Source organism: Amycolatopsis sp. NPDC051371 (genome assembly GCF_040682155.1).
In the GTDB taxonomy this organism is placed as follows: domain Bacteria; phylum Actinomycetota; class Actinomycetes; order Mycobacteriales; family Pseudonocardiaceae; genus Amycolatopsis.
The window spans coordinates 54,987-110,488 of sequence record NZ_JBFBAG010000034.1 but is presented as its reverse complement, the minus strand read 5'-3'; the positions used below and the strand labels follow the sequence as shown (position 1 = coordinate 110,488).

Below are 55,502 nucleotides of genomic sequence, written 5' to 3'. Positions count from 1 at the left end.
CTCGCCGAGCCGCCGGACCTGGACGTGTCGGTGACCCGGCGAATGGGTCTGTACGTGGTCTCGCGGCTGGCCAAGCGCCACGGCATCGAGGTCCGGCTGCGCGAGAACGAGGACATCGAGGGTGGCGTCATCGCCCGCGTCGTCGTCCCGGCGGAGCTGCTCACCCACCTCCGCCCGGGCATGGCGCGGCAGACCCCGCTGCCGGCGAACCGGTCCGAGACGTCGATGTCGATGCCGAGCATCCCGATCCCGGCCGCGCGGTCGGACTTCGACCAGACGCAGGCGCACACGCCGATCCCGCCGTCGGCACCGCCGCCTCCGCCTCCACCGGTGCACGAGCCGGTGGCGAACCAGGGCGGGCTGGTCCCGCTCGACCAGCCGATCAGCCTGGACGACCTGGTCAGCGGCGGCCGCGCGGCGGGCCCGTTCCTGTCGCCCGAGCTGCCGAAGCCCGAGACGCCGGCCTGGCCGACCGCCGAGGACCTGGCCCCGCTGACGCCGTCGCAGAACGGCGAAGGCGCCAGCTCGCGGGCGGGCGACACGCAGTTCGCGCCGCTGGTCCTGCCGAAGCGCGAGCCGAAGTTCGTCCCGCCGGAAGAGCCGCCACCGCCCCCGTCGCGCGCGGAGGAGGTCGGTCCGTCGGCCCTCGAGGACGATGTACCCACCCGGCGGCTGCCCATCTACCAGTCGGTGCTGTCACGCTGGTTCAGTGAAGGCGACGAATCGGCAGCCGACCCGGTGCCGACGCAGAGCGAGGGTGAAGACCCGAACCTGCCGCCGCTCACCGGCTCCGACGAGCCGGTGGCGGAGCGGACCGTCGTCGCCGAGCCGGTCACCAGGCGTCAGGAGCGCGAGCCGGTCAGCCGGCACCAGGAGCGCGAGCCGGTCACCCGGCACCAAGAGCGCGAGCAGGTGGACGAGCTGCAGCCGACCGCGGCGACCCGGCACCCGCTCCTCCCGCCCGACGACGGCTGGCACAGCGCCTCCGACGACGGCTGGCAGAAGGCGCAGTCGCTGCTGGAGTCCAAGAACGAGGAGATCACCACGGCCGGGCTGCCGAAACGCGTCCCGAACGCCTACCTGGTGCCGGGGTCGATCAACAGTCCTTCGGCCGACGCGCCGGCGCAGAACAACTTCGCGGACAACACCGCGGGCATGCCCGGAACGGGTGCGATCACCCGCTCGGCGTCCGCGGCGCGGAGCCGGATGGCAAGCTTCCAGCGGGGCTACACCTCGGGACGGCATGCGTTGAAGGAGCTCCCGGCCGAAGAACAGCTGGAAAGCAGCAGGGTTCCGGGGCGTGGCAACACCACAGACAGCAGTGAGGAGTGAAAGTGACACGGGCGGGTGCAATGCAGCCGGGTGGCTCCGCGCAGCCGAACGGCCAGGCGCATGCCAAGGCGAGCAATGCCGGCAGCTTCGCATGGCTGATCACGGATTTCGTGCACCGGGTGCCCGGCGCGGCCCACGCGGTCGTGGTGTCGGCCGACGGCCTGCTCCTCGCGGCCTCGCGTGGCTTGCCGAAGGACCGGGCGGACCAGCTGGCGGCGGTGGCGTCGGGGCTCACGAGCCTCGCACGCGGCGCGGCCAAGGTGTTCGAAGGCGGGACGGTCGCGCAGACCGTCGTGGAGATGGCCAACGGCTTCCTCTTCCTCATGTCGGTTTCCGACGGTTCCTGTCTGGCGGTGCTCGGTTCGCCGGAGAGCGACATCGGCTTGGTCGTCTACGAGATGACTCTGCTGGTGGAGCGGGTCGGTCAGCAGCTGACACCGGAGATGCGGGCCCAGCTGCAGGGCTCGGCAATCCGCCGCTGAGGATCCGGGAACCGAGGAGAGAGCCGTGGACGACGGGCGCTTGAGGGGCGATGGCCGGCTCGGTGACGACTTCTCCGGCGGGTGGTCCGAGCAACCGGACGACGGCCGGGAGGACTGGCAGTCGTTCCGGGAACGGGTCGATCGCGAATGGCGGTCACGCCGGGTACAGGCGTCCGACAACGACCCTGTGCGAGAACCACCGAACTGGCTGACCGACAGCAATGCCGGTCAGGAACCGATCCGGCCGATCCAGCCCGGCAGCGGCGAATACCGCGACCGGCTGCTGGGCGGCCCGGGAGCGGAGCTGTTCGGCGGGTCGAGCGGGCCGCTGTACGACGCGCACGACTTCGCCGCGTACAGCAACGATCGCGACTACTCGTCGGGACCGGACTCCGGTGAGCTGGCCGCGGCGCTGCCGCGGCAGGCCCACCAGGAGTACGTCGACGAGCCGGCGCCGACCGAGATGGAGACGTCGGGCCTGGTCCGGCCGTACTTCCGGACCCGGGGCCGGACGAAGGCGACCCTCGACCTGGCGATCGAGGCGCTGATCTCGACGAGTGATCAGGGCCGGATGCTCGACCGGGTCCGGGTGCCCGAGCACCGGTCGATCTGCGACCTGTGCCTCGACACCCGGTCGGTGGCCGAGGTGGCGGCCTTGTTGCGGCTGCCGCTGGGCGTGGTGCGGGTGTTGATTGGTGACGTGGCGGGTCTCGGGCTCGTGCTGGTGCACTCCAGCAACCAGACCGTGGGCGACCGCCCGAGTATCGAGTTCATGGAAAGGGTGCTCAGTGGGCTTCGGAGAATTTGACTCCGACGCGAACGCGCCGCAGGTGACGGGTCCGACCTCGTCGGCCAAGATCGTGGTCGCCGGCGGGTTCGGTTCGGGGAAGACAACGATGGTCGGGGCGATCTCGGAGATCGACCCGCTGACCACCGAGGCCATGATGACCGAGGCCAGCGTCGGACACGACGACACCTCGGCGACGCCGAACAAGACCACCACGACCGTGGCGATGGACTTCGGGCGCATCTCGCTGGACTCGGACCTGGTGCTGTACGTGTTCGGCACCCCTGGTCAGCACCGGTTCTGGTTCATGTGGGACGACCTCGCGGTCGGTGCCATCGGGGCGGTCGTGCTGGTGGACACGCGGCGGCTCGCCGACGCGTTCCCCTCGATCGACTTCTTCGAGAACCGGAAGCTGCCCTACGTCGTGGCCATCAACTGCTTCGACCGGCTTCTGCACCACCAGATCGAGGACGTGCGGCACGCGCTCACCATCGCGCCGTCCGTCCCGATCATGGCGTGCGACGCGCGTGAGCGCGACTCCGCCAAGCAGGTGCTGATCTCCGTCGTCCAGCACGCGATCGCGCACGATTCGGCGCTGCGCGCGGGCTGAGGGTATGACGCCCCGAACCGGATGCGGCCGTTGGAGTGAACTCCACGGGCTTCACCCACTTCGGGGAGCACTGCCGCCGTCCGGAGGACGGAACGGTCGCCGCGGTTCGGTAACGTCGAGGACGGCGTCGCCGGCCCGGTCCGCCGTCCACCGGGCTGACCTGCGCGGACACCCCGTCACGGCGGGCCGCGGCGTGAGCTTCGCCCGCACGGCCCGGACCGGGCCGGTGCGGAGCGCGGTCGCGCGCACACGTAGGGTGCGCAGCGGCCGGCCGGTGGTCGACTCGACACCACCGGCGGGGCGAATACGCTTGAGCGTGGGCCGTGCCGGCCACTCCGGGGTGCGGCGTGCGGCGCCGCAGGAGCAAGGAGGGGCAGTAGTGACGGCATCCGGCCAGGGTTCGTTCGGCTGGCTCATCACGGACTTCGTGCGCCGGGTACCCGGCGCCGCGCACGCCGTTCTGGTGTCCGCCGACGGGCTGCTGCTGGCGCCGTCGGAAGGGCTGCCCCAGGAGCGCGCCGAGCAGCTGTCCGCGGTCGCGTCCGGGCTGATCAGCCTGACGTTCGGGGCCGCACGCTGCTTCGAAGCGGGCGGTGTCAACCAGACCGTGGTGGAGATGGAGCGCGGCTACTTGTTCCTCATGTCCGTTTCGGACGGTTCGTCGCTGGCGGTGCTGGCCGCGCCGACGTGTGACATCGGCACGGTCGCGTACGAGATGACGCTGCTCGTCGAGCGGGTCGGTCAGCAGATCACCCCCGAGCTGCGCGCCCAGCTCCAGGGCGGCGTGCGTGGTTAGTGATCCGGCCGAAAGCAGGCCGGCCCCCAAGCGGAACGCACTCGTCGCTGCGAAGTCTTCCGGCCGTGACTGTGGCCGGATCAGTAACGACCGGCACAGTAGGACACGATGAGGATTTCGGGATTCGACGATCCGGACTCCAGCGGCTGGGACGCACTGCACCGCGGTACCGATCGCGAGGGCTTCGACTCGCCCAGCAAGTTCGACATGTCGACGCTGTCGATGATCATGCCCAAGCGCAAGCCGGCGCGCCCCCAGCCGGACCCGCAGGGCTACACCGACGAGGACACCCGCGAGTGGGGTTCGCCGTCCGATTCGGCGAACTTCGACGAGGACTACGACGAGGGGTACGACCCCGCCGAGCCGGAGTGGCAGGACGGGGAGTCGTACGAGCCGGAGCCCCCGCCGCTCGAGCCGGCGTGGACGCCCCCTCGCGGCGCTCACCCGCCTCGCCCGCCGGCACCGCTTCGTCCGCCGCCCCCGCCCCGGCCCCCGGCACCACTGGCACCCCGGCCCCCGGCGCCGAGACCCCCGGTGTCCAGACCGCAGGCGGCGCCCCCGCCTTCGTGGGCTCCGCCGATCGACCCGCGGACCGGCTGGACGCCCCCGCCGGACCCGGAGACCCGCTGGATCCCGCAGCCGGAGCCGTGGGAGGAGCCGGCGCGCGTCCTGAGCCCGTCGCCGGTCGCTTCGGTGGGCTCCCGGGTGCGCCCGTACACGCGGACCGGCGGTCGCACGCGGTCCGACCACAACCTGGCGCTGGAGGCGCTGGTCTCGACGTCCGACGACGGGCGCCGGTACCGCGGCGTCCGGTCGGTCGAGCACCGCCGGATCTGCGACCTGTGCCTGGACACGCGGTCGGTGGCCGAGATCGCCGCCCACCTGCGGCTGCCGCTGGGCGTGGTGAAGGTGCTGGTCGGCGACATGGCCGACATCGGCCTGGTGCTGATCCACCAGACGGAGCTGATCCTCGGGGACCGCTCGTCCCGCGAGTTCATGGAGCGAGTCCTGGCCGGCCTGCGGGCGCTCTAGCGCTACTCCTCCACCAGCGCGGCGGCGAGTCCGAACGTCTTGAATGACTCATTCAGGTCTTCGGAGGTCCTGAATGACTCATTCAAGACCTTTGGTCCGGGCTACCGAGCCTGGCCGGAGCTCGGCGAGCGCCTTGACCCCAGCGGCCGAACGTCAAACGGCTCGCCACGCGCGACACTGGCCGCGCTACTCCTCCACCAGCGCGGCCGAGGTGATCCGGTGCAGCGAATACCGCTCGTTGTTCTCGCCTTCGAGAACCCCGCCGCCGACGCGCACGGGCCGGATCACCCGCTGGCTGGCGGTGCCGCGCGAGTCGACGAACCCGATCCAGACCTCACGGCGTTCGAGCGTCGCCCGCGACAGCAGCTCCAGCGTCGCCGACGTGTCCGCCCCACCGCCGACCGGCGCCCGCACCGCGGACCCCCGGCGCCGAGCGGACGCGGCGTCGCCCGCCCGCAGGTTCGAGACGATCCGGGTCGCCTGGTCGGACGTCAGCACGGCCTGCTCACCCGGGCTGCGCCGGGCGGCCCTGGCTTTCGCCGGCAGCCTTCGCCCGCTCGGCCGGATGTCGACGACCCGGCCGTCCGGGCCCTCCGCCGCCGGCGCGAACCCCGCCGCGCGCAGGCCGGCGAGGACCTCGTGCAGCGGGTCCGGGCTGATCACGACCGTCGGCGCGATCAGCCGCAGGTCGTGCTCCGCCGCGACCGGGTGGGCCAGCACCTCTGCGAGCAACGCCTCGTCGTCGCACCGCAGGAACGACGCCGCGACGCCGCCGCGCAGCCGGCCGTGCCGCCGGGCGACGTCGTCGACCAGGTAGCTCAGCGACTGCGGGACCGGCGTCGCCGACTTCTTCTTGAACAGCGCGTGCAGCTCGTCCGCGGTCCGGCCGGTGTCGAGCGCCCGCCGGACGGACGTCTCGGTGATCCGGTAGACCGTCGCGTGGCCGGCCGACTCGACGTTCGCCACCGCTGCCATCTCCGCCGCCAGCTCCGGTTCCAGGGGACCCGGTGCGACGACCGTCAGGTCGGCCTGCAGCAGCACGTGGTCCACCGGCGCGGGCAGCGCGTCCAGGACCGCCTCGACCGCGCGCGGCCGGTCGTCGGCGAGCAGCGCCCGCGTCGCCGTCGTGAGGCCGCCGAGCCCGACGATCCCCAGCGCCGACGCCTCGGACATCGTCCAGCGGACGGTCTCGTCCCGCAGCCGCCCGCCGCGCCGCGGGGCGCGCCAGGCCAGCACGGCGACGAGCTCGTCGACGCTCTTCACCCCGGCGCCCCGGGGCAGGTCGGCCAGCGCGGCCAGGACCCGCCGCCGCGCGACCGGCGCCAGCGGGCGGCGCAGCTCCTCCGACAGCGGCGCGATCGGCTTGTCCTTGGCGTCGCGGCCGCCGGCCATCCCCGGCAGCCGCGGCAGCTCCAGCCACGCCTGGGCGAGCGTCATCCACCGCTGCGCGGTCGGCGACGCGAGCCACGAATCGGTGAGCGTCGTCGGCACCCACTCGGGCGTGGTCGCCTCACTGTCCGCGACGAGCCCGGCGCCGACGGCGAGCTCGGCCAGCAGGATCGCCTGCGGCTCGTCGATCTCGAGGTCCTTCGCCAGCTTCTTCAGCTCGCGGACGCCGAGGCCGCCCGACTTGAGCACGGGCGGCGGCGCCGCGGACCACGAACGCAACAGGGATTCGGTGTGGCGCAGGAACTCCATCGCCTCGCCGGCCGCGGCTTCGTCCAAAGTGGACGGCTGGTGCGGGTGCAGCGGCAGCTCGGGCTCGGTGAGCGCGCCCGGCGCGAAGACGCCGCCGCGCACCGCGACCCCGAGCTCGCGCGGCAGCTCGACGGTCTGGTCGTCGCGCCGCAGCAGCAGCCCGCGGGCCAGCAGCTTCTGCACCGGTGTCCCGGCCTTCTCGAGCGTCAGGTCGATCCCGGCGTCGCGGGTGCGGCCGATCGGCGGGCCCGCGGCGAGGGCGTTCAGCACGCCACGTTCGTCGTCGGGCAACTCCGCGAGCCGCGCCTCGAGGTCCTCATCGGCAAGCGACGGCGACGATGCGCCCAGCCCCGCCGGGAACGGCCCGAGCGCCTCCCGGATCGCGGGCGGCACGCGCAGCGCGTCGTCCGGGCCCCAGGCGAGTGCTCGTGCGCGCAGCCGGGCCAGCGGCGCGGCGATGTCGGTGCCGACCAGGTCCGTGACCTGGGCCACCGGGACGGGGTCGCGGTCCGCGCCGGCCAGCAGGCACGCTTCGAGCACGGCCAGGGTGACCGTGTCGAGGTCTTCGCAGGCGCGCGCGACCGAGCCCGGCGTGCCGGCGCGGGTGGCCAGCACGGTGCTGTCGGAGGGCGGCGGCGTGGACAGGTCCCGCCGCGTGCGGAGCAGGTCTTCGAGAGCGGCGTCGGACTCCGCTCGCAGCCAGTCCGCCAAGGAGGTCGCGGGCATAGAAGGCCAGGATACCGGGCGGTTGCGACAGGCCGCCCGGGCTCAGGCAGACTGGGGCACGAGAACCGAACGCGGCTGTGGAGGACGTTGTGGCCAAGGGCGAGAAGAAGCACAAGGGAATCGACCCGACCTGGCCGGGCGAGGCCGGTGAGCACCCCGTGACCGAGCTGTCGTCGGACCGCCAGGGTGCGCTGTCGCCGTTCGGCGACCTCACGTTCCCCCTCGACACGGTGCCCTACGTGCACCCGGAGACCGAGATCAACCGCTGACCCTGTTGTTACTGGTCAGTACCGGTATCGGGGCCTCGTGAGGGCGGTCACGGGAGTAGGTTCGCTCCCGTCCCAACCGACCTTTCCCATGCGGGGGTAAGCGCCATGCCGGTTCCCGGTCCCGGATATTCGATCACCGTCCGGGTCGAGGCCCCGGCTTCGTCCACCGCGGCCGGTGACCTCACCACCGCCGTCGGGCGGGTCGGCGGCGTCCTGACCGCGTTCGACGTCGTCGAGTCCCACTCCGACTCGATCGTGGTCGACATCAGCGCCAACGCGCTGTCGGAGAACCACGCGAACGACATCACCCAGACGCTCGACTCGCTGCCCGGCGTCAAGGTCCGCAAGGTCTCCGACCGGACGTTCCTGATCCACCTCGGCGGCAAGATCGAGGTCACCCCCAAGGTCGCGCTCCGCAACCGTGACGACCTCTCCCGCGCCTACACCCCGGGCGTCGCCCGCGTCTGCCAGGCGATCGCCGCGAACCCCGAAGACGCGCGCCGGCTGACCATCAAGCGCAACACCGTCGCCGTCGTCACCGACGGTTCCGCGGTGCTGGGCCTGGGCAACATCGGCCCGGCCGCCGCGCTGCCGGTGATGGAGGGCAAGGCGGCGCTGTTCAAGAAGTTCGCCGACGTCGACGCCTGGCCGGTCTGCCTGGACACCCAGGACACCGAGGACATCATCAAGATCGTCAAGGCGATCGCGCCGGTGTACGCCGGGATCAACCTCGAGGACATCGCCGCGCCGCGCTGCTTCGAGATCGAGAAGCGGCTGCGCGAGCAGCTCGACATCCCGGTGTTCCACGACGACCAGCACGGCACCGCGATCGTCGTCGTCGCCGCGCTGCGCAACGCCCTGCGCGTGGTCAAGAAGAACATCGAAGACTGCAAGATCGTGGTCAGCGGCGTCGGCGCGGCCGGCTCGGCGATCATCCGGCTGCTGCTGCGCAAGAACCCGGGTGACATCGTCGCCGCGGACATCGACGGCATCGTCCACTCCGCGCGCGGCAACCTCGACGACAACCTGGCGTGGATCGCGTCGCACACCAACAAGGACCAGGTCAGCGGCGCCCTGCACGAGGCGCTCGTCGGCGCGGACGTCTTCATCGGTGTCTCCGCGCCCAACCTGTTCGGCGCCGAGCAGGTGGCGACGATGAAGTCCGACGCGGTGGTCTTCGCGCTGGCCAACCCGGACCCGGAGATCGACCCGCTGGAGGCGCAGAAGCACGCCGCCGTCGTGGCGACCGGCCGCAGCGACTTCCCGAACCAGATCAACAACGTGCTGGCGTTCCCGGGCGTGTTCCGCGGCCTGCTCGACGCGCACGCGAACAACATCGACGACAACATGCTGCTCGCGGCGGCCGACGCGATCGCCGACGTCGTCGACAACGGCAAGCTCAACGCGTCGTTCATCGTGCCGAGCGTGTTCGACAGCGCCGTGGCGCCCGCGGTCGCCGATGCGGTGCGGAAGGCCGTGCGCGCGGAGCGCTAGTCGGCGTTCCGCACCCGACCCCGCACCCAATGTGGCCTTGGTTGCGTCAGACGCACCGAAGGCCACATTGGGTGCGTCAGACGCACCGAAGGCCGCCTTGGGTGCGTGCGGAAGTAGCCTCGCCCTGTGAGTGAACTCAGCCACGTCGACGAGACCGGCGCCGCCCGGATGGTCGACGTCTCCGGCAAGACCGCCACCGCGCGCACCGCGCTCGCGGCCGGCACCGTGCGGACCACCGCCGAGGTGCTCCGGCTGCTGGCCACCGACGGCCTCCCCAAGGGCGACGCCCTCGCCACCGCGCGCATCGCCGGGATCATGGGCGCCAAGCGGGTGCCCGAGCTGATCCCGCTGTGCCACCAGATCGCGCTGTCCGGGGTCAAGGTCGAGTTCACCCTCGGCGACGCCGAGGTCGGGATCCGCGCGACCGCGAAGACCACCGACGTCACCGGCGTCGAGATGGAGGCGCTGACGGCGGTCGCCGTGGCCGGGCTCACCCTGCACGACATGATCAAGGCCGTCGACCCGGCGGCGACGCTGGACGACGTCCGCCTGCTCCGCAAGGACGGCGGCAAGACCGGGACCTGGGAGCGGCCGTGAAGCGCACCGCACGCGTGATCGTGGCGTCCAACCGCGCCGCGAAGGGCGTCTACGAGGACAAGACCGGCCCGGTGATCGTCGCCTGGCTGGCCGGGCGCGGGTACGACGTGCCGGCGCCGGTCGTCGTCGAGGACGGCGACCCGGTGGGCGTCGCGCTGCGGGCCGCGCTGGCCGACGGCGTCGCCGTGGTGCTCACCACCGGCGGTACCGGCATCTCGCCGACCGACCGCACCCCGGACGTCACGCGCGCGCTCCTGGACCACGAGCTGCCGGGCGTCGCGGACGCGATCCGCGCCGCCGGGCTGCCGAAGGTCCCGACGGCGGTGCTCTCGCGCGGCCTCGCGGGCGTGGCGGGCCGGACCCTGGTCGTGAACCTCCCGGGCTCCAGTGGCGGCGTGAAGGACGGCCTGGGCGTGCTCGACGGCATCCTGGACCACGCGGTCGACCAGCTGGCCGGCGGCGACCACCCGCGTCCCGCCGCGGCCACGCCTTCGGTGCGCGTCGCGCGGGCCCTGGTGACCGAGGACCTGCTGTCGGTCGAGGAGCACGCCCGCCTGGTCGAGGACGACGCGGCGGGCGCGGTGGTGACGTTCGCCGGGGTGGTCCGCGACCACGACGGCGGCAAGGGCGTGCGCGACCTGACGTACGAGGGTCACCCGAGCGCGAGCCAGGTGATCGCGGACGTGGTCGCGGAGCTGGCGACGCGCTGGGTCGGCGTCCGGGCGGTGGCGGTGAGCCACCGCATCGGTCACCTGACGATCGGCGACGTCGCGCTGGCGTGCGCGGTGGCGGCGGAGCATCGCGGCCAGGCGTTCTCGGCGTGTTCGGACCTGGTGGACGAGGTGAAGGCGCGGCTGCCGGTCTGGAAGCACCAGCACTTCACCGACGGCACGGACGAGTGGGTCAACTCGCCGTAATCCTGAAGACGGCGACGCGCTCGGCGGCCGCGGCGAACTCGTCTCCGCTCCCGCTGCCGACGAGGCCCAGCCGGACGAACATCGGCACCCCGTGCGGAACCTCGCGGGGAAAGGCACGCATGACCTCGGCGCGGACGTCGGGATCGGTGACCTCGTCGAGCGTCACGGCTTGCTTGCGACGTCCGTGGGCGAGCTCGCCCCGGCCGGCGGCCCGGACGTTGCGTGCCCAATCCCCGTCGGGAACGCCGGCGATGACGTAGCGACGGCCGTCGACGGTCAGCGGTGAGACCGGAGTGGGCCGCGGCGCGCCCGACCGGCGGCCGGGGACGGTCAGGACGTGGATAGTGCCGAGGCGCAGCCCCAGCCGCGTCAGCAGGCGGACGAACCGGTTGGCGGGGCGGAGCCAGCGAGGCAGGGCTTGACGGGTCGCCACGGCACAATCCTTTCGACTGTCGAAGTATCTGCCATCACGGTAGACTCTTTCGAGTGTCGAAGCAATCTCTGGTCACGGAGGCGACCCAGGCCGCGGCGGCCTCCGGCGCGGCGAGCGACGTGGTGGACGAAGCCGCGGCGTCGGCGTTCGGGGTGAACCGGACGGACCTGCGGATCATCGGCCTGATCGCGGCCGCGGGAACCCTGACGGCGGGCGGGCTGGCCACGCGGGCGCACCTGAGCCCGGCAGCGACGACAACGGCGATCCAGCGGTTGACGCACGCGGGACACCTGACCCGCCGGACGTCGGCGGACGATCGCCGCCGGGCGGTGGTGGAGCTGACCCCGGAGGCGGCGAGGCTGCTGGAGGAGATCTACGCGCCGATCGAGCACGCGGGCCGGGCGATCCTGGAGGACTACACGGCGGAGCAGCTGGCGCTGGTGGTCGAGGTGCTGCGCCGGGGCGAGCGGATGCAGCTGAGCGAGGCGGAGAGGATCCGCGCGCTCTGAGGAGCGGTGAGGGGCCGGCAAGCAGGCGGCGGGCTGGAGGGGGCTCGCCTGGGCGGCCGCGCCAGCCCAGCTCGCGCCTGGAGGCTCGGGTGGGCGGCTGCGCAGAGCACCGCGCGCTCACCGGAGCCGCGGGCGGCTCGTACCGGCGCCTCGCGGCGCACCCGGCGCGACCTCGGCCGCACGCCGGATGCGCACAAGCCCTCCACCGCCCGGGGGATTGGCGGTGGAGGGCTCGTGCTGTCACGGCTCCAGGCCGGACCTACGCATCACTGCGCGATCGTCACTTGGTGGCGATCTTCTGCCCGACGAGGATCATGTCCGCGTTCGGGATGTACTTCGCGTTCAGGTCCTGCAGCTTCTTGTAGCCGCCATCGACGTTGAACTGCTTGGCGATCTTGGACAGCGTGTCGCCCGCCACGACGGTGTAGTCACCGGCCGGGTTCGAGCTGGACACACCGGTCGCCGCCGGAGCCGCCGCCTGCTTCGGGGCGGTGCTCTTCTTCGGCGTGGTCGACTTCTTGGTGGTGGTGGTCGACTTGTGGGTGCTGGCCTTGGGGGCCGTCGAACCGCCGCCCTTCTTGCCACAAACCGGCCACGCGCCGATGCCCTGGCCCTGCAGGACGCGCTCGGCGACGGCGATCTGCTGCTCGCGCGAAGCGTTCGCCGCGCTGCCAGTGCCGCCGTAGGCCTTCCACGTGCTCTGCGAGAACTGCAGGCCGCCGTAGTAGCCGTTACCGGTGTTGGTGTTCCAGTTGCCGCTGCTCTCACACTGCGCGACGGCGTCCCAGTTGGTCGCCGACGCGGGGGTCGCGGCGATAGCGAGGGGCGCGCCGACCGCAATGCCCGCGATGGCGACGCGAGCGACGGTGCGGGTGGCAGCGGACATCTTGCGGTGCTTGCCTCGGTAAGACATCTGAATATATCTCGCTCCCTGCGCCTACGAGCCTGTGCTGAGGGTCAGGATCGGGGTCCTGGCGCCGACCGTCTCAGGCCGGCAGACGAGTCCGACGCACGGCGCGTCTTCTTCGTCCCCTCGTCCCTGTCCGGAAATGCTTTCGCTCGGGGTATGGGTCCGGGGATCCGTTGGACAGGGCTAGGCGCTACGGATTCCCGGTCGTGCTGGTTGGTCGGGGCCAACCGAAAAGCGACGGTACGTAACGAGAGCCGTGATCGGAAATTATTCGGGGCGTGACCTACGTCACAGTAACAGCACGCAACCCCCGTCGATGCGGATGTTTGCGCAGGTCAGCGGGCCGTTATCTGGCCGTTTCCTAGTCGAGATAAAACACGGATCGTGAGGCTTGCATCACGTGTTTTGCGCAGCGAATGGACCATTCGCGACGTCGTGTCCGCGATTGAAGCGCGCATCTTATGACCAGTCGCGGGAGTGCGCCAGACTTGACAACTGTGCCTCACGTGCCCCTTGAGTCACACTAGTTCCACCTGTTCGTGGGGTTTGAAGTCACACCTGGAGCGGCTCCGGCCAGTGCCGGCGCCGAGGTGGGCCAACGCACCGCGACCGAACAGGCGAAACGTGTCACCGGATGGCGTTGCGGCGGAACGCGATCAGCTTCTCGCGAACACCCGGATTTTGGTGACGCGCCACGCCGGGACCCGGGCAACGGCTTCGCCGAGCGGTCGGCTGCCGTACTCGAACGGTGGCCCGCATATAGAGAGGACGAACTCGCGCGCCCGGCCAGGCGGCTCGCGTACCCAGCGGGTCGGCTCGCGTGATCAGGAGGTCGACACGCGTGTCTGGAGGGTCGACACGAGGAAAGCAGCAGGTCCGTGCCGTGTCGACCTGCAGGTCACGGCGCCGGTGGGGTCAGCCGCCGGCGAAGGGCGGGAGGACGTCCAGCTCCGCGCCGTCCCGCAGCGGGCGGGTGAGGTCCCGCACCGCGATGCCGTCGAGCAGGTAGCCGGCGGCGTCCAGGACCCGCGGCAGGCCGGCGGGGTGGAGTCGGCGCAGCTCGGCCACGGCGTCCGACACGCGAGCGCCGGCGGGCAGCTGCACCTTCTCCTCTTCTTCGCCCGCGGCGGCGCGGGCCGAGGCGAAGTACCGCACCACGATGGTCAAAGTCGACATCTCAGCCGCCGATCGCGCTCATCGGCCGGATCGGTTGCGCGAACCCGGCGTCGTTGATCTCGTGTCCCGCGAGCTTGCCCCACATCGTCGCGCGCCAGGCGTCGGCAATCTCTTCATCGCGCGCGCCCGCGCGCGCGAGAGAGCGCAGATCCGTCTCGTCGTTGCTGAAGAGGCAGGAGCGCACCGCGCCGTCCGCGGTCAGCCGCGTCCGCTCGCACGCCGCGCAGAACGGCCGGGTCACCGACGCGATGACGCCGACGTCGCCGGGCCCGCCGTCGACCAGCCAGCGCTCGGCCGGAGCGCCGCCCCGGGCGACCGGGAACGGCGTCAGCGTGAACTCCGCCCCCAGCATCTCCAGGATCTCGGCCGCGGTGATCATCTCGCCGCGGTTCCAGCCGTGCTGGGCGTCCAGCGGCATCTGCTCGATGAACCGCAGGTGGTAGCCCTCGGCGAGGCAGAACTTCAGCAGTGGCACGGCTTCGGTCTCGTTGAGCCCGCGGATCAGCACGGCGTTGACCTTCACCGGCGTCATCCCGGCGTCCCGCGCGGCCGCGAGGCCCGCGACGACGTGCGACAGCCGGTCGCGACGGGTGATCGTCACGAACGTCTCGGGGTCGACGGTGTCGAGCGAGACGTTGATCCGGTTCAGCCCGGCCGCCGCGAGGCCGGCCGCGCGCTTCGCGAGCCCGATCCCGTTGGTGGTCATGGACAGCCGGGGCCGCGGCGACAGGGCCGTGACCCGCGCGATGATGTCCTCGAGCCCGGGCCGCAGCAGCGGCTCGCCGCCGGTGAGCCGGATGTCGGTGACGCCGAGCTGCTCGACGGCGATCCGCATCAGCCGGACCAGCTCGTCGTCGCTCAGCACCTGCTCGCCCGGCATCCAGTCGAGGCCCTCCGCGGGCATGCAGTAGGTGCAGCGCAGGTTGCACCGATCCGTCAGGGAAACCCGGAGATCGGTGGCCACCCGGCCGAAGGTGTCGATGAGTTGCGGGTTCTCGGGCCTGGGCACGCGAGATGACCCTCGTGTACCGGGGACGCGAGGAAACCCGAGATCCACTGCCGTCATTACGCACAGAGTAGCTCCGGAACGTGCGAACTGACGCGCTCGCTAGGATACTTTGCGGAGTGAGTGGTTCAGTTGCCGAACTAACGAGGGCCCGTGACGGAAAAGACTTACCCGGTCACCGATGAGGAGCTGTTCCGCTTCGCGGAATTGGGCCGCCAGGGCAGCACGTTCACCGTCCTCCGGCACGCCAGGATCGCCGAGCGGATGGGCCTGTCCGGCACCGACCACAAGACGTTCGACCTGGTCATCCGATCGGGCGGACCGTTGACCGCGGGCCGGATCGCCGAGCTGACGGGCCTGTCGACCGGCGCTGTGACCGGCGTCATCGACCGGCTGGAGAAGGTCGGCCTGGTCCGCCGGGTCCGCGATCCCGAGGATCGCCGCAAGGTACTCGTCGAGGTCGTCTCCGGGGCCGAAGAGCGCTTCGCGCCGCTCTTCCAGTCGGCCTTCGACACCCTTCGCGACACGCTGGCGCAGTTCTCCCCGGCCGAGCGAAAAGCCATCGAGCGTTATCAAAATGTCATCCTCGAACAGCTGCGTGCCGAGGTCATGCACAATTCCCGCCCCGCGTAGCTTTTCCTCAACTGCGGAGATAATGTCTCCGGCATGCCGCAATTTCGGTTGTCCGAGGCCGCGCGCCTGCTCGGCGTAAGTGACGACACCGTCCGGAGGTGGGTGCGCGCGGGTCAACTGACCGCGACCGACGACGCCGCCGGGCGCAAGGTCGTCGACGGCGCCCAGCTGGCGGGGTTCGCCCGGGCACAGGCCTCCGGCCCCGAAGACCCCTCCACCGTCGGCCGCTCCGCCCGCAACAGGTTCGTCGGGCTGGTCACCGAGGTCATCGCCGACAAGGTGATGGCCCAGGTGGAACTGCAGTGCGGGGCACACCGGGTGGTGTCCCTGATGAGTACGGAAGCCGTCCGTGAGCTGGGCCTGCGCCCGGGCGTGCTCGCGGTCGCAGTTGTCAAGGCGACCACTGTCGTTGTGGAAACACCGGAAGGAAGTAGATGAAGAAACCCGCTTTTCGGGGGTCCGGGTGGCGAAGCCCCCGGCCCGGGGCGAAGCCCCGCATGTCACAGCTTGCTCTCGCCGTCGCGGCCGTCGCCCTCTTCGCGGGCGCGTGCAGCAGCTCGGACGAGCCCAGCACGCAGTCCGGCGGGTCGTCGTTCACCGCGCCCGCGCCTAAGGGCGGCGACGACGCCGGTGGCGGCACGCTGACCGTGTTCGCCGCCGCGTCCCTCACCGAGTCGTTCACCGCGCTCGGCAAGGCGTTCGAGGCCCAGCACCCCGGCGTCACCGTGAAGTTCAGCTTCGCGGGCTCGTCCGGCCTGGTCCAGCAGTTGACCAACGGCGCGAAGGCCGACGTCTTCGCCTCGGCCGACCAGGCCAACATGGACAAAGCGGTCCAGGGCGGCGTGATCGACGGCCAGCCGGCGGTCTTCGCGACCAACAAGCTCGCCATCGCGGTCGCGCCCGGCAATCCCAAGGGCATCAAGTCCTTCGCGGACCTGAACAAGGCCGGCCTGACCGTGGTCACCTGCGCCCCGCAGGTGCCGTGCGGCTCGGCGACCAAGAAGGTCGAGCAGAGCACCGGCGTCACGCTCAAGCCGAAGAGCGAAGAGCAGGACGTCAAGCAGGTGCTGAACAAGGTCCAGTCCGGGGACGCCGACGCGGGCCTGGTCTACGTGACCGACGCCACCTCGGCCGCGGGCAAGGTCGACAAGGTCGACTTCCCCGAGGCGAGCGGCGCGATCAACGACTACCCGATCGCCGTGGTCAAGGGCGGGCAGGGCGCGCTGGCCAAGCAGTTCGACGACTTCGTCCTCGGCACCGAGGGCAAGACCGAGCTGAGCAAGGTCGGGTTCGGCCCTGCGCAGTAAGCGGCCGGCGAGCGGCCGGCCGGGATCCGTCCCGGCCGGCCGCTCGCGCGTTCCGTGGGTCCTGGCCGTCCCCGCCACGCTGGCGCTGGCGCTCGTCGTGCTGCCGGTCGTCGGCCTGCTGGTGCGCTCGGACCTGACGCGGCTGCCGGCGCTGATCGTCTCGCCGTCGTCGTGGCACGCGCTGCGGCTGTCGCTGATCACGGCGGCACTGTCCACGCTGGCCTGCGTGCTGCTCGGCGTGCCGCTGGCCGTCGTCCTCGCCCGGGCCCGGTTCCGCGGGGTCCGGCTGTTGCGCTCGGTCGTGCTGCTGCCGCTGGTGCTGCCCCCGGTCGTCGGCGGCCTCGCGCTGCTCTACCTGCTCGGCCGCAAGGGCTTCCTCGGCATGCTGATCACGACGCTGACCGGGGAGTCGGTGCCGTTCACGACGGCCGCGGTGGTCATCGCGCAGACGTTCGTCGCGATGCCGTTCCTCGTGGTCAGCCTCGAAGGCGCGCTGCGCGGCGCGGGCGACCGCTACGAGCAGGTCGCCGCGACGCTCGGCGCGCGCCCGTGGACCGTCTTCCGGCGCGTCACGCTGCCGCTGCTGCTGCCCGCGCTCGGCTCCGGCGTCGTCCTCAGCTTCGCCCGCGCGCTCGGCGAGTTCGGCGCGACGATCACCTTCGCCGGCAGCCTCGAAGACGTCACCCGCACGCTGCCGCTCGAGGTCTACACGCAGGCCGAAGTGGACATCGACAGCGCCGTGGCGCTCTCGCTGCTGCTCATCATCGTGGCGGTCGTCGTCATCGCCCTCGCGCGCCCGCGTTCGTGGGAAGGCGGCCTGCGGTGAGCCTGACCGCCCGGATCGAGGCCGTCCGCGGCTCGTTCTCGCTGGACGTGGACCTCGACGTGCCCACCGGGACGGTGCTCGCGCTGCTCGGCCCGAACGGCTCGGGCAAGTCGACCGTGCTGGGTTGTCTGTCCGGGTTGATCACGCCGACGTCGGCGGAGATCACCGTGGCCGGGCGCGCGCTGGCCGGCGTGGCGGCGCACCGCCGGGGGATCGGCCTGCTCTCGCAGGACGCGCTGCTCTTCCCACACCTGTCCGCGGCCGACAACGTCGCGTTCTCGCCGCGCTCGACCGGCGCCGGCCGCCGCGCCGCCCGGGAGCGCGCCTTCTACTGGCTGGCCGAAGTGGACGCCGTCGCGCTCGCCGACCGGCGGCCCGGGCAGCTGTCCGGCGGCCAGGCCCAGCGCGTCGCCATCGCCAGGGCGCTCGCCGCCGAGCCGGACCTGCTGTTGCTCGACGAGCCGTTCGCCGCCCTCGACGTCGACGCCGCGCCCGCGATCCGCGGCCTGCTGCGGCGGGTGCTCAAGACCGGGCCGACGACCGTCCTCGTCACGCACGACCCGCTGGACGCGCTCGCGCTCGCCGACCACGTCGCGGTGATGAACGACGGCCGGATCGTCGAACACGGCCCGACCCGTGAGGTGCTTTCGGCCCCGCGGACGGCGTTCACCGCGCGGATCGCCGGCCTCAACCTCGTCGCGGGCACGGCCGTCTCCGACGGTCTGCGGACGACGTCCGGCTCGATCGTGAGCGGGCTCCCGGCGGCCGACGTGGTGCTGGGGGAGCCGGCGGTGGCGGTGTTCCCGCCGAACGCCGTCGCCGTCTACCCGCACGACGGCGACCACCGCGGCAGCCCGCGCAACACGGCCGACGCCGTCGTCGCGGCCCTGGAACCGCACGGGCCGGTGATCCGCGTCCGCGCCGAGGGCGACGGCTGGGCGCACGGCCTGACCGCCGATTTGACGCCGGCCGCCGTGGCCGAGCTCGCACTGGAGCCCGGCTCGGCGGTGACGCTGTCGGTGAAGGCCGCGACCGTGATGGTGCACCCGGCCGCGGCCTCCTGACTCCAGCGCCCCAATGTGGCCTTGGTTGCGTTCAACGCACCCAAGGCGGCCTTCGGTGCGTTGAGCGCACCGAAGGCCACATTGGGGCGCGCGGGGCCGTGGGTCAGCCCTCGTGGTGGTGGCCGCCGCCCGGGTGGACGTGGAACTTCGCCACCTCCGGCGGGTGCACGACGAACGGCCGCATCATGCCTTCGTCCTCGTGGTCGAGGATGTGGCAGTGGTACATGAACTCGCCGGTGCCCCCGCCGAACTGGCCGGCGACGCTCACCCACTGGCCGGGGTTCACGATGATCGTGTCCTTCCAGCCCTCCTCGTACTTCTCCAGCGGGACGTCGGTGAACCCGCTGATCGGCGCCGTCGTCCGCTCCGACGCCTGGTCGAACGTCGTGGTGAAGCCACGCCGGAACAGCGCCTGGAACTCCGTCAGGTGGATGTGGACCGGGTGCGCAGGGCCGCCGTTCGCGACGTGCAGGATGTTCCACACCGCCCACCGGTCGTGGTCGATGAAGATGCCGGTCGTGTCGTCGAAGAGCCGCCCGATCATCCGGAACGTCTTCAGCCCGCCGGCCGGGTCCTGGACCTGGATGATCCCCTCGCCGCCCGGGTCCGCGTCGACCTGTTCGAGGTCCCACATCTCCGGGTGGCCCTCGGCGTTGAGCAGCAGCGCGATCCAGACGTGGTCGTGGTCCTCCGGCAGCGTCGAGCCGTGCACCAGCCGCGTGTAGGACGTCGAGACCTTCTCCGGCAGCGTGAAGGAGTCGTGCTTCGCGCGGCCGTCGACGCGGAACTCCATGAGGTCCGGCTCGATCCCGCCCAGCCGCGGGTCGGCGTTGCGCAGCTTGAGCTTCTGCCCCTTGAAGCGGCTGAAGTCGATCAGGACGTCGAAGCGCTCGGCCGGGGCGACGGTCAGACCGTTCGCCGGGAGGTGCGCGGGCGCCGGCAGCAGGCCGCCGTCGGTGCCGATCAGGCGGACGGCGTCGTTGACCGGGGTGTTGTTCTCGTCGACGAGGTTGAGCGTGAAGAACCGCGAGTTCGCGGCGTTGAGCAGCCGGAATCGGTACCACTTCGCGTCGACGTCCAGGTGCGGCCAGATCACGCCGTTGACCAGGTTGAACGGTCCCGAGAACGGGATCATCGGGCCGTTCGGGACGTACGGGAACTTGAACAGCAGCTGCCCGGTGAGCGCGCCGGTCGCCGGGTCGGTGTCCAGGTTGCGGTCGGTGATGATCAGCGGGATCTCGCGGTCGCCGTGCGGCAGGTCGAGCGCGTCCTCTTCGTCGTCGCGGATCAGGTACATCCCGGCCAGGCCGGTGTGGACGTTGAAGCGCGTGATCGCCATGGCGTGGTCGTGGTACCAGAGCGGCATCGCCGGCTGCCGGTTCTGGTACTCGGCCAGCTGCGAAGTGCCCTCGAGGCCCGCGTTGTGCGCCCAGCCGTCGTTGCCCGCGTTGGTGCGCGCGCCGTGGAGGTGCACGACGGTCCACGCCGGCAGGTCGGCGACGCCCTCGACGATCGAGTAACCGGGCTTGCCGAGCTCGCTGCCGGGACGGCTGGTCGGCGCGTCGGTGACCGGCCCCTGAACGGCGACCAACGGGAACTCGCCGTCGATTTCGTTCGACCACGAAATCCGCAGCTGCTTGCCGCTGCGCACTTCGATCGTCGGACCCGGGAAATGGCCCGCGTACGTCCACAATGCACTTTCGGGGCAATTGCGAGTGCAGTCGCTGGTGCTTGGCCACCATCGGAATGGTGATCGTTTCCCGGCCGCGGGGCCGGAGCACCGGCGGAATCGGTAGTGCGTCGAGGAACTTGGTGAGCCCCCAGTTCGGCCCGGTGGCGGCGTCGGCCGTAGCCGGGCGCTCGATGATTTCGGTCATGCGGTTTTCCCCCTTCATGTTCGGGGGCAGGACGAATTGCGCCCCGGCGCTAACGCCGGTGACGTCGAAAAGTATTCCCCCGAACCCCCTCGGTGGCCGGGAACGCGACTCCCCTCGCGATACCGGCAATTCCCACTGTAGCCGTTTTCGCGGTGGACCGCAGGTGCTTCGCGCGCGTGATAGGTTCCGCGCATGAACGAACGCCGGTGGACGTATCTCTCCGACATGGACGGCGTCCTGGTCAAGGAGGAGCACCTCGTCCCCGGGGCCGACGAGTTCCTCGCCGAGCTGAAGTCGAACGGCATCGACTTCCTGGTGCTGACGAACAACTCGATCTACACCCCGCGCGACCTGCGGGCCCGGCTGGAGCGCACCGGGCTCGACATCCCGGAGGAGTCGATCTGGACCTCGGCGCTGGCGACCGCGAAGTTCCTCTCGTCGCAGCGGCCGAACGGCTCGGCGTACGTCATCGGCGAAGCGGGCCTCACGACGGCGCTGCACGAGGTCGGCTACGTGCTGACCGAGCGCGACCCGGACTACGTCGTCCTGGGCGAGACCCGCACGTACAGCTTCAGCGCGATCACGCGCGCGATCCGGCTGATCGAGGGCGGCGCGAAGTTCATCGCGACCAACCCGGACGCGACCGGCCCGAGCGTCGAGGGCTCGATGCCCGCCACCGGGTCCGTCGCGGCCCTGATCGAGAAGGCCACCGGGCGCTCGCCGTACTACGTCGGCAAGCCGAACCCGCTGATGATGCGCTCGGCGTTGCGCCGATTGGGTGCGCATTCGGAGTCGACGCTGATGATCGGCGACCGGATGGACACCGACGTGCACTCGGGCATCGAGGCCGGTTTGCAGACGATCCTGGTGCTCACCGGCATCTCCACCCGGGAGTCGGCCGAACGCTATCCGTATCGGCCCACTCTGGTGCTGGACTCGATCGCCGACCTGATCGGGCGAACCGGCGACCCGTTCGGCGAAGGCTGACGGTGGGCCGGGTGGCCGGAGGGCTTATCGTCACCGGATGAGCAAGTCCACCTACGTTGTGGGCGACGTGCACGGCCACCGTGACGAACTGGCCGAGGCACTGCGCGCCGAGGGTCTGGTCGACGACGAAGACAACTGGTCGGGGGAAGAGGACCAGCTGTGGTTCCTCGGCGACTTCGTCGACCGCGGACCGGACGGCGTCGGCGCGATCGACCTGGTCATGCAGCTCGAGGCGCAGGCAGCCGAGGCCGGCGGTCAGGTGCAGACGCTGCTGGGCAACCACGAGATCCTGGCACTGGGGATGTACCACTTCGGCGACGAGCCGGTGCCGTCCGACTTCGGCCCGCGCAGCTTCGCCCGTAGCTGGGAAATCAACGGCGGGCTTCTGTCGGATCAGGACCGGCTGACGCCCGAGCACATCGAGTGGCTGGCGGCGCGCCCGCTGGCGGCGGTGGCGGCCGACCACCTGCTGCTGCACTCGGACACGCTGGAGTACCTCGACTGGGGGTCGACGGTCCCGGAGATCAACGAGGCCGCGGCGGAGATCCTGACGGGGTCGGACATCGAGGCGTGGTGGGACGTGTGGCGCCGCATGACGACGCGCTACGCGTTCCGCGGCCCGGACGGCGAGGAGAACGCCCAGAAGCTGATGGACGCGCTGGGCGGGTCCCGGATCGTGCACGGGCACAGCGTCATCGCGGACCAGCTGGGGATTCACCCGACGCAGATCGAGGGGCCGTTCCTGTACGCGGGCGGGAAGGCGCTGGGCGTCGACGGCGGGCTGTTCGTCGGCGGGCCGTGTCTCGTGGTGGAGCTGCCGTACGAGCCGGAGTCCTAGGCGATCTCGACGATCTCCTTGCCGAGCGGCATCAGCGACACCGGGATCATCTTGAAGTTCGCCACGCCCAGCGGGATGCCGATGATCGTGATGCACAGCGCGACGCCCGTGAACACGTGCCCGATCGCCAGCCACAGGCCGGCGAAGATGAACCAGATGACGTTGCCGAGGAAGGACGCCGCGCCCGCGTCGTGGCGTTCGACCACCGTGCGGCCGAACGGCCAGAGCGCGTAGCGCGCGATCCGGAAGGACGCGAGCCCGAACGGGATCGTCACGATCAGGACGCAGCAGATCACGCCCGCGAGCAGGTAGCCCAGTGCCATCCAGAAGCCGCACAGGACGAACCAGATGATGTTCAGCAGCGTGCGCATCAGACGTGCAGCTCCCCACTCACGATGGTGACGGCCTGGCCGGCGAGGTGGACGCGGTCGCCGTCCTGGCGAGTACGGACGATCCCGCCGCGTGCGGAAACCTGGTGGCCGGTGAGTTCTTTGCGTTGCAGCCGTTCGGACCAGTACGGCGACAGGATGCAGTGCGCCGAGCCGGTGACCGGGTCTTCGTCGATGCCGACGCCCGGGGCGAAGAAGCGGCTGACGTAGTCGTCGCCCTTCGCGGTGACGAGGAGTCGCCCTTTCCAGGTGTTCTTGAGCTTCGCGAGGTCGGGTTCGAGGTCTTTGACCGTTTCGGCATCGGTTAGGACGGCGAAGAGGTTCTCGACGCCGCGTCCGACGTACTCGATCTCGACCCCCGGGAGGATCTCGGACAGATCGTCGTCGGTCGGGGTCGGCGGGTCGGACGGGAAGTCCAGCTCGACCCAGCCACCGTCGGCCTTGGCGCGCAGCTCTCCGCTTTTCGTCGTGTAGGTCTGCTCGCCGCCGAGGACGTGCGTGACCGCGACGGTCGCGTGGCCGCACAGCGCGACCTCGACCGCCGGGGTGAACCACCTGAGCGACTTCGGGCCGGTTGCCGTCGTGACGACGAACGCGGTCTCGGCGTGCTTCATCTCAGCCGCGACGGCTTGCATCCAGCCCGGGTCGGCGGGCTCGTCCAGCAGGACGACCCCCGCGGAGTTCCCGGCGAAAGCCTGGTCGGTGAAGGCGTCGACGACGAAGAAGCGCATGCTCCCAATGTAGCCCGCGACCTGGGTGTGTTGATCTTTTCTCAGGGAGATTCAGGGGTTGTCCCCGAGGACTCCCCGATGGTCGGCTTGACGATCTTCTCGCCGTCCGGGCCGCGTTCGGGCTTGAGGTCGAAGACGTCCTCGTCGACGGCGTACTTGTTCTTGTGTTCTTTGTCGTCTTCTTTTTTCTTGCCGGCTCCCGCGCCCGCCGCTCCGGCACCTGAGCCCTTCCCCTTGGCAGCCGCGGCGGCGGTGGCTCCGCGTTCGAGCCGTTCGCCGGGCGCTTTCCCGGTCTTTCCGGCCCCGGCGGCTTTGCCTTCACCGGCGGCTTCCTTCGGGTCACCGGTGTAGCCGCCCCCGGAGACGCGGGAGCCGGCGAACCCGGTCCCGGCCCGCCCGGAGCCGATGCCGGGCTTGCTGCGGGTGATGTCGCCGCCTCCGGTGCCTCCGCCGGCCGTTCCGGGCATGGCGAGGCCGTCCGGGGTCATCCTGCCGAAGCCACCGGCGGCGGGGCCGCCGCGGAAACCGGTGTTGCCGCCACCGAAGCCGGTCCCGCCGATCCCGCTGGTGGTACCGGGCTGCACGAAGTTCGGCGGCGTGGCGCCGGGTGGCGTCACCCCGGGCGGGGTGGTGCCCCCGGGGACGTAGCTCCCGCTCGTCCCGCCGGGGCCGGTGCCGCCGATCGTGGGGGTGCCGGTGAAGCCGGTGCTGCTGGTGCCGTGGAAGCCGGAGACGGAGGTCGAGTCGTTCCCGCCCAGCTGCGGCGGCGGTGCGTAGGTGGGCTGCGAGCTGGCTGTCTCGTGGTAGGTGCCGTCGAGGTTTTGGAGCACCTGGACGGCTTGCTGGTGTGCCGCGTCGGACTGTTGTTGCTTGGCCTGGATGCCGGCCATGGTGCCGCTCATGCCGATGAGGTCGCCGGAGTTGTACTGCTGTTTGGCTTTGTCGAGCTCGGCTTGCTGGTTGAAGCCGGTGGGCTCGGGCATGTTGGTCTTGGCGTAGTGGGCTGCGGCGGACTGCTGGGAGTAGTGGTTCGACGCCAGCTGCATCGCGTTGCCGGTTTGCTCGGTGTGGCCTGCGGTGCTTTGGAAGAAGCCGTTCGCCTGGTCTGCTGCGGGGCCTTGCCATGAGCCGCCCGCTGCTGTGGCGGCGTCGCGGAACTGGTTGGAGGCGTCGGCGAGCCAGTTGCCGTACACGTTCGCTACACGGCTGCGGTCGTTGAGATCCTCGAGGTTCATGTTCTTGTGGACCATGTCGTACAGCACTTCGTGTGGCTGGTTCGCGTAGTTGTCTTCTGGCTCCGGTGCGCCGCCCCGCAGGTTTTGCCCTTCTTGCAAGAGCTTTCCCTGGGCGACCGAATAGTCCGACGCCGCTTTCTGGGTTACCCCTGGTGCGTCGGCGCCGTGGCCTTGAAGCTTCTGCTCGGTGGCCGCGTAGTAGTCACCCTCGGACTGGTGGTGCTGCGCCCGGTGCGGCTGACTCATGGCTGGACTCCGTATCAGTTGTTCTTCGGCAGCAGAGGCTCGACTTTCGGAGCGAGGTTTTCGATCTGTTTGCAGGCGCCGGCGGTGTCCGATCCGAAGGTGAGTGACATCAGGGCCCGCGAGTCTCGCACCTGGAACCGGATGGCACATTGACCCTTGACGTTCAGGGGTTCCTGTTCCTCTATCGCCGGGCGCTCGTTGACCTTCCCATCGCTGGCCTTGGCTGGGTTGTTGACGTTGTCCTTGTAGTTCCCGCCGGCCTGTAGGAACAGACCGACATCCACGGCCGGTGTGTCGCCAGACCTGGGTTTGTTGGCGTGGCAGCCGTGATCCGGGTCCGCGACCGTCTTCTCGGCTTGGGGAAAGCCTTGCCCGACAAGGGCTTGGTCGAGAATCGTGCAAGGGCTCAGGTCCGCGAAGGGATCGCCGGAATCAGCCGGTGTGCTGTTCGTGGCGGAAGCCTGCGAACTCGGGTTCGCCTGTCCGCCGACCTCACTCGTGCAGGCGGCGAGGCCGAAACCCAGAGCCAGGGCGGCGAACGCGACTGGAACGCGTCGTGCGATCACTACTCCTGCAGCCCCTCGTTCAACTTGGAAAACGTCATGCTGTGGGCATCCTCGGTCTCGCGGTAGTTCTTGCGCGCGATCACCATGGCCTCGCGCGCTTGCTCGACACCGTCCCGCATCTTTTCGAGGTTGGGTATGAGCGACTCCGGGTCGCCGTTGGCGACCTGCACGTTGAAGCTGGCGACAGCCTTGGCGTAGTTGCTGCCACCCATCTGGGCCGGATTCGCCAACTTGTAGACGTTGGTGATCATCGCGCTGAATCCATCGATGAAGAAATCGCAGGCCTTGATGTACGCCTGAAAACCTTCCTCATTCACAGCGAACTGGCCGTTCTCCGCGAGAGACTTCAGATGGCGACCGCCTTCGCCGACCTGCTGGGCAGCCTTGTCGTCTACTGGACCCGTGAGCAGTCCCGAGAGGAAGTTGGACCCCGCATCACCAGCCGCAGGTGGGGGTGTGAACGATCCCGGTGCGCCGAACTGTGATCCGCCCATGACGCCCTCCCAGCCGTCCCTCACCACCCTGCGTGGTCCCTCGCACTGTACTAGTGACGAACCGGCCGCGTCAGTGGTTCCGGCCACGCTCGTGGAGCCAGGTGCGCAGGTGAGAACCATCCGATGGGGTGAACGTCACCCGGGTTTCGCCGCCCGGTAAGGCCTCGCTGAACATCAGGAACCGGCCGCCCGCGTTGTCCACGAACGTCACCGTTCCCGCCGGCCTCAAAGCGCCGGAAACACGGACCGACAGCTCGAAAGTCCCGTACCGGTGCAGGGGCCAGGACGAAAACTCCGTCGCCGCGTCCGCGTCGCGGCGGGTGCCCGGCTCGATGAACGTCAGCTCCGCCAGCGGCACCGGCCGGTACGCCGGGAGCATGCCGACCACCAGGTCGGCCAGCCGGTCGGGCCGGGTCTGGGCGAACAGGATCTCCTCGCCCACCAGCTCCGAAAACACGCCGAGGCCGTGGCCGATGGCCGCGCGGTAGAACACCTGGCGGCCCTCCTCCACCGCGCGGACGATGATCAGCACGTCCGGCTGGGTCCACGCCCGGAGGGTCTGCTCCACCTCGATGTCCAGCTTGTCCGGACCCGCCAGGCCCCGTGCTCGCATCGACTCCCACGAAGCAGCCGCGATGCGCTCGTTCTCCGTCAGGGTCTGGCCGGGACTGCGGATCTCGAACGGGTGCCAGTTCGCCGGAAGACCGGTACGCCGGACCGCCGCGTCGACCTCAGCCAGGCCCAGTGAAAATTCCTCCGGCACGTCCCCGAGCGTAGCGGAACGGCCACCCCGCGCTCAGATGTCGAGCTGCCGCACACCCGTCTCGCGCAACGTCACCCGGCCGGCCGTCGCCCGTTCGCGCAGGCGGACGATTTCGTGCGGCTGCAAGCCGATCGCGACGCCGAACGCCTCCACGTCCGGGAACCCGCCGTGACGCTGCCGCAGCTCCAGCGCCTTGGCCACCTGCTCCGGCGAGAGCAGCTGCGCCAGCTCCGGCCCCGAAGCGGCGTTGACGTCCACCAGGGGAGTGGGCGCCGGGGGAGGCGGCGGCGCCAGCGGAGCCACATCCGCCGGGACGTAAGCCTCGATCACGTCGTTCTGGCGCAGGTCCCGGAACGCCAGCCCGACGGTGAACGCCCGCACCCCGCCGTTCGTCCGCACGGCCACCCCACCCCGGGCCAGCGACAGGATCCGCAGGTCCGCGGCGACGACCGTGCTCCGCTCGTTGAACGTCGTCCCCACCGGCCGCAGCACCCGCGCCCGCGTGCCCACGGTGAACTGCGACCCGCGCCCCTCCGGGATCTCCACCGCCGCCACCACCGAGCCGTTGCCCAGGTCGTTCAGGCCGTGCACGACCGCGACGCCTTCACGCCGCTCCAAGTGGTCGTGCGACGTCTCGTGGAACGCGGTCAGCGTGTCGCCCGCCATCGGCGGCACGTCGCACTGGAAGCCGAGCAGCACCGTGCCCGGCCGCCCGGCCGGCAGTTCCTCCACCGGCCCGGGCCCGAACAGCCCGAGCACGCGCATCGGCTGGCCTCCGCGCGACAAAGCCGTCAACGCGCCGAAGCGGAGGACACCCTCCCGGACGAGCACCTGCACGTGGAACCCGGTCAGCTGGTCGTAGGCCGGCGCGACGACCTGCGCCAGACCGTCCTGACGGGTCAAGTCAGGTCCGACGGTGTCGTCGGTGTACAGCTCCAGCGCGTCGCCGTTCCCGAGGTCGCGCCGCCCCACCGCGACGAAGACGTCCTTGAGGAACCCGGCGTCGGTCACCGGCTCGACGTCGCTGGAGAAGAACTTCTTCCGCACCATGATCCCGAGGCGCAGGTTGTCGGCCAGGATCCGGTCGGCGCGCTTCAGCCGCGCGCGGGCGCCGCGGACCGCGCGCCCGGCACTCACCTGCCCGCCGGGCAGCTCCCCGAGGCCGGGGAGGGCGACCGAGTCGTTGAGCGCCTTCCCGAACTCGATCAGCCCGACCCTGACCTCGGTCACGACGTGGCGGCCAGGGTGACGCTGATCGACTGGTCGGCGTTGACGCGCTCGGACTCGACGCGCATGCCGTTCGAAGCCGCGCGCTCCTTGAGCCGGGCGAGCACAGCGCGCTGCACTTCGGCGGCGTACGCCTCGTCGACCGACAGCACCAGCCGCTGGGCTTCGGCCTCGGCCAGGCCGGGGCCGTCGACGTGCGCCATCTGGACGCCCTCGGGGCCGTAGACGAACGTGATCCGCCGTCCTTCCCATGCGGCGACGACGGAATTGCCGTCGTCGGTGACCTGCGCCCGCAGCCCGGTCAGCGCCCGGGCCAGCAGGTCGCGGTGGCGCATCCGGGTCCGCACGGTGACGACCCCGGGCTGTGCCTGCGCGTGCGCGGCGATCGTGGCGGCGTTGAGCTGGGCCAGCGCCTCGCTGCGCAGCTTGAGCGTGACACTCATCGGTGATCCCCTTCGAGCAGCGCTTCGAGTACTTCGGTGGTGGCGAACCCGTTCAGCTCGATCGCGCCGTCCCGGGCGATCGTCAGTTCCAGGCGGTTCGGGGTGGTGAAGATCGACTCGTCGTAGCGGTCGGTCAGGAAGTGGAACCGCTGGTTCACCGAGCCCACCCACGGCCGCGAAGTCTCCGGCTGGTCGGCCAGGAAAGGCCCGTCCACCAGCAGATCCGTCGAATCGAGGAGCGTCGACGGCGGCAGCTCCTCCAGGACGCGCCCGGTGAACGTCATCACCGAAAGGCCCTCGGAACGGACCGCGGAGGCGAAGAGACCCAGCGGCCCAGGCTGGTCGAACGGCTCGCCGCCGAGCAGCGTGACGCCTTCGATCCCGGAAATCGCCAGGACGCGCGAAACCAGCTCCTGCCACGGCAAGAGCGTGCCGCCGCGGGTCGTCCACGTCTGCGGGTTGAAGCAGCCGGGGCAGCGCACCGAACAGCCCTGCGTCCACACCGCGCACCGCAGGCCGGGGCCTTCGGCCGCGGTGACGTCGACGATCCGGTGGAGGTTCAGGAGTTCCACTGCGACTGCTGTTGCGATGCCGTGTTCTCCGCGGAAGCCGACGCGCGCCGGTAGTCCTCGGTGAACTCCGACGTCACGGTCTCCGCGCCGAGCAGGTCCTCCAGCAGCGGGATGTAGTCGAGGCACTTGGACCCGGTCACGCCGTGGGTTTCGGCGCTGATCGAGCCGTCCTTGCCGATCGTGACGGTCACGCGGTGCGTCATACGTCGATCGTCCTTCCCCTCGGGGACTCCGGCAGCGGCGCCGGCACCGGCTCGGAGACCGCTTCGCCGGAGGTGTCCGTCGCTGCGACGGCCCGGGTCTCCGCCCAGTTCCGGATGGCCAGGATTTCGTCGGCCTGGGTGACCGACAGCGGCACGGTCGACTTCACCGCGCGCACGAGGTCGTCGCGGCGCAGCGGCCGCTTCTCGGCGAACGCGTCGACCAGGCCGGCCAGCACGGCCTGCTCGATCTCGGCGCCGCTGTAGCCCGCGCTGACGTCGGCGAGCTCGGTGAACAGCGCGTCGTCCATCCGCAGCTCGCTCGCCACGAAGTCGTCGGTGACGCGCCGGCGCAGGTGGATCCGCCAGATCGCGACGCGCTCGGCCGCCGAGGGCAGGTCGACGAAGAAGATCTCGTCGAAGCGGCCCTTGCGGAGGAACTCCGGCGGCAGCGAGCCGACCTGGTTCGCGGTGGCCATCACGAACACCGGCGCCGACTTCTCCTGCATCCACGACAGGAACGTGCCGAAGACGCGGCGCGCGGTACCGCCGTCGCCACCGCCGCCCGCGCCGGCGAGGCCCTTCTCGATCTCGTCGACCCACAGCACGCACGGCGCGATGCCCTCCGCGGTGCGGATGACCGTGCGGATGTTCTTCTCGCTGGAACCGACCAGGCCGGCGAAGACGCGGCCGAGGTCCAGGCGCAGCAGCGGTAGCCGCCACATGTTCGCGACGCACACCGCGGACAGGCTCTTGCCGCAGCCGGGGACGCCGGTGAGCAGCAGGCCCTTCGGCGCCGCGAGGTTGTACGCCGACGCGGCGGGCGTCCAGGTGCCGGTGCGCTTGGTGAGCCACCGCTTGAGCCGGTCGAGGCCGCCGACGGCGTCGAAGCTCGTTTCCGCGGGGACGATGTCGAGCATCCCGGATCGGCGGACGGCCTGGCGCTTCTCGGCGAGGATCAGTTCCAGGTCACTGGGGTCGAGCCCGCCGCCTTCGACGAGCGCCCTGGCGAACGCGTTCTCGGCCTCGGGCAGCGTCAGCCCGCGCGCGGCGGCGACGATCATGTCCCGGTCGTCGCGGTCGATGCTGATCCGGACGTTCTGCCGGTGCGCGGCGACCATGCCGTCGAGCAGCTCGCCGATCTGGCGCTGGTCGGGCAGCGGGAAGTCGACGACGGTGGCGTCGTGCTCCAGCTCCGGCGGCACGGGAAGCGACGGCGACACGAGGATCAGGCTGAGCGGCACCGGCCGCGTCTTGAACGCGGCGGCGAGCTCCCGCAGCCTGCGCACGACCTCGGGGTCCGGTCGGTGGCCGCCCTCGGAGACCAGCTGCGGGTGCAGGTCGGCGAAGACGAAGACGGCGGGCTCGCCCCAGCCGTAGACGCGTTCGAGAGCGGCCGATGCGGCGCGCGTCTCGCTGATCGGCGGGCCGCCCGCCGGAGCCAGCCCGGTGGTGGATGACCACACGTACACACGACGCGGCGTGCGCAGCCGTTGCGCGTCTTCGGCCACCGCGCGGATCTCCCGCAGCACCCGCTGCTCTTCGTGCGTCTCGACGACCAGCAGCGGGTAGCGAGCCTGCAGCAGCTGGGTCAGCTCGTCGCGAAACCCCTGGCCGGCCATCGATCCCCCTCGAAGTCGGTTCGGACCCTACCAACCCCGGCGACCGGTCACGCGTCGACGACGAGGACCTCGTAGGTCGGGCTGGTGGGCGGGTAGCCGCTGAAGATGTGGGAGTTGACGACGGCGAGCCGGTCGCCGATCTTCGCCGCCGAGACCGGCTGGTCGAACAGCGGATCGGTGATCGTGCCGGCGGGATCGCCGTGGCCGAGGTCGCCGTTCAGGCACCACCGGCTGATCGTGTCGTCGAGCTGCACCGCCCAGAGCCGGTGCCCTTCGAGCACCAGACTGACCACGCTCGGCGCGTTCACCCCCGCGATCTCCTTGCTGACTCCGGTGCGCGGGTCGATCGTGTACACCTTGCCGGGCGTCGTGGCGGCCACGAGCAGGGTGTCGCCGGCGGGTGTGGCGATGATGTCGTTCATGAAGAAGTTGCCAGGGGAACCGCCGGCCCCCGGCCCGCTCAGCCGCAGGGTCCGCGGCGTTCCGAGCACGCCACCCAGGTTCGGCACGAAGAACAGCTGCGGGTGGTAGGAGTCGGTGAACCAGGCGCCGTACGGGGTGACCACCACGTCGTTGACGTAGGACGTCTGCGGGTCGCCGAAGGTGAAGTCCGCGACCTTCGCCTTGGTGCGGACGTTGTAGACGTAGGCCTTGCCGCCGTTCCCGCCGGCGACGAACAGCAGGTCGTAGCGCCGGTCCAGGTCCACCCCGGCGGCCATCGCACCGGGCGGCGCCTCGATGAAGCGCTCGGCGGTTCCTCGCTTGAGGTCCTCGCGGAAGATGGTGCCGGCGATGAGGTCGCCGGTGTAGTACGTGCCGCCGCCGGCGGCGGTGATGCCCTCGGCGGACGTGGCGCCGGGCAGCACGATCACCCGCGTCGCCGCCGACGCCGGCGCGGCCACGGTGAGCGCGAGCAGCAGGATCGCCGCGGGCAGAGCCAGGATTCTTCGCATCGGGTTCCCCTCCCCAGTGGTCCTCTCCCTCACGGCATCCTGCCACCGGTCCGGGTCGCCGGCGAAGAACTTTCCGTACGACGGCCCCGAGCAGTCGCGACCGGCGGGTTCGCTTCCTAGACTCGGGGCGCCCGACGAAGACGTCTACGGGAGGCACCATGCCTGATGCGCCCGCCCTGCCGAGCTATGCCTCGGGGATCTCCGAGGTTCCGCTGCTCGGGGACACCATCGGTGACAACTTCGATCGGACGGTGGCCGCGTTCGGGGATCGTGACGCCCTGGTCGACCGGACCGCCGGCCGGCGGTGGACCTACCGGGAGCTGGCCGCCGAAGTGAACGCGCTCGCGCTGGGCCTCGTCGCGCAGGGCATCGGGAAGGGCGACCGGGTGGGGATCTGGTCGCCGAACCGGGCGGAATGGACGTTCCTCCAGTACGCGACCGCGAAGATCGGCGCGATCCTCGTCAACATCAACCCCGCCTACCGGTCGCACGAGCTGGAGTACGTGCTGAACCAGGCCGGGATCCGCCTGCTCGTCGCGTCGGACGCGTTCAAGACGTCCGACTACCCCGCGATGGTCGACGAGGTCCGCGAGAAGTGCGCCGCGCTGGACCACGTCGTGATCCTCGGCGGCGAGAGCTGGCAGGCGCTGATGGACGCCGGCTGGCAGGGCGATCCGTCGGCCCTGGCCGAAAAGCAGGCCGCCCTTTCCGCCGACGACCCGATCAACATCCAGTACACCTCGGGCACGACCGGCTTCCCCAAGGGCGCCACCCTCAGCCACCACAACATCCTCAACAACGGCTACTTCGTCGGCGAGCTCTGCAACTACACCGAGCACGACAAGGTGTGCATCCCGGTGCCCTTCTACCACTGCTTCGGCATGGTGATGGGCAACCTCGCGTGCACCAGCCACGGCTCCTGCATGGTGATCCCGGCGCCGGCGTTCGACCCTCGCGCGACGCTCGAAGCCGTCGCCGCCGAGCAGTGCACGTCCCTCTACGGCGTGCCGACGATGTTCATCGCCGAGCTGAACCACCCGGACTTCGCGAGCTTCGACCTGTCGTCGCTGCGAACCGGGATCATGGCGGGCTCGCCGTGCCCGGTCGAGGTGATGAAGCAGGTCATCGACCGGATGGGCATGAGCGAGGTGTCCATTTGCTACGGCATGACCGAAACGTCGCCGGTGTCGACGCAGACCCGCTCGGACGACTCGATCGAGCGTCGCGTGTCGACCGTCGGGCGGGTCGGGCCGCACCTGGAGGTCAAGGTCGTCGACCCGGAGACCGGGCTGACGGTGCCGCGCGGCGAGCCGGGCGAGCTGTGCACGCGCGGGTACTCGGTCATGCTCGGGTACTGGGAGCAGGCGGACAAGACGGCGGAGGCGATCGACGCGGCCCGCTGGATGCACACCGGCGACCTGGCGGTCATGGACGGCGACGGGTACGTCAACATCACCGGCCGCATCAAGGACATGGTCATCCGCGGCGGGGAAAACCTGTACCCGCGGGAGATCGAGGAATTCCTCTACACGCACCCGGACATCCTGGACGCGCAGGTCATCGGCGTCCCGGACGAGAAGTACGGCGAAGAGCTGATGGCCTGGGTCCGGATGCGCGAAGGCGCTTCGCCGTTGACCGCGGAGAAGGTGCGCGAGTTCTGCGAAGGCAAGCTGGCGCGCTACAAGATCCCGCGGTACGTGCACGTCGTCGAGGAGTTCCCGATGACGGTGACCGGCAAGGTGCGCAAGGTCGAGATGCGTGAGAAGTCGATCAGCCTGCTGGGGCTGGAAAAGGCGGCGGCGGCGAAGCACGCCTAAACCGCGCGGGACGTCCGGGCGTTGGCCCTTCGCGACTTCGCGAAGGGAGGAGAGCGATGATCATCCTCAGCTGGGACTGGTAAGCGCTGAAAGCTCGTGAAGGCCGCTTGCGAGCGGCCTTCACGAGCGAGCGTCCTCAAGAAACCGCCGCAGCCGCCTCCGCGATCGCCTTCGCGTCTTCTTCGCCGAAGGTGTCTTCGAGGTGTTCGGGCGAGTAGTCCAGGTCGATCTGCTCCACCGGCATCCCGCGCGCCGACTCGATCGCGCCCAGGCGGCGCTGGGCCCGGTCCGCCGCGTACTGGATGATCTCCTCCGGGTCGTTGTCGAAGGGGACCTCCTCGAACTGGTCCTGCACCCACTGGATCATGCTGAGCGCGTGCGGCAGCAGCTCGCCCATCCGCTGCTGGACCGCGTCCCACAGCGAGTCGTCCGCGGCGACGTGCCGGCGGCACGTGAACGTCCCCCACGCCATGTGCCGGCGCTCGTCGTCGCCGATGCGGCGGACCAGCTCCTGCATGCCCGGCAGGATGTCGTGCTGCGTGCAGATCAGCTGCCACGAGTAGTAACCCGTCAGCGCGAGGCTGCCCTCGATCACGTGGTTGTACGTCACGCTCGCGCGGATTTGGTTGAGCGGGCTGGGATCGTCCTCCAGCGCCCGCAGCGACTGCGGTAGTTCCTCGTAGAACAGCTTGCGGTAGTGCGGGTTCTCGGCGACGTACGGGTGGAGGTCCTGCGTCAGCCCGACGGCGTCCATCCAGCGCCGGAACACTTCCGTGTGCTTGGCTTCCTCGAAGCAGAACTGCGTCAGGTACATCTCGTCGCCGAAGCGCCCGGTCGCCGACATCGCGCGCATGAACGGCTGGATGTCCTCGGTGACGGCCTCTTCTCCGGCGATGAACTGCGCGACCAGGTACGTCGTGCTGCGCTTCTGCTCGTCGTTCAGCGTGTCCCAGCCTTCGCGTTCGCGGCTGAAGTCGATGTCGGCGGGGTTCCAGAACTTCTTGTTGCCCTTGGCGAACAGGCGCAGCGGGAACGAGTCCCAGTTCAGGCCGCCCTTGCGCAGGGAAGAGAAGCCGGTCCGTAGTTCGGCGAGCGTGTCGGTCATGGTGTCACTCCGATAGACGATTCAGTGGACGAATTGGCGGATGGCGGGGGCCAGCACGGCGGTGACGGCGTCGGCCGCCTCCGTCGCCGAGTGCGTCGGGAGCACCAGGTGCGACAGGGAAAGCCGCACGACGGTCTCCGCGAGCAGGGCCGCGGACTCCGTGGACAGGCCGGGCTCGAACTCCCGGTACTGCTCGGCGGCGAGGTCGGCGGCCGCGGTGAGGATCGGCTCGCCCCGGGTCGTGAGCAGCGGCAGCAGGTCCTCGCCGGCTTCGGTGCCGAGCGCCGCCGCGACCAGGCGGTTCTCCCGCGCGTGCTCGATCGTGTAGACGACGGCGTGGTGGATGCCCGCCAGGAGCCCGTCCGCCGTTTCGAACCGCTGCCGGATCCCGTCGAGGAACTCCGACGCGGTGCGCAGCGCCACCGCCTGGGTCAGCGCCGCCTTGTTGCCGAACTCGTTGTAGACGGTCTGCCTGCTCACCCCGGCCCGGGTCGCGACGTCGGCCATCCGCAGCCCGGCGTAGCCGCCCTCCGGCAGCAGGTCCGCGGCGGCGTCGAGCAAGGCTTCCCGGAGGGACGCCTTCGTCCGGTCAGTGAAGCTGGTCACACCCTCACCTTGACACAGAAGTCTCCGCTGTCAAGGCGCTGTACATGATCGGTTGACGTGTAAATCTGTCGGTGGTGGTGGCTAACGTGTCGGTTGGATCAGATCAGCGGCGCGGAGCGCCTCGGTTGAGGGTGGTGGTGGGGGCATGGATGGAATCACCGTGGGATTCGACCTCGACATGACATTGATCGATGCGCGGCCGGGCATGGCCGCGGCGATGAACGCGCTCGGCGTCGAATCCGGCCTGCCGCTGGACGGCGATGCGTTCGCGGCCAACCTCGGCCCGCCCCTCGACGACATCCTGCGCGGCTTCGAAGCGCCCGAGGAACGCATCCCGGGCCTCGTCGACCGGTTCCGCGCGCTGTACCCGGACATGGTCGTGCCGAGCACGGTCGCGCTGCCGGGCGCGGTCGAGTCGCTGCGGGCAGTCCGGAACGCCGGTGGGCGCACCCTGGTCGTCACCGGCAAGTACGGGCCCAACGCGCAGCTGCACGTGGACGCGCTCGGTCTCGACGTCGACGAGGTCGTCGGCGAACTGTGGTCGACGCGGAAGGCGGAGGCGCTCCTGGCGCACGACGCGCGCGTATATGTCGGAGATCACGCCGGCGACATCCGCGGCGCGCTGGCCGCCAACGCGATCGCGGTCGGCGTCACGACCGGTCCGTGCGACCGCGCGCTCTTGCTGAGCGAAGGCGCCGAAGTGGTGTTCGAGTCGCTGACGGAGTTCCCGGACTGGTTCGAGCGGACCTTCGCGGCCGTCTCTTAACTCTTGGCGCGCGCCTCGCGGACCAGCGCGATCAAGCCCAGCAGCAGACCCAGCGGGGTGACGACACCGGCGCCGACGGACAGCCAGATCGGCAGGTTCTCCAGACCGGCGGCGAACATGATGAACACAGCGAGCACGGCGAGCATGCCGATGCCGAACAAGCCGATGCCGAGGCGCATGAGGAACGGTTTGCCGGGGGTAGCCACCGCGGCCTCCTTCGACGTGGTCTTCATGACGCAGAGGGTATCCGCCGGTATCGACTTCTCCCCAGGGCATGTGGCGAGATACCCTTTCAGGAGCGCGCCCTGGGTACGCCCCCGGGCGCGTTCGTCATGAGCGGACAGCAGAAGGACTGGTGAGGGAAGTGCCGACCGGCAAGGTCAAGTGGTACGACGCGGAGAAGGGGTTCGGCTTCGTCACGCAGGACGACGGTGGCGCCGACGTCTACATTCGCAAGGCCGCGCTGCCGCAGGGCATCGAGGGGCTCAAGGCCGGGCAGCGGCTCGAGTTCGGCGTCGCCGACGGCCGCCGCGGGCCGCAGGCCCTTTCCGTCCGGCTGATCGACGCGCCGCCGTCCGTCGTCGAGGCGCGCCGTCGCCCCGCGGAGGAGCTGCACGGCCTGATCGAGGACATGATCAAGCTCCTCGAACTGAAGGTGCAGCCGGACCTGCGGCGCAACCGCTACCCGGACCGCAAGCACACCAAGCAGATCGGCGAGATCCTGCGCGGGGTGGCTCGGGACCTCGATCCCTAAACCCTCAGGCCTCCAGCCGGAGACCCCACACGTCGCTGGGCAGCAGGCCCGATTCGCCGGTGCTCGAGTTCAGCACGGCCGTGTACCGCTGCACGTCGACCGCCGAGATGCGGTCGGCGGGCGTCGGCGGGGTGACGGTGTAGGCGTAGCGGTCCAGTGACGTGAACGGGATCGGGTCGCTCTGCTTGTACTCGCCCTGCGGGGTCACGTACTCGTAGACGATCTGCCACGGCGCGTCCGCGACCTCGCCGGGCACCGAGATCTGCACGGGCTTGCCCGGGCGGACCTTCAGCGTCCGCGTGTCGCCCTTGGCGCTGCACGGCTGTGCGAGCTGCTGGGAGTAGTCACACGTCAGCACCGGCGTGGTGTTGATGGTGTGGCCGTCGGCGTAGAAGGTGACCTCGGCCGGGCCGGGCGCCGAGCAGCCGGCCACCGCGAACCCACCGGCCGCAAGCAGGGCCACCACCCGGGAACGTCGCATGTGCGCAGAGCCTACCGGCGGGCCGACGGGTCCCTGGGCAGGCCCTGGGCCGGGAAGCTGCCGGTCGGCTCGGGGCGCAGCGGCCGGTCGCCGCCGAGGCCCGGCAAGAGCGAGCCGCCGCGGCGCACCAGGTACGTCTGGGTCATCCCGATCGCCAGCAGGACGGTGATCACGAGGAAGCCGATCCAGTACGTCGGCGGCAGCAGCAGGCCGACCGCGCCGCCCATGCACCAGGCCAGCTGCAGCACGGTCTCCGAGCGGCCGAACGCCGACGCGCGCGACTCCTCGGGCAGGTCTTCCTGGATGACGGCGTCGAGGCTGATCTTGGCCAGCGCGCTGGCCGTGGCGCCGATCAGGCCGACGATCGCGGCCGTGGCCAGGCCGGGCAGGATCGTCGCGACCAGCGCGGCCAGCACACAGCCCGCCACGCACCCGACGATCACCTGGTCCGGGTTGCCGAAGTGCAGGCGCGAGCCCAGCGCGTTGCCGAGGAACCCGCCGGTGCCCGCGGCGGCGCCGATCACGCCGAGCAGCAGCAGCTGCATGAACGGCGTCTGCCCGCTGCCTTCGGTCTGGGCCTTCACCGCGAACGCGGCGAACATCATGAGGAAGCCGGTGAGGATGCGCACCGAGCCGTTGCCCCACAGCGCGACGACGATGTGGCGCCCCATCGGCTGGCGCCGCTTCTTCTCCGTCGGGTGGGCCAGGAGCGACGTCGGCACCTCGCCCTCGGTCGCCTCGACCCAGGCCGGGATGCGCATCGACTGCACGGCGGCGGCGACGCAGATCAGCGCGGTGAACCAGAGCGCGCCCGCCGAGCCGGAGATCGCGTTGATGCCGCTCGCCAGCGCGCCGAACACGCCCGCGGCAACCAGGCCGAACGTCGTCAGCCGGGCGTTGGTCTTGGAGAGCGTGATCTCCGACGGCAGCACCCGGGGCGTCACCGCGGCCTTGAGCACGGTGAACGACTTCGAGAGCACCATCATCCCGAGCGCGGCGGGGTAGAGCAGCCAGTCGTCGAAGTGCAGCGCCATCACGACGGCCATCAGTCCCTGGCCGACCGACGACGCGCACATCGCCAGCCGCCTGCCCCGCTGCACCTTGTCGAGCGCGGGGCCGATCACCGGCGCGACCAGCGCGAACGGCGCGATCGTGATCAGCAGGTAGAGCGCGACCTTGCCCTTGCTCTCCCCGCTGGTCGCGGCGAAGAACAGGGTGTTGGCCAGCGCGATCGCCATCGCCGCGTCGCTGGCGTAGTTCAGCATCACGGCGTAGGTCAGCGAGGTGAGGCCCGACTTCTCGGCGCCGTCGGCCTTCGTCGCGCGCTGGAAGGCGCCGACGGCCTGGCCGGTCAGCTGCCGGCTGCGCATCGCCGCGACCCGCGTGACCGTGATCTTCTTCGGCAGCTTCGGCGTGCCGCCCGGGGTGTGCGGCTCTTCCCTCGGCGGCAGAGGCTCTGGCTCGGGCGGCCGCGGTTCGCCCGCGTAGCCGCCGGTGTCGTAGTGCTCGTACTCGCCGCTGCCGGGACGGTGTTCGCCCTGGTAGAAGCCGGGCTGCTCGCGGCGGACCGGCTCGGTGCGGTTCGGGTCGTAGGGCCGGGCGCCACGCGGCGGCGGTGGGCGGTGCCCCATCGGCGCGGCGGCGGTCGGGGCCTCGTTCGCGTTCGGCGCGGGGTCGCCGTAGTAAGCGCCACGCGGCGGTGGTGGCGGCGGGACGGGCCGCTCGACGCGGGTAGGCGGCGGCGCCGCGCTCCGGTGCTCGGCGCGGGTGTGCTCCGCCCGGGTGGGGGCGACGGCTTCCCGCCACGGTTTGGCCTGCGCTGCGCCCGGCTCCGGCGTCCAGCGTCGCTTCGACTTCCGGCCGCGCTGCTGCGAGCCGGAGCCGTCGGAGCGGGAGCCGAAGAGTGCCACGTCTCAATCCTGCCTTACCGGGGGTCGGTTCCGCCTGCTCATCCGTGCTTCAGTCGTTCTTGGGGACGAACCTCACCCGGAACGTGACCTGCCACTGCTTCCCGGTGAGGAGGAACTCGTCCGTGCCCGGCACGGCGGCTATGCCGTTGAGCACGTCCTCGGTGCCGGTTCTGTTCAGCTGCGCGCGCAGCTGACCTGCGTCGATCATCGCGGTGACGTGTCCGGTCGCGGCGTCGACGCGCAGGATGGTGTCGGTGTGCCAAACGTTTGCGTAGACGTCGCCGCCCACGCACTCGAGCTCGTTGAGCTGGTCCCGCCCGACGTCGACGCCGCCGGTGACGGCGAAGGTCTTCGGGTCGCGGAAGGTCAGCCGGGACGAGCCGTTGCTCATGACGAGCCGCCCGTCGGCCTGGTGGCACAGCCCCCAGCCTTCGCCCTGGAAGGGCACCCGGCGCAGCTCGGCGAGGGTTTTCGAGTCGCGTTCGATCGCGAAGCCGTCCTGCCAGGTGAGCTGCCACAGCGTCGGCCCGAGGACGGTGACGCCCTCGCCGAAGAGGGGCGAGGGGAGCGTGGCCGTGGTCTGGGGTGGTCCGCCGGGCGGTCCGGCGGTGAGCATCGACTGCCCGGCGAGGCCGGTGCTCTCGTAGAGGGTGTCGCCGGCGAACTCGAGGCCTTCGGTGAAGGCGGCGGGGTCGTGCGGCAAGGTCGAGACCACCTGGACGGTCAGCTGTTCCGGGCTCGTCTCCTGGCCGGGGGCACCGGCGCAGCCGCCCAGCGCGGCGGCCACCAGCAGCGTGGTGATGATCGGCGTGCGCACATGAACAGCCTGGCACGGGCGCCGAGGATGCGTGCGGCACAATTGGCCGCATGACGCTGCTGCTGACCCTCGACGACGGTTCCGTGCAGCGCAAGCTCGCCGATGCGGTGGAGTTCGCGCGCGCGGCAGTGCTCGACAAAACGCCCGAGGAGCAGATCGGCACCCACGTGGGTGTTTCGCGTGAGGACGCAGTCACGGCGAGTCACTTGTTCGAGGCCCAGGTACCGGGCCATCGCGGCTGGCGCTGGTGCGTGACGGTCGCCCTGGCGGGCGACGACGAGCCGGTGACGGTCAGCGAGGTCGTGCTGGTGCCGGGCCCGTCGGCCTTGGTCGCACCGGCGTGGGTCCCGTGGGAGCGCCGCGTCCGAGCGGGCGACCTGGGCGTCGGCGACATCTTCCCGACGGACGAGAACGACCCCCGCCTGGCCCCGGCGTACCTGCAGTCGGACGACCCGGCGGTGGAGGAGGTCTCCCGCGACGCGGGTCTGGGCCGCGTCCACGTGCTGTCCCGCTTCGGCCGGACGGAGGCGGCGTCCCGCTGGCACGGCGGCGAGTTCGGGCCGCGCTCGGACATGGCGCGCAGCGCGCCGGACGTGTGCGGGACGTGCGGGTTCTTCGTGCCGCTGGCGGGTTCGCTGCGCGGCGTGTTCGGGGTGTGCGGCAACGACATCGCCCCGGCGGACGGCCACGTGGTGGACGTGGAGTACGGCTGCGGCGCGCATTCCGAGGTCGAGGTCGAGGTGACGTCGTCGGTCCCGGTGGCAGAGCTGGTGTACGACGACTCGCTGCTGGACTTCACCCCGGTTCCCGCGGAGGTTGTCGAGACGGCGGCGGCCGAGCCGGAGACGGCGATCGCGGAGGCGGACGTATCACCGGCGGAGGTGGAGCCGGAGATCATCGCCGAGGCGGCTGATGTCGAGGCGGCAGGTGCCGAGGCGGCTGGTGTCGAGGCGGTCGCGACCGAGGCGGCCGATGTGGTTGCTGAGCCGGTCGCAGCCGAGGCGACTGATGCGGCTGCTGAGCCAGTTGCGGCCGATGCGGAGCCGGTGCCGGTTGAGGTGGTCGGTGTGGTTGCCGAGCCGGTCGCGGCCGAGGCGACGGGTGCGGCTGCTGAGCCGGTTGCGGCCGAGGCCGAGCCGGTCCAGGTTGAGGCGCCCGGTGGGGTTGCCGAGCCGGTCGCGGGCGAGGCGATGGATGCGGTTGCTGAGCCGGTTGCGGCCGATGCGGAGCCGGTGCAGGTTGAGGCGGCCGGTGTGGTTGCCGAACCGGTTGCGACCGAGGGCGAAACGGCCGATCGGGTTGCGGCGGAGCCGGCCCGGACCGAATCGGCCGATGTGGTTGCCGAGGCGGAGCCGGTGCAGACCGGTGCGTCGGTTGAGCCGGAGTCGGGCCAGGTCGAGCTGCCTGGTGTGGTTGCCGAGGCGGAGTCGGCGCAGACCGATGTGACTGCCGAGCCCGTCCAAGCCGAGGCGACTGATGTTGCTGCCGGCGCGGCGGACTCCGAGCAGACGGTTCCCGAGACCGAGCGAGCGGCGACCACCGAGGTTGCCGAGCCAGTGGCCGTTGAGTCCGACTCGCCGCAGGTTGAGGCCGATGTGGCTGCCGGACCGGCCGAAGTGGTCGCTGAGCCGCAGTCGGCGGCGGCCGAGCCGGTTGCGGCCGATGCCGAGCAAGCCCAAGCCGAGCAGACCCAAGCCGAGCAGCCCCAAGCCGAGCAGGCCCAAGCCGAGCGGAGCGAGGTGGCGGCCGAGGACGCTGCGCCGGCCGAAGCCGCCGTGACGGAGCCCGCGGAGGCGGAGCCGACGCAAGCCGAGGTGACCGACGCTGTGCCTCCGGTCGCCGATGCTGACCAGGGCGAAGATGCAAAGCCGGCGCAGGCCGAGGCGACTGCTGCGGTCGCCGAGCCGCAGGCGGCTGAGGCAACTCCCGCCGTGGCTGATGTTCCGGAGCCTGCCGAGGCGGAGCCGACTCAGGCCGAGGTGACCGATGCGGTTGCCGCCCCTGCGCCGGCCGATGCTTCCGTGCCCGAGCCGACTCCGGCCGAGGCAGCTCCTGTCGAGGCTGATGTTCCGGAGCCCACCCAAGCTGAGGTCACGGATGCGGTTCCCGCCACCGGGACCACGGCGCCGGCCGACGAGCTGCCTGCGGCCGCTCTCACCGACAATGTGGTCACCGAGGCCGACGAGCCGGTTGCCGCTGAGGCATCCGAGCGTGAGCCCGCCCAGGCCGACGAAGCGCAGGCCGACACCACTGGCGAAGCCACCGGTGAGCAGCGGAACCTCTGAGCCGCACGGCGCCGATCCCTTCGGCACCGCGCGACTCCGTGACTCCACCCTGCGCGCCTGGCAGGACTCGCCCACCCGGCTCCTCGAGGACACCAACGTCGAGCGGGACCTGCGCGTCGGTGCCTATCGGGATCGGCTCTTCGTCGAACTCGCGCAGAACGCCGCCGATGCCGCCATGGCCGCCGGGGAACCCGGGCGGATCCGGGTGTCCCTTGTGGACCGGGAGCTCAGGTTCGCCAACACCGGCGCCCCGCTCGACGCGCGCGGGGTTGCTTCCCTTGCCTCGCTGAGGGCGTCCGGGAAGACCGGGGACACCGTGGGCCGCTTCGGTGTCGGATTCGCCGCCGTTCGTACCGTTTCCGACGCTCCCAGCGTGGTCTCCGCCACCGGTGGCGTCGCCTTCTCCGCCGAGGAAACCCGCGCTGCCGCGAACATTCAAGGGGACGTTCCCGTCCTGCGGCTGCCTTGGCCGGTCGATACGAGCCCGCCGGACGGCTTCGACACCGAAGTCCGGCTGCCGCTCAGGGATGACGTCGACGGACGGGCTCTGCTCGATCAGCTCGGCAAGGACATCGGGGACCTGCTCCTCGCCCTGCCGTGGCTGGCCGAAGCCGATGTGGACGGTCGCGTTTGGACACGGAAGACCGACGGCGACATCGTCGAGATCCGGGGCCCGCAAAAGGAAACGCGGTGGCTGACCCACCGTGGTGACGTCGTCTGGGCGGTGCCGGTCGACTCCGATGGGGTCCCGAAGCCGCTCGACGAAGACGTTCTGCACGCCCCCACCCCGACCGACGACGGACTCTCGCTGCCTGCGCGGCTTCTCGCGTCCGTGCCCGTCGAACCTTCGCGACGCCGGGCGCTGCCCGGGGCCGAACTCGGCAAAGCACTCGAGGACGCCGCCAAAGAATACGTTCAGCTGGTGAGGTTGCTGCCGGCGGAACAACGGTTCGCGCTCGTGCCTGTCCCCGGTTTTCCGAAGTCCACTGTGGATGCGAAGCTGCGGGACGAAGTGCTGGCGAACCTCAGTGCCGAGCCATGGCTGTCCACTCAGGACGGTGGCGAGGTTGCCGGGCGGCAGGCGAAAGTGCTCGACGTCGACGTTCCCGGGCTGCCCGAACTGATCGCCGACTTCGTCCCCGGGCTGCTCAAAGGCGCTGCACCCGCCGGTGTGTTGAAAGCCGTCGCGGCGCAGGTCGTCAGCATCGAAGAGGTGCTGGAAACGCTTACCGGCGTCTCCCGGGAACCGACCTGGTGGCACGACGTCTACGTGACGCTCGCCAAGGCCGTCGAGTCGCAGGCGCTCGCGAGTGAGCGGCTGGACGGGCTGCCCGTTCCCCTCTCCGACGGCCGGACGCTGCCCGGGGCGCGGGGCTGCCTGCTGGTCGAGGGGTCGGCCGAACTGCTCGACCTCCTGTCCGATGTGGATATTCCCGGACTGCGGCTGGTGCACCCCGCCGCTTCGCACCCGTTGCTGGAACGGTTGGGCGCCAAGCAAGCCGACGCTCGCGAGCTGCTCAACGCCGACCAGCTGCGCGACGCCGTCGAGCGCAGTGTCGAAGACGTCCGGTCCGGTTTGGACGGTACGACGCTCGCGGGTGCCGTCCTCCGGCTGATCGCCGACTGCGGGGACGACGCCCCGCGGTGGGTCGGCGCCCTCGCCCTGCCCGCCACCGAAACCTGGCGGCGCGCCGACGAACTGGTCCTGCCGACCTCGCCGCTGCTGGACGTCTTCGACGAAGAGGTCTTCGACGAGGACGGCGCGCTCGACGTCCTGGACGAGGACTTCGCCGAAGATTGGCCGGCCGGCACGCTCAAAGCCGCCGGTGTCCTCGACTCGTTCGCGGTGGTCACCGACGATGAGCCGCACGAGCCCGACCACGACCTGCCGGACGAGGAAGCCTGGTGGGACTCGCTGCCGGAACCGCCGTCGACGCTCGTCGCGATCCGGGACCTCGACCTCGTCGCCGACGACGCCTGGCCCGCCGCGCTGCGCCTGCTCGCCGCGCGCCCGGAAACGTTGCACGCCTTGCGCGCGCCCCGGGGGCATGCCGCCTGGTGGATCGCGCAGTACGCGGTCCTCGGCGACGCGGCGCCGGCCGAATGGCGGATGCCCGGTGCCGACCTGGCCGGACTCTTCGACGAGGTTCCCGATCTCGGTCTGGGCGAAGAGCTCCTGAGAACCGCTGGGGTGCGGACAGATCTGCGGGTGTCCAATGTGGACGAGGTTGAAGACGTCCTGAAGCGTCTCGCGGATCCGGACCGGACCGTCTCGATGGGACTGACCACCCGCGCCTACGACGCCGTCGCCGAGTCCGGGTTCGAACCGCGGCCGCCGGAAGCGGTGCGGGCCGCCGACGGGTCCGTTGTGGACGGTGCGCTGATTCTCGACGTGCCGTGGGTGGCCGGGGCGCTCGAACCTGGCCAGTACGTCGTCGCGCCCGAGGATCCAGAACGCCTCGCGGACCTGCTCGACCTCCCGCTCGCCAGTACCGAGCAGGCCACGGTGACCAGTGAGGGCGAGTACGCGCCTTGGGCCGAGCTGCCCGCGCTGAAGCTCGTCGCCGACCTGCTCGGCATCCGGTTGCCCGAGGGTGGCGTCCTGGTGCACGATCCGCTAACCGTGTCGATCCAGGGCGCCGAACACGACGTCCAGTGGTGGTCCGACGACCGGCTGCACGCGGCGGACACGTCCGAAGGCCTGGCCCGCGCGTTCGCCTGGGCGGCGGGGCGCTGGCCCGACCGGCACCTCATCACCGCGCTGCTCGACGACCCGTCGCCGAGGACGCTGCTCGGCTAGAGCCGCTGCGCCGACTTCGAACCCCGCCGGGCGGCGGCCCGCTGCCAGGTGATGATCGCCATGCCGATGAACCCGAGCACGAACCCGGACAGCGCCGTCTGCACCCACAGCCCCGAAGTCGTGAAGAAGAGCACCACCAGCGCGACAGCCCAGATCGAGGTGCCTACGATCACCACCGGCGTCAGGTCGGTCAGCTTCTTGGGCAGCTCCGGCGTGTGCCGCAACGAGCCCGTAACCTCCGGTGGATTGCTCGGATCACTCACGAGGTGCAGGGTACTCCGCAGCAGCGAGAGAATGGGCAGGCGAATGGCGGAGCAGGAGACGACCCGCACGGGGACGTCCACACTGGACCGGTTCTTCAAGATCACCGAACGGGGTTCGACCGTGCCGCGCGAGTTGCGCGGCGGCCTGGTCACCTTCGTCACGATGGCCTACATCGTGGTGCTGAACCCGCTGATCATCGGCAGCTTCTCCGCCGGCGACGCGGGCGCGCACAAGGACCTCCTCGGCGGGATCCTGCCCGTATCGCAGGTCGCCGCGGTGACGGCGCTGGTCGCGGGCGTCATGACCATCCTGATGGGGCTCGTCGCGAACTACCCGTTCGCCATCGCGACCGGCCTGGGCATCAACAGCCTGGTCGCGGTCACCATCGCCCCGCAGATGACCTGGCCCGAAGCGATGGGCCTGGTCGTCATCGAGGGCGTCATCATCGTGGCGCTCGTGCTCACCGGGTTCCGCACCGCGGTGTTCCGGGCCGTGCCGGCCGCGCTGAAGTCCGCGATCGCCGTCGGCATCGGCGTGTTCATCTGCCTGATCGGACTGGTCGACGCCGGGTTCGTCCGCCGGCTGCCGGACGACGCGCACACCACCGTCCCGGTCGGCCTCGGCATCAACGGCTCGATCGCCTCCTGGCCGACCGCGGTGTTCGTCGTCGGCCTGCTGATCACCGGCGTCCTGGTCGTGCGCAAGGTCAAGGGCGCGATCCTGATCGGCGTGCTGTCCTCGACCGTGCTGGCCATCGTCGTCGAGGCGATCGTCAAGGCCGGGCCGTCGCAGGGCACGAACCCGAAGGGCTGGAACCTCGGCTACCCGGCGCTGCCGGACCAGGTCGTCGGCCTGCCGAACCTCTCGCTGGTGGGTGACGTCTCGTTCGGCGCCTGGACGCGGCTGCCGATCATCACCGTCTGCCTGCTGGTCTTCACGCTGGTCCTGGCCGACTTCTTCGACGCGATGGGCACCATGACCGGCCTCGCGAAGGAGGCCGACCTGCTGCCGGCGGACGGCCAGCTGCCCAACGTCGGCAAGGCGCTGTTCGTCGAGGGCCTCGCGGGCGCTGCGGGCGGGTTCGGCTCGGCCAGCTCGAACACGGTGTTCGTCGAGTCGGCGTCCGGTATCGCCGAGGGCGCGAGGACGGGCCTGGCGAACGTCGTCACCGGCGTGCTGTTCATCGCCGCGATGTTCCTGACGCCGCTCTACCAGGTCGTGCCGGTCGAGGCGGCCGCGCCGGCGCTGGTCGTGGTCGGCGCGATGCTGATGGCGCAGGTCCGCGACATCGACTTCACCGACTACTCGATCGCGCTGCCCGCGTTCCTGACCATCGTCGTCATGCCGTTCACGTACTCGATCGCCAACGGCATCGGCGCCGGCTTCGTCAGCTACGTCGTGATCCGCGCGGCGACCGGCAAGGCCCGCCAGGTGCACCCGCTGATGTGGGTGATCGCGGTGGCGTTCGTCGCGTACTTCGCGGTCGGGCCGCTGCAGGCGGCGTTCAAGTGATCAGCCCGGTGCGCTGACTTTCATGGCGGCGTCCAGGACGCCGCGGTTGCGGTCGAACTCGGCGGGCGGCGCCTCGTAGCGGATCGTGACGAGGCTGTCGCCCGCGCCGAGCCCGACGACGGCGACCCGCTCGGGCGTGCCGTCGCGGAGGTAGGTGTAGTCCCACTCGGCCGCGTCCTGGATGTCACCGGCTTCGACGGGCGCCACGACCGAGCCGTCGTGGTGGGCCTTCTCGGCGATGGCCTTGAGTCCGCTCAGCGCGTCTTCCTGCGTGATCGGCACCTTGTCGGTCTCCAGCAGGAGGTCGTGGTCGCGGTAGCTCGCCCGGTCGTTCTGGTGCGTCACGATCCAGCCCGATGGGACCGGGATCCGGATCGCCCAGCCGCGCCCGCCGGACACCTCGGGGAACTCGTACTCCTCGATGGACGGCTGGGCGACGGACGGGCTCGGCGCCGCTGTCGATGGCGGTGGTGCGGCCGCCGGAGCCTCTTCGCCGGGCCAGAGCAGCGCCACCACGATCGCCAAGAGCGCCGCACCGACCACGGCCGAGCCCACCAGCTTCTTGTTCATCCGACCCCCACGTTCGTTCCCTCGGAGAGGACGCGCGGAGGTGGTCCAGGTTGCGGGTTGACGGAGATCACCCGTGCGGCCGAAGTTTCGTAAGGTATGCTAACTATATGTCCGGCGACACGCACGAACGCTCCTTGGCGAGCCGTCTGCGTCTCGCGGTGGTCCGGCTCAACCGCCGGCTGCGGGCACAGCGCGTCGGGGACGACTTGACCCTGACTCAGGTCGCCGCGCTGTCCACCTTGCACAAGTGCGGTGCGCTGACCCCGGGTCAGCTCGCCGCGAAGGAAGGCGTCCAGCCGCCCTCGATGACGAGGGTGATCGCCGCGCTCGAGGAGATGAAGTTCGTCGAGCGGCGCCCGCACCCGACCGATGGCCGGCAGGCCATCGTCGAGCTGTCCGCGAGCGGGCTGGCCTACGTGCAGAAGGCCATCTCCGTGCGGGAAGCGTGGCTGGACAGGCAGTTGGCAGAACTCGGCGACGAAGAGCGTGAAGTGCTCTCGAAAGCCGCCGAAATCATAGACAGGATGGCGGGGAACTAACCACGGTGACGGTCACGGGTAGCGAAACGAAGCGTTCGATCGAGACCACTGCTACCCGGGAAACGGCCCCACCGCCGTCCGCTTCGCCACCGTCCCCACCCAAGCGCAGCAGCATGTTCGCCTCGCTGCGGGTCCGCAACTACCGGCTCTTCTTCACCGGTCAGGTCATCTCGAACGTCGGCACCTGGATGCAGCGCATCGCCCAGGACTGGCTGGTGTTCACCCTCAGCGGCAACAACCCGATCGCCCTCGGCGTCGCGGTGGCGCTGCAGTTCGCGCCGACGCTGTTCCTCTCGCTGTGGGCCGGTGTCCTCGCCGACCGCGTCGACAAGCGGCGGCTGCTGACCTGGATCCAGGTCGCGGCGTGTTCGCAGGCGGTCATCCTCGGCGTCCTCGACCTGACCGGGCTCGTGACGCTGTGGCAGATCTACGTCCTGTGCTTCACGCTCGGCGTGACGGCGTCGCTCGAAGTGCCGACGCGGCAGTCGTTCGTCGCCGAGATGGTCGGCCGGGACCAGATCGCGAACGCCGTCGCGCTGAACTCGTCGATCTTCAACATGGCGCGGATCGTCGGACCGGCGATCGCCGGGTTCGCGATCACGTGGATCGGCACCGGCTGGCTGTTCATCGCGAACGCGATCAGCACGGTCGCGGTGATCATCGGGCTGGTCCTGATGAACCCGGACAAGCTGTTCCGCGTCGCGGCGGTACCGCGCGAGAAGGGGCAGCTGGCCGAAGGCCTCCGCTACGTCCGGCGGCGCTCGGACCTGATGACGGTGATGGTGCTGGTGCTGTTCGTCAGCACGTTCGGCATCACGTACTTCAGCTCTCTCCCGATCGTCGCGGCGAACGTCTTCCACACCGCGGCCGACGGCTACGGGCTGCTGTCGACGCTGGTCGCGGTGGGCACCTTCACCGGCGCGGTGATGTCCGCCCGCCGCGGGACGAAGGGCCGGCCGCGGGTGCGGCTGATGCTGGTGTCGGCCTTCTTCCTCGGCGTGTTCGAGCTGATCACGGCGTTCATGCCGACGTACCTGACGTTCGGCCTCGGCCTGATCCCGCTCGGCTTCGCCACGATGACGTTCCTCAACACGGCGAACGCACTCGTGCAGACGTCGGTCAGCCCCGAGATGCGCGGCCGCGTGATGGGGCTGTACGTGCTGGTGCTCATCGGCGGCAACCCGATCGGCGGGCCGATGGTCGGGTGGATGGCGCAGGCGTTCGGCGGGCGGTCTCCCTTCTACATCGGCGGGGCGGTTTCGGCTGTGGCCGCGGTGGTGTGCGCGGTGGTGCTGATCCGACGGGGCGGGGTTTCCTGGCCGGTCCAGCGGGGGTTCGGGCTCCGGATCCTGAAGCGGGCGAAGGTCTAGCGGCCGAGGAGGGGTGGCACCAGCTTCTCGGCGAGCTGGTGCAGTTCGCCGCGTGGTCGGTCGTCGCCGATCCGGGTGATCTCGATGCTCTGGGACGAATCGTCGATGAGCTGGATCTCCAAGTCGACACCCGGCACCTGCTCCCGGGCGGGGCGGCCGGCGACCCTGGTACCGAAGGCGTGGGTGCTGGTGGGGTGGTACGAGACCTTGAACGAAGTGCCGCCTTGGCTGGTTTCACACGAGCCGAAGTAGTCGGGCTTCACTTGGTCGAGCTGGGTGTTCAACGCTCGCGCCAGCTGAGTGCACAACTGCCAGGTGGCCAAGGGGAGTGCGGCGTCGACGATCCCGGTGCCGGGGACCGGGGTCATCTCGCGCGACCGGAGCTGCTCGTCCGCGGTCGGCAACGCCGGCCCGGGGGTGGTGATCGCACCGACCATCGTGGTGCCGAGAGCCTGCGCCATCCCCACGTAGTCGTGGTCGGCCTGGTCACCCGGTTGCCGCGTGATGTGGAGCTGGAGCAGCGGGGTCGCCCACGCCTCATGGGTGTCGGCCAACGGGACCGACAGCGTCGCGGAGGTGGAAGTCTTCGTCATCGTGCCGTGGTGCCCGGCGACGGTCACCTCCGCCGGATCGCGACCGATGTCCGGTGCCTCGCTGTAGGTGGTGGCCGTGACGTCCAGGTCCGCGGTGACCACGTGGCAGTCGCCGTAGACCTTCGCTTCGCGCAGGACCGGCCCGTTCAGCGCGCTCGCCCAGGTCTGCTCCGGTACCGCGTTGCACAGCACCTGGCCGGCGGTGAACGCCTGCAGGGCGGCCGCCATTTCGCCGGTCGGCATCGGGACCGGGCGGATCAGCTCGGCGCGCTCCGACGGCCACACGGCCGGCAGGGTCCGCGGCGCGGCCGGTGGTGCCGGCGAGTCACGGGTCGAGTACCAGGCCAGGCCGCCCGCCAGCATGAACACCGCCGTCAGCGAGACGGCGATGAGCACTGTGCGGTCTTTCTGCATCCCCCTCATGTTCACGGCGTAACCGTATCGGCACGCACCGACAGAAAATGGGGGGTTCGGGCGGCGGTGTCACCCGGACGAGTGAGATCCGAGTCTCCCTGGCGGGACTCTTGCCCCAATAGATGAGGTTAGGCTAACCTCATGCACGTCCGCTTCGTGGTGGGAGCGGCAGTCAGTTCGGGAACGGACGGAGCCCCGGCCCTGGTAACCCCAGGCCGGGGCTTCGTTCATTTCACGGCAGTGTCGGGCTGAGCGCGCCGCTCGTCAAGGGACTCTCACCCGGTGGCGTGGGCAGCCGCGTCAGCGGGAGGCCGAAGTAGACCCGGTACGCCATGCGGATCGCGGCCTCGGTCGGCAGCGCGACCTCGTGCCGGACGCCGTCGACCGTCTCGATCAGCCGGTCGCCCGACAGCGTGACCCGGCCCTGGGACGTCGGGCGGGAGCACGTCAGGGACTTCGTGAAGTGGGACTCCGGGGATGTCGCCTGCCACCACGCCATCGGGACGAAGTCCGAGAGGGGCCGCGGGCGGCGCTCGAGGCGGTACTGCGGCTCGCCGTCCCGCACCACGTCGACGTCGCCGTGCGGTGCGTCCAGGATCAGGAACTCGCCGTCCGGGTCGGACTGGGCGTCCACGCCGGACAGTCGCAGCGGGTGCCGGGAGAACCGGCCGAAGCCGACGTCGACCAGCCACGGCTCATCGAGCTCGACGATGATCGCCGCGTGGTCCAGGGGCGGGCCGAGGGTGCCGTCCGGGCGGAACACCTGGGCCGCGTGCAGGGAAGCGGCGTACCCGAGTTCGCGCAGCAGGGCCGCGAAGAGGCCGTTGAGCTCGTAGCAGAAGCCGCCGCGCCGGCGCTCCACGATCTTGCCGGCCAACGCTTCTTCGGCCAGCACGACCGGCTCGCCGAGGTGGATGCTCAGGTTCTCGAACGGGACCGCGGCCAGGTGGTGTTCCTGCAGGTGGCGCAGGGTCGCCAGGTCGGCCGCCGCGGGCCACGCGACACCGAGGCGGGCCAGATACGCGTCAACGTCCATGCCCTCAACTCTCACACCTCGACCGCGCTCGAGGTCAAGCGGATTTCACCCGCCGACGAAAAACGGGGCCCTCCCGTGCAGGGGGACCCCGTTTTGCGACAGCGTGCTCAGCCGAGCAGCAGGCCGTTGCCGCCGGCGACGGCGTTGTCGAAGCGCTTGCTGATCTCGGCCCAGTTGAAGATGTTCCACAGGGCCTCGACGTACTTCGGCTTCACGTTCTTGTAGTCCAGGTAGAACGCGTGCTCCCAGACGTCGACCAGCAGGATCGGCACGGTCGGCAGGATCAGGTTGTTGTGGTGGTCGCGCAGCTGCTGGGTGATCAGCGTCTTGCCGATCGGGTCCCAGGAGAGCGCGCCCCAGCCGTTGCCCTGGATCGTGGTCGACACGGCGGTGAACTGCGCCTTGAACTTGTCGAAGGAGCCGAACGCCTCGTCGATCGCCGCGGCGAGCTCGCCGGTCGGCTTGTCGCCGCCTTCCGGCGACAGGATCTTCCACCACACGACGTGGTTGGCGTGGCCGGCCAGGTTGAAGGCCAGCGTGGTCTCCAGGCCGACGATGCCGCCGAAGTCACCGGCGTCGCGGGCTTCCGCGATCTTGTCGAGCGTGTCGTTCGCGCCCTTGACGTAGGTCGCGTGGTGCTTGCTGTGGTGCAGCTCGTTGATCTCGCCGGAGATGTGCGGCGCGAGGGCGCTGTAGTCGTAGTCGAGATCGGGGAGCTCGTAGCGGGCCATTGGCCCTCCTTCTGTCTTCGACACAAGTTTCCGGTATCGAACCTAGTAGCACGCCGCCCTCCGCGGCGAGCGGGGGCGCGTGGCCGTCACACCGTGGGACGGCGGCTCTCCAAGTGGCGTACCCGAGGGTCCGGCACCCGAAACCGAGCCTGCTACCTGCACTTGACTGGAGGTCAACCAGGTGTGAGAACGATCATTCAGGCGCGGTACTCGTCGAGGCGCGAAGCCAGCTCCTCGAACACCGCGACGTTGCACTCGAACGCCACCAGCGTCTCGTCGATCACTGCCGCCTGTGCCGTCTGGTCCCACGGCGCGTTGTCCAGCTTCGCGCGGTACCGGTCGCGGAAGCGGGGTGCGCTGCCGATGCCCTCGAAGTGGTAGAAGAGCGTGCCCGCCTCGGCGACGTCGTACTTCTTCTCCAGCAGCCGGCGGATCGCCTGGCCGCCGGCGATGTCGCCCAGGTAGCGCGTGTAGTGGTGCGCCACGTACCCGCCCGCCCACGAAGACGCTTCGCCGACACGCGCGACGTACGCCTGCGTCGAAGCCAGCGGTGAGATCGACGAGCGCCAGTCCGGGCCGACCAGGTGCGCGAGGTCGCGCTCGAGGTGGGGCAGCCGCCGCAGCTCGTCGAAGACGAACTCGCCGCCGACCGGGTGGCCGGCCATGCGGTCGCTCGCCGCCTCGATCGCGCTGTAGACGAAGTAGTACTGGATCGCGAGCTGGGTGTAGCCCTCCTGCGTCAGCTCGCCGCCGAGCAGGGCGCGCATATACGTCGAGTAATTCGCCTTCTCGTGCACCTCGAGCGTCGACGCGCGCAGGGTCGCCGAGAACGGGCGAGCGTCCGTGGTCACCGACATGGGGCAGCCTCCCGGCGATCGATCTGACACGCTGTCAGAAAGATCGTAGGGCATTTCCTTGAGTTAGGCTACCCTAAACAGCAGCTCCGACCGCTCGCAGCACGAACCGCACCGCGGCCTCGATGACGTCTTCCAGCTGCTCAGGAGGCCCGTCGACGAGCGTCCGGTTGCCCAGCGCGGCCGTGATCATCGGGATGAGGACGTCCGGGTCCTCGGCCGGCCAGCGCCCCAGGTCGACGCCGCCGGCCAGGATCGCGCGCAGCCGGTCGGTGATCGGGTCGGCGTGCGCGCTGATCCGCCGGTACGCCGCGGGCGCCAGCGCCGACGCGAGCGCCGTGCCCGGCGGCATGTGGTACTCGGCCAACACGCGCAGCTGCAGCCGGACGAACGTCGCGAGCTGGTCGACCGGGTCGGCGTGGGCCTCGACGGCTTCGGTCAGCCGCGTGACGTACCGCGCCGCTTCGTCCTCGACGAACGCGACGAGCAGGCTTTCCTTGTCCGGGAAGTGGTTGTACAGCGCGGTCCGGCCCACCCCGGCCGCCGAGGCGACGCCGGCGAGCGTGATCGCGTCGAAGCCGCGTTCGTAGAGCTGGGCGCGCAGGACGTCGAAGACCCGCGTGCGGACTTCGCGCCGGTGCGCCTCGAGCGACTCACCGAGAATCTTCGGCATCGGCCCAGGTTAGCGCTCAGTCACCCAGCGTCCAGGTGTGCACCGGCTCGCCGGACTCCGAGAGCTCCAGGTAGCGCCCCAGCATCCGGGAAAGCGCCTCTTCCCGGTCCAGGCCGCGCTCCTGCGCGCGCACGACGTAGTCCCGCTGCCAGGTCGCCCCGGTCCGCCGCGCGAGGCACCGGCGCTCGATGATCCCGAGGTAGCGCTCGCGGGCTTCGTCGGAGACGTCGGAGCGGCGCAGTCCCTCGTGGGCCAGCGGCAGCAGCACGCGCAGCGCCAGCTCGTCCGGCGGGATCCAGCCGATGCCCGGCCAGTACAGCTGGGCATCGAAGCCGCGTCGCGCGCCGGCGTAGAGGTTTTCCTCCGCCGCCTGGAAGGACATCTGGCTCCACACAGGGCGTTCCGCCTCGGCGAGCGCGCGCTGGGCACCGTAGAAGAACGCCGCGTTCGCCACGGTGTCGACGACGGTCGGCCCGGCCGGCAGCACCCGGTTCTCGATCCGCAGGTGCGGCAGGCCGTCGACGACGTCGTACACCGGGCGGTTCCAGCGCCAGATGGTGCCGTTGTGCATGCGCAGCTCGGTGAGTTTCGGGGCCTGACCCGCGTCGAGCGCCTCGATCGGGTCTTCGGCGTCGGTTTCCGGGAGCAGGCCCGGGAAGTAGCGGACGTTCTCCTCGAACAGGTCGAAGATCGACGTGATCCAGCGCTCGCCGAACCACACCCGCGGCCGCACGCCCTGGTTCTTCAGCTCCTCCGGCCGGGTGTCGGTCGCCTGCAGGAACAGCGGGATCCGCGTCTCGTGCCAGAGCGCCTTCCCCAGCAGGAACGGCGAATTCGACGCGAGCGCGATCTGCAGCCCGGCCAGGCACTGCGCCGCGTTCCAGTGCGCCGCGAACTCCTCGGGCGCGACCTGGAGGTGCAGCTGCACGCTGGTGCACGCGGCCTCCGGCAGGATCGACTCCGCGTAGCTGCGCAGGCGCTCGGGCTGCTGGCCCGGCAGCGGCGCGCCTTCCATCGCGAGCACCGTGCGTTCGCCGCGCGCGGCGAAGATCTGGTCGTTCAGCGTGGAGTACCGGGTCTTGTTGGTGAGCCACTTCTGGTCGAAGTGCTCGTGCTTCAACGTCGGCAGGATGCCGATCATGGCCAGCGACGACCCGGTGTCGCGGGCCTTCGACGCCGCGGTCGCGAGGTACGCGCGCAGGTCGTCTTCGAGCTGGAGGGCCGAATCGCCGGCCAGCGGCCGCGGCGGCACGTTCAGCTCGATGTTGTGCTGGCCCAGCTCGGTGGTGAACGACGGGTCGTCGAGCGCCTCCAGCACCGCGGTGTTCGTCATCGACGGGCGAAGCTCGCGGTCGACCAGGTTCAGCTCGACCTCGAGGCCGATGTTCTTGCGGGGGAACGAAAAACTGCCGTCGGTGAGCATGCGGGCCAACGTGTCCAGGCAACGCTGCACCTTGCGGCGGTACCGTCCCCGGTCGAGCGTGTTGAACGGTTGAGCCGCGAGGTCCATCCCCATGACCATCCCTGCTTCTTGCGTCGTCGTGGAACTAGGACGTCTTTCAGGTCCCGGCGGACAACCGTTACACAGCCGATGCAACCGGGCTAGCGGCCAAACTGGTGCTCTCCGTCACGGGGGGTTAACCGAAAGCAAAATACCTCCGTTCGTACCACGCGTGGCACGACATTCGGACCAGTGAGCCGCCCGGCAAGCGGATGACAGACTGGACGGATGGGCCTGATCCACATCGCCGGCCGCGACGACCCGCGGGTCGACGATTTCCGGGACCTGTCCACAGCGGACCGCCGCCCGGACCGCCCGGGCGGCAAGGGACTCGTCATCGCCGAAGGCACCGTCGTG

At 70.5% G+C, this 55,502-nt stretch carries 58 protein-coding genes and 1 pseudogene (2 of these 59 cut by a window edge); 27 read left to right on the top strand and 32 right to left on the bottom strand.

The annotated features are described in order from the left end of the window. From AB0M59_RS35200 to AB0M59_RS35175, 6 genes are all read left to right on the top strand, one after another. Positions 1-1,332: the end of a nitrate- and nitrite sensing domain-containing protein gene (locus AB0M59_RS35200; RefSeq protein WP_364624063.1), read on the top strand. Its footprint begins 1,881 nt before the window's first position; only the last 1,332 of its 3,213 coding nucleotides appear in the window; its start codon lies off the left edge, out of view; it ends in the stop codon at positions 1,330-1,332. Between the two features lie 20 nt (positions 1,333-1,352). Beyond that, a complete protein-coding gene (locus tag AB0M59_RS35195; RefSeq protein WP_364624061.1) occupies positions 1,353-1,814 on the top strand; it encodes a roadblock/LC7 domain-containing protein in 462 nt (153 codons plus the stop codon). 25 nt (positions 1,815-1,839) lie between these two features. Next, positions 1,840-2,622, top strand: a complete 783-nt coding sequence (locus tag AB0M59_RS35190) for a DUF742 domain-containing protein (RefSeq protein WP_364624059.1) — start codon at positions 1,840-1,842, stop codon at positions 2,620-2,622. Next, positions 2,603-3,211 (top strand): ATP/GTP-binding protein, encoded by a 609-nt coding sequence (locus AB0M59_RS35185; RefSeq protein WP_247017872.1) that lies wholly within the window; start codon positions 2,603-2,605, stop codon positions 3,209-3,211. Before AB0M59_RS35190 ends, AB0M59_RS35185 begins: the two co-directional genes overlap by 20 nt. 379 nt (positions 3,212-3,590) lie before the next feature. After that, on the top strand, positions 3,591-4,007 hold the full coding sequence (locus AB0M59_RS35180; RefSeq protein ID WP_091390236.1) for a roadblock/LC7 domain-containing protein: 417 nt from the start codon (positions 3,591-3,593) through the stop codon (positions 4,005-4,007). Between the two features lie 108 nt (positions 4,008-4,115). Beyond that, positions 4,116-5,039 (top strand): DUF742 domain-containing protein, encoded by a 924-nt coding sequence (locus AB0M59_RS35175; RefSeq protein ID WP_364624057.1) that lies wholly within the window; start codon positions 4,116-4,118, stop codon positions 5,037-5,039. 186 nt (positions 5,040-5,225) lie between these two features. Here AB0M59_RS35175 and AB0M59_RS35170 read toward each other — a convergent pair whose 3' ends face one another. Next, entirely contained in the window at positions 5,226-7,463 is a 2,238-nt protein-coding gene (locus AB0M59_RS35170) for a helicase-associated domain-containing protein (RefSeq protein ID WP_364624055.1), read from the bottom strand. A gap of 89 nt (positions 7,464-7,552) precedes the next feature. Between AB0M59_RS35170 and AB0M59_RS35165 the strand changes: the two genes are divergently transcribed. From AB0M59_RS35165 to AB0M59_RS35150, 4 genes are all read left to right on the top strand, one after another. After that, positions 7,553-7,732 (top strand): hypothetical protein, encoded by a 180-nt coding sequence (locus tag AB0M59_RS35165; protein WP_360683487.1) that lies wholly within the window; start codon positions 7,553-7,555, stop codon positions 7,730-7,732. 105 nt (positions 7,733-7,837) lie between these two features. After that, positions 7,838-9,226: an NAD-dependent malic enzyme gene (locus tag AB0M59_RS35160; protein WP_364624053.1), complete on the top strand. Its 1,389-nt coding sequence runs from the start codon at positions 7,838-7,840 to the stop codon at positions 9,224-9,226. A 126-nt stretch (positions 9,227-9,352) separates the two neighbouring features. Further along, the gene (gene moaC / locus AB0M59_RS35155; RefSeq protein WP_155540659.1) at positions 9,353-9,823 is read left to right on the top strand and encodes a cyclic pyranopterin monophosphate synthase MoaC; all 471 of its coding nucleotides are present in this window, start codon (positions 9,353-9,355) and stop codon (positions 9,821-9,823) included. Next, entirely contained in the window at positions 9,820-10,740 is a 921-nt protein-coding gene (locus tag AB0M59_RS35150) for a molybdenum cofactor biosynthesis protein MoaE (protein WP_364624051.1), read from the top strand. The genes moaC and AB0M59_RS35150 overlap by 4 nt, the downstream gene beginning before the upstream one ends. Here AB0M59_RS35150 and AB0M59_RS35145 read toward each other — a convergent pair. Continuing rightward, a complete protein-coding gene (locus AB0M59_RS35145) occupies positions 10,727-11,173 on the bottom strand; it encodes a nitroreductase/quinone reductase family protein (RefSeq protein ID WP_364624049.1) in 447 nt (148 codons plus the stop codon). The two genes, AB0M59_RS35150 and AB0M59_RS35145, sit on opposite strands and share 14 nt — an antisense overlap. A 53-nt stretch (positions 11,174-11,226) precedes the next feature. Here AB0M59_RS35145 and AB0M59_RS35140 point away from each other — a divergent pair, with 53 nt between their 5' ends. Further along, the gene (locus tag AB0M59_RS35140) at positions 11,227-11,682 is read left to right on the top strand and encodes a MarR family transcriptional regulator (RefSeq protein WP_364624047.1); all 456 of its coding nucleotides are present in this window, start codon (positions 11,227-11,229) and stop codon (positions 11,680-11,682) included. 280 nt (positions 11,683-11,962) lie between these two features. Here AB0M59_RS35140 and AB0M59_RS35135 read toward each other — a convergent pair whose 3' ends face one another. From AB0M59_RS35135 to moaA, 3 genes are all read right to left on the bottom strand, one after another. Next, the gene (locus AB0M59_RS35135; protein WP_364624045.1) at positions 11,963-12,595 is read right to left on the bottom strand and encodes a transglycosylase family protein; all 633 of its coding nucleotides are present in this window, start codon (positions 12,593-12,595) and stop codon (positions 11,963-11,965) included. A 912-nt stretch (positions 12,596-13,507) separates the two neighbouring features. Next, a complete protein-coding gene (locus AB0M59_RS35130) occupies positions 13,508-13,768 on the bottom strand; it encodes a MoaD/ThiS family protein (RefSeq protein ID WP_364624043.1) in 261 nt (86 codons plus the stop codon). A 1-nt stretch (position 13,769) separates the two neighbouring features. Continuing rightward, positions 13,770-14,777, bottom strand: a complete 1,008-nt coding sequence (moaA, locus tag AB0M59_RS35125) for a GTP 3',8-cyclase MoaA (protein WP_364624041.1) — start codon at positions 14,775-14,777, stop codon at positions 13,770-13,772. 150 nt (positions 14,778-14,927) lie between these two features. Between moaA and AB0M59_RS35120 the strand changes: the two genes are divergently transcribed. From AB0M59_RS35120 to AB0M59_RS35100, 5 genes are all read left to right on the top strand, one after another. Next, entirely contained in the window at positions 14,928-15,407 is a 480-nt protein-coding gene (locus AB0M59_RS35120) for a MarR family transcriptional regulator (RefSeq protein WP_364624040.1), read from the top strand. Positions 15,408-15,440: 33 nt separating this feature from the next. Next, positions 15,441-15,845 (top strand): helix-turn-helix transcriptional regulator, encoded by a 405-nt coding sequence (locus AB0M59_RS35115; protein ID WP_086675206.1) that lies wholly within the window; start codon positions 15,441-15,443, stop codon positions 15,843-15,845. Between the two features lie 59 nt (positions 15,846-15,904). Beyond that, positions 15,905-16,714 (top strand): molybdate ABC transporter substrate-binding protein, encoded by an 810-nt coding sequence (gene modA, locus AB0M59_RS35110; RefSeq protein WP_364624038.1) that lies wholly within the window; start codon positions 15,905-15,907, stop codon positions 16,712-16,714. A 61-nt stretch (positions 16,715-16,775) separates the two neighbouring features. Then, on the top strand, positions 16,776-17,540 hold the full coding sequence (locus tag AB0M59_RS35105) for an ABC transporter permease (protein ID WP_364624108.1): 765 nt from the start codon (positions 16,776-16,778) through the stop codon (positions 17,538-17,540). Next, on the top strand, positions 17,537-18,604 hold the full coding sequence (locus tag AB0M59_RS35100) for an ATP-binding cassette domain-containing protein (protein WP_364624036.1): 1,068 nt from the start codon (positions 17,537-17,539) through the stop codon (positions 18,602-18,604). Before AB0M59_RS35105 ends, AB0M59_RS35100 begins: the two co-directional genes overlap by 4 nt. A gap of 103 nt (positions 18,605-18,707) precedes the next feature. Here the strand turns inward: AB0M59_RS35100 and AB0M59_RS35095 are convergent, their stop codons facing one another. Next, on the bottom strand, positions 18,708-20,297 hold the full coding sequence (locus AB0M59_RS35095; protein ID WP_364624034.1) for a multicopper oxidase domain-containing protein: 1,590 nt from the start codon (positions 20,295-20,297) through the stop codon (positions 18,708-18,710). A gap of 376 nt (positions 20,298-20,673) precedes the next feature. Between AB0M59_RS35095 and AB0M59_RS35090 the strand changes: the two genes are divergently transcribed. Both AB0M59_RS35090 and AB0M59_RS35085 read left to right on the top strand, forming a co-directional pair. Continuing rightward, a complete protein-coding gene (locus tag AB0M59_RS35090; protein ID WP_364364508.1) occupies positions 20,674-21,468 on the top strand; it encodes an HAD-IIA family hydrolase in 795 nt (264 codons plus the stop codon). A 37-nt stretch (positions 21,469-21,505) separates the two neighbouring features. After that, positions 21,506-22,306 (top strand): metallophosphoesterase, encoded by an 801-nt coding sequence (locus AB0M59_RS35085; protein WP_364364505.1) that lies wholly within the window; start codon positions 21,506-21,508, stop codon positions 22,304-22,306. On the opposite strand, the gene AB0M59_RS35080 is transcribed toward AB0M59_RS35085, so the two are convergent. The 12 genes from AB0M59_RS35080 to AB0M59_RS35025 form a co-directional block, all read right to left on the bottom strand. Further along, entirely contained in the window at positions 22,303-22,677 is a 375-nt protein-coding gene (locus AB0M59_RS35080; protein ID WP_364624032.1) for a YccF domain-containing protein, read from the bottom strand. The genes AB0M59_RS35085 and AB0M59_RS35080 overlap by 4 nt on opposite strands. Continuing rightward, complete coding sequence (locus tag AB0M59_RS35075) at positions 22,677-23,426, bottom strand: PhzF family phenazine biosynthesis protein (protein ID WP_364624030.1); 750 nt, start codon at positions 23,424-23,426, stop codon at positions 22,677-22,679. The genes AB0M59_RS35080 and AB0M59_RS35075 overlap by 1 nt, the downstream gene beginning before the upstream one ends. A 41-nt stretch (positions 23,427-23,467) precedes the next feature. Further along, positions 23,468-24,907, bottom strand: a complete 1,440-nt coding sequence (locus AB0M59_RS35070) for a hypothetical protein (RefSeq protein WP_364624029.1) — start codon at positions 24,905-24,907, stop codon at positions 23,468-23,470. Between the two features lie 14 nt (positions 24,908-24,921). Then, positions 24,922-25,473 carry a DUF3558 family protein gene (locus tag AB0M59_RS35065; protein ID WP_364624027.1) on the bottom strand — a complete coding sequence of 184 codons (552 nt, stop codon included), beginning with the start codon at positions 25,471-25,473 and terminating at the stop codon, positions 24,922-24,924. Beyond that, on the bottom strand, positions 25,473-25,967 hold the full coding sequence (locus AB0M59_RS35060; RefSeq protein WP_364624025.1) for a hypothetical protein: 495 nt from the start codon (positions 25,965-25,967) through the stop codon (positions 25,473-25,475). The genes AB0M59_RS35065 and AB0M59_RS35060 overlap by 1 nt, the downstream gene beginning before the upstream one ends. Positions 25,968-26,037: 70 nt before the next feature. After that, positions 26,038-26,730 carry an ESX secretion-associated protein EspG gene (locus AB0M59_RS35055; RefSeq protein WP_364624023.1) on the bottom strand — a complete coding sequence of 231 codons (693 nt, stop codon included), beginning with the start codon at positions 26,728-26,730 and terminating at the stop codon, positions 26,038-26,040. Positions 26,731-26,763: 33 nt separating this feature from the next. Further along, a complete protein-coding gene (locus AB0M59_RS35050) occupies positions 26,764-27,960 on the bottom strand; it encodes a hypothetical protein (protein ID WP_364624021.1) in 1,197 nt (398 codons plus the stop codon). Further along, positions 27,957-28,400, bottom strand: coding sequence for a hypothetical protein (locus AB0M59_RS35045; RefSeq protein WP_364624019.1), 444 nt, complete (start codon positions 28,398-28,400; stop codon positions 27,957-27,959). Before AB0M59_RS35045 ends, AB0M59_RS35050 begins: the two co-directional genes overlap by 4 nt. Continuing rightward, the gene (locus tag AB0M59_RS35040; RefSeq protein ID WP_364624017.1) at positions 28,397-28,972 is read right to left on the bottom strand and encodes a 4Fe-4S single cluster domain-containing protein; all 576 of its coding nucleotides are present in this window, start codon (positions 28,970-28,972) and stop codon (positions 28,397-28,399) included. Before AB0M59_RS35040 ends, AB0M59_RS35045 begins: the two co-directional genes overlap by 4 nt. After that, complete coding sequence (locus AB0M59_RS35035; protein ID WP_364624015.1) at positions 28,960-29,175, bottom strand: DUF2997 domain-containing protein; 216 nt, start codon at positions 29,173-29,175, stop codon at positions 28,960-28,962. The genes AB0M59_RS35040 and AB0M59_RS35035 overlap by 13 nt, the downstream gene beginning before the upstream one ends. Next, the gene (locus AB0M59_RS35030) at positions 29,172-30,794 is read right to left on the bottom strand and encodes an AAA family ATPase (RefSeq protein WP_364624014.1); all 1,623 of its coding nucleotides are present in this window, start codon (positions 30,792-30,794) and stop codon (positions 29,172-29,174) included. The genes AB0M59_RS35035 and AB0M59_RS35030 overlap by 4 nt, the downstream gene beginning before the upstream one ends. 47 nt (positions 30,795-30,841) lie before the next feature. Beyond that, positions 30,842-31,747 carry a hypothetical protein gene (locus AB0M59_RS35025; RefSeq protein ID WP_364624012.1) on the bottom strand — a complete coding sequence of 302 codons (906 nt, stop codon included), beginning with the start codon at positions 31,745-31,747 and terminating at the stop codon, positions 30,842-30,844. Between the two features lie 158 nt (positions 31,748-31,905). Between AB0M59_RS35025 and AB0M59_RS35020 the strand changes: the two genes are divergently transcribed. Next, positions 31,906-33,564 carry an AMP-binding protein gene (locus AB0M59_RS35020; protein WP_364624011.1) on the top strand — a complete coding sequence of 553 codons (1,659 nt, stop codon included), beginning with the start codon at positions 31,906-31,908 and terminating at the stop codon, positions 33,562-33,564. 136 nt (positions 33,565-33,700) lie between these two features. Here AB0M59_RS35020 and AB0M59_RS35015 read toward each other — a convergent pair whose 3' ends face one another. Beyond that, entirely contained in the window at positions 33,701-34,669 is a 969-nt protein-coding gene (locus AB0M59_RS35015) for a R2-like ligand-binding oxidase (protein WP_364624009.1), read from the bottom strand. 21 nt (positions 34,670-34,690) lie between these two features. Beyond that, positions 34,691-35,275: a TetR family transcriptional regulator gene (locus AB0M59_RS35010; protein WP_364624007.1), complete on the bottom strand. Its 585-nt coding sequence runs from the start codon at positions 35,273-35,275 to the stop codon at positions 34,691-34,693. A gap of 145 nt (positions 35,276-35,420) precedes the next feature. On the opposite strand from AB0M59_RS35010, the gene AB0M59_RS35005 reads away from it, so the two are divergent. Further along, positions 35,421-36,041, top strand: coding sequence for an HAD family hydrolase (locus tag AB0M59_RS35005; RefSeq protein ID WP_364624005.1), 621 nt, complete (start codon positions 35,421-35,423; stop codon positions 36,039-36,041). Here AB0M59_RS35005 and AB0M59_RS35000 read toward each other — a convergent pair. After that, positions 36,038-36,274 (bottom strand): hypothetical protein, encoded by a 237-nt coding sequence (locus AB0M59_RS35000; protein WP_364624003.1) that lies wholly within the window; start codon positions 36,272-36,274, stop codon positions 36,038-36,040. The genes AB0M59_RS35005 and AB0M59_RS35000 overlap by 4 nt on opposite strands. Positions 36,275-36,405: 131 nt before the next feature. On the opposite strand from AB0M59_RS35000, the gene AB0M59_RS34995 reads away from it, so the two are divergent. Then, positions 36,406-36,795, top strand: a complete 390-nt coding sequence (locus AB0M59_RS34995) for a cold-shock protein (RefSeq protein ID WP_364624106.1) — start codon at positions 36,406-36,408, stop codon at positions 36,793-36,795. Between the two features lie 4 nt (positions 36,796-36,799). Here the strand turns inward: AB0M59_RS34995 and AB0M59_RS34990 are convergent, their stop codons facing one another. From AB0M59_RS34990 to AB0M59_RS34980, 3 genes are read right to left on the bottom strand one after another with little or no spacing between them, the layout of a single operon-like run. Next, positions 36,800-37,276 carry a DUF2771 family protein gene (locus AB0M59_RS34990; RefSeq protein ID WP_364624001.1) on the bottom strand — a complete coding sequence of 159 codons (477 nt, stop codon included), beginning with the start codon at positions 37,274-37,276 and terminating at the stop codon, positions 36,800-36,802. 11 nt (positions 37,277-37,287) lie between these two features. Then, positions 37,288-39,186, bottom strand: coding sequence for an MFS transporter (locus tag AB0M59_RS34985; protein ID WP_364623999.1), 1,899 nt, complete (start codon positions 39,184-39,186; stop codon positions 37,288-37,290). Between the two features lie 49 nt (positions 39,187-39,235). After that, positions 39,236-40,003 carry a glutaminyl-peptide cyclotransferase gene (locus AB0M59_RS34980; RefSeq protein ID WP_364623997.1) on the bottom strand — a complete coding sequence of 256 codons (768 nt, stop codon included), beginning with the start codon at positions 40,001-40,003 and terminating at the stop codon, positions 39,236-39,238. Positions 40,004-40,053: 50 nt separating this feature from the next. Here AB0M59_RS34980 and AB0M59_RS34975 point away from each other — a divergent pair. Together AB0M59_RS34975 and AB0M59_RS34970 are read left to right on the top strand one after the other, a co-directional pair. Beyond that, positions 40,054-40,809, top strand: a pseudogene (locus tag AB0M59_RS34975) (DUF3027 domain-containing protein); the annotation flags it as partial. 1,459 nt (positions 40,810-42,268) lie between these two features. Further along, positions 42,269-45,088, top strand: a complete 2,820-nt coding sequence (locus AB0M59_RS34970; RefSeq protein WP_364623995.1) for a molecular chaperone Hsp90 — start codon at positions 42,269-42,271, stop codon at positions 45,086-45,088. Here the strand turns inward: AB0M59_RS34970 and AB0M59_RS34965 are convergent. Continuing rightward, a complete protein-coding gene (locus AB0M59_RS34965; RefSeq protein ID WP_364624104.1) occupies positions 45,085-45,312 on the bottom strand; it encodes a DUF2530 domain-containing protein in 228 nt (75 codons plus the stop codon). The genes AB0M59_RS34970 and AB0M59_RS34965 overlap by 4 nt on opposite strands. 82 nt (positions 45,313-45,394) lie before the next feature. On the opposite strand from AB0M59_RS34965, the gene AB0M59_RS34960 reads away from it, so the two are divergent. Then, positions 45,395-46,864 carry an NCS2 family permease gene (locus AB0M59_RS34960; RefSeq protein ID WP_364624102.1) on the top strand — a complete coding sequence of 490 codons (1,470 nt, stop codon included), beginning with the start codon at positions 45,395-45,397 and terminating at the stop codon, positions 46,862-46,864. Here AB0M59_RS34960 and AB0M59_RS34955 read toward each other — a convergent pair whose 3' ends face one another. Further along, a complete protein-coding gene (locus AB0M59_RS34955) occupies positions 46,865-47,434 on the bottom strand; it encodes a hypothetical protein (protein WP_364623993.1) in 570 nt (189 codons plus the stop codon). A gap of 107 nt (positions 47,435-47,541) precedes the next feature. Here AB0M59_RS34955 and AB0M59_RS34950 point away from each other — a divergent pair, with 107 nt between their 5' ends. Both AB0M59_RS34950 and AB0M59_RS34945 read left to right on the top strand, forming a co-directional pair. Beyond that, positions 47,542-47,973, top strand: coding sequence for a MarR family transcriptional regulator (locus tag AB0M59_RS34950; protein WP_364623991.1), 432 nt, complete (start codon positions 47,542-47,544; stop codon positions 47,971-47,973). Between the two features lie 113 nt (positions 47,974-48,086). After that, positions 48,087-49,343 (top strand): MFS transporter, encoded by a 1,257-nt coding sequence (locus AB0M59_RS34945; RefSeq protein ID WP_364623989.1) that lies wholly within the window; start codon positions 48,087-48,089, stop codon positions 49,341-49,343. Here the strand turns inward: AB0M59_RS34945 and AB0M59_RS34940 are convergent. From AB0M59_RS34940 to AB0M59_RS34915, 6 genes are all read right to left on the bottom strand, one after another. After that, a complete protein-coding gene (locus AB0M59_RS34940) occupies positions 49,340-50,350 on the bottom strand; it encodes a hypothetical protein (RefSeq protein WP_364623987.1) in 1,011 nt (336 codons plus the stop codon). The two genes, AB0M59_RS34945 and AB0M59_RS34940, sit on opposite strands and share 4 nt — an antisense overlap. A 232-nt stretch (positions 50,351-50,582) precedes the next feature. Then, the gene (locus AB0M59_RS34935) at positions 50,583-51,386 is read right to left on the bottom strand and encodes an arylamine N-acetyltransferase (protein WP_364623985.1); all 804 of its coding nucleotides are present in this window, start codon (positions 51,384-51,386) and stop codon (positions 50,583-50,585) included. 107 nt (positions 51,387-51,493) lie between these two features. Continuing rightward, positions 51,494-52,117 carry a superoxide dismutase gene (locus AB0M59_RS34930; protein ID WP_247058440.1) on the bottom strand — a complete coding sequence of 208 codons (624 nt, stop codon included), beginning with the start codon at positions 52,115-52,117 and terminating at the stop codon, positions 51,494-51,496. Between the two features lie 197 nt (positions 52,118-52,314). Continuing rightward, the gene (locus AB0M59_RS34925) at positions 52,315-52,974 is read right to left on the bottom strand and encodes a biliverdin-producing heme oxygenase (protein ID WP_364623983.1); all 660 of its coding nucleotides are present in this window, start codon (positions 52,972-52,974) and stop codon (positions 52,315-52,317) included. A gap of 73 nt (positions 52,975-53,047) precedes the next feature. Further along, a complete protein-coding gene (locus AB0M59_RS34920; RefSeq protein WP_364623981.1) occupies positions 53,048-53,644 on the bottom strand; it encodes a TetR/AcrR family transcriptional regulator in 597 nt (198 codons plus the stop codon). A gap of 16 nt (positions 53,645-53,660) precedes the next feature. Continuing rightward, on the bottom strand, positions 53,661-55,160 hold the full coding sequence (locus AB0M59_RS34915) for a glutamate-cysteine ligase family protein (RefSeq protein WP_364624100.1): 1,500 nt from the start codon (positions 55,158-55,160) through the stop codon (positions 53,661-53,663). A gap of 213 nt (positions 55,161-55,373) precedes the next feature. Between AB0M59_RS34915 and AB0M59_RS34910 the strand changes: the two genes are divergently transcribed. Beyond that, positions 55,374-55,502, top strand: the 5' portion of a protein-coding gene (locus tag AB0M59_RS34910; RefSeq protein WP_364623979.1) for an RNA methyltransferase. The gene runs 678 nt beyond the window's last position; only the first 129 of its 807 coding nucleotides appear in the window; its start codon is at positions 55,374-55,376; its stop codon lies off the right edge, out of view.

Coding starts and splice junctions, on each gene's coding strand:
- AB0M59_RS35195 (WP_364624061.1), top strand. CDS start 1,353: ATGCAGCCGGGTGGCTCCGCGCAGCCGAACGGCCAGGCGCATGCCAAG.
- AB0M59_RS35175 (WP_364624057.1), top strand. CDS start 4,116: ATGAGGATTTCGGGATTCGACGATCCGGACTCCAGCGGCTGGGACGCA.
- AB0M59_RS35170 (WP_364624055.1), bottom strand. CDS start 7,463: ATGCCCGCGACCTCCTTGGCGGACTGGCTGCGAGCGGAGTCCGACGCC.
- AB0M59_RS35160 (WP_364624053.1), top strand. CDS start 7,838: ATGCCGGTTCCCGGTCCCGGATATTCGATCACCGTCCGGGTCGAGGCC.
- AB0M59_RS35135 (WP_364624045.1), bottom strand. CDS start 12,595: ATGTCTTACCGAGGCAAGCACCGCAAGATGTCCGCTGCCACCCGCACC.
- AB0M59_RS35130 (WP_364624043.1), bottom strand. CDS start 13,768: ATGTCGACTTTGACCATCGTGGTGCGGTACTTCGCCTCGGCCCGCGCC.
- AB0M59_RS35115 (WP_086675206.1), top strand. CDS start 15,441: ATGCCGCAATTTCGGTTGTCCGAGGCCGCGCGCCTGCTCGGCGTAAGT.
- modA (WP_364624038.1), top strand. CDS start 15,905: ATGTCACAGCTTGCTCTCGCCGTCGCGGCCGTCGCCCTCTTCGCGGGC.
- AB0M59_RS35090 (WP_364364508.1), top strand. CDS start 20,674: ATGAACGAACGCCGGTGGACGTATCTCTCCGACATGGACGGCGTCCTG.
- AB0M59_RS35085 (WP_364364505.1), top strand. CDS start 21,506: ATGAGCAAGTCCACCTACGTTGTGGGCGACGTGCACGGCCACCGTGAC.
- AB0M59_RS35080 (WP_364624032.1), bottom strand. CDS start 22,677: ATGCGCACGCTGCTGAACATCATCTGGTTCGTCCTGTGCGGCTTCTGG.
- AB0M59_RS35075 (WP_364624030.1), bottom strand. CDS start 23,426: ATGCGCTTCTTCGTCGTCGACGCCTTCACCGACCAGGCTTTCGCCGGG.
- AB0M59_RS35070 (WP_364624029.1), bottom strand. CDS start 24,907: ATGAGTCAGCCGCACCGGGCGCAGCACCACCAGTCCGAGGGTGACTAC.
- AB0M59_RS35060 (WP_364624025.1), bottom strand. CDS start 25,967: ATGGGCGGATCACAGTTCGGCGCACCGGGATCGTTCACACCCCCACCT.
- AB0M59_RS35045 (WP_364624019.1), bottom strand. CDS start 28,400: ATGAGTGTCACGCTCAAGCTGCGCAGCGAGGCGCTGGCCCAGCTCAAC.
- AB0M59_RS35035 (WP_364624015.1), bottom strand. CDS start 29,175: ATGACGCACCGCGTGACCGTCACGATCGGCAAGGACGGCTCGATCAGC.
- AB0M59_RS35030 (WP_364624014.1), bottom strand. CDS start 30,794: ATGGCCGGCCAGGGGTTTCGCGACGAGCTGACCCAGCTGCTGCAGGCT.
- AB0M59_RS35025 (WP_364624012.1), bottom strand. CDS start 31,747: ATGCGAAGAATCCTGGCTCTGCCCGCGGCGATCCTGCTGCTCGCGCTC.
- AB0M59_RS35020 (WP_364624011.1), top strand. CDS start 31,906: ATGCCTGATGCGCCCGCCCTGCCGAGCTATGCCTCGGGGATCTCCGAG.
- AB0M59_RS35015 (WP_364624009.1), bottom strand. CDS start 34,669: ATGACCGACACGCTCGCCGAACTACGGACCGGCTTCTCTTCCCTGCGC.
- AB0M59_RS35005 (WP_364624005.1), top strand. CDS start 35,421: ATGGATGGAATCACCGTGGGATTCGACCTCGACATGACATTGATCGAT.
- AB0M59_RS35000 (WP_364624003.1), bottom strand. CDS start 36,274: ATGAAGACCACGTCGAAGGAGGCCGCGGTGGCTACCCCCGGCAAACCG.
- AB0M59_RS34990 (WP_364624001.1), bottom strand. CDS start 37,276: ATGCGACGTTCCCGGGTGGTGGCCCTGCTTGCGGCCGGTGGGTTCGCG.
- AB0M59_RS34960 (WP_364624102.1), top strand. CDS start 45,395: ATGGCGGAGCAGGAGACGACCCGCACGGGGACGTCCACACTGGACCGG.
- AB0M59_RS34955 (WP_364623993.1), bottom strand. CDS start 47,434: ATGAACAAGAAGCTGGTGGGCTCGGCCGTGGTCGGTGCGGCGCTCTTG.
- AB0M59_RS34950 (WP_364623991.1), top strand. CDS start 47,542: ATGTCCGGCGACACGCACGAACGCTCCTTGGCGAGCCGTCTGCGTCTC.
- AB0M59_RS34945 (WP_364623989.1), top strand. CDS start 48,087: ATGTTCGCCTCGCTGCGGGTCCGCAACTACCGGCTCTTCTTCACCGGT.
- AB0M59_RS34940 (WP_364623987.1), bottom strand. CDS start 50,350: ATGCAGAAAGACCGCACAGTGCTCATCGCCGTCTCGCTGACGGCGGTG.
- AB0M59_RS34935 (WP_364623985.1), bottom strand. CDS start 51,386: ATGGACGTTGACGCGTATCTGGCCCGCCTCGGTGTCGCGTGGCCCGCG.
- AB0M59_RS34930 (WP_247058440.1), bottom strand. CDS start 52,117: ATGGCCCGCTACGAGCTCCCCGATCTCGACTACGACTACAGCGCCCTC.
- AB0M59_RS34925 (WP_364623983.1), bottom strand. CDS start 52,974: ATGTCGGTGACCACGGACGCTCGCCCGTTCTCGGCGACCCTGCGCGCG.
- AB0M59_RS34920 (WP_364623981.1), bottom strand. CDS start 53,644: ATGCCGAAGATTCTCGGTGAGTCGCTCGAGGCGCACCGGCGCGAAGTC.
- AB0M59_RS34915 (WP_364624100.1), bottom strand. CDS start 55,160: ATGGGGATGGACCTCGCGGCTCAACCGTTCAACACGCTCGACCGGGGA.